Source organism: Legionella gratiana (assembly GCF_001467695.1).
Classification (GTDB): Bacteria; Pseudomonadota; Gammaproteobacteria; order Legionellales; family Legionellaceae; genus Legionella; species Legionella gratiana.
Genome location: NZ_LNYE01000023.1, coordinates 248,459 through 295,369, shown reverse-complemented (window position 1 = coordinate 295,369; position 46,911 = coordinate 248,459). Strand labels below are relative to the sequence as shown.

Below are 46,911 nucleotides of genomic sequence, written 5' to 3'. Positions count from 1 at the left end.
GTATGACTGCAAGGTGAAGTTTAGAGCAAAGATTGGTTGCTTTTAGACCTTCCGCTTTTGCGGAAGGCGACGGTATTGAGAAGTCCGTCACCCTCTGCGCAAGCAGCTGTCTCTTGATGAGATAGAATCAAGAGACAGCCCATTTAAGGGGACAGCCATAATCACCCGCAGAGCACCTTAACACGCACCCTGTAATTTTCATTTCTAAAACCGTAAGCTCTTCGCTGAATGAGTTTCATTTTGCGATGGAATCCAAGAAGACTTCTTTCGTACTTCTTTGCTGTAACAAGGAGCACAAGGAGTCAGCCGATGGCAGGATATATCTAGTCCCTTGATTTCTTAATCATATTGCGTGTCAGTAGGATTAAGAATAAGTTGGTACAACCGTTCTATTTGCTTTTGGGTGACTCGATGGATCGAAAGTTTCGGAAGCTGATTGAGAGGAAAATAATCCAGATCAAGAATTTCTGTGTTAGGTTCAAATTTACCTGACAGAATATAGGCGTAAAAAAATAATTTATAACTATGCGGCCATTGTGGTGGATGATCATGCTTTAATTTATCCCAAACAGCCAGTAATTTTATAATTTTGACATCATAACCAGCCTCTTCGCGGACTTCACGGATCATTGCCTCTGAAGGTGATTCAGATACATCAACCCAACCGCCCGGCAAGGACCAAAGACCATCTAATCTTTCTTTAACCAACAATATCTTTTCTTCTTGGAGAATAACCGCTCGGACATCTACCTTTGGAGTGGGATAACCTTTTTCTACTTGAAAATACTCATGGATCATATTTGCCGATTGTGAGGAGCATGAGGCTGCCATTTGTGCTGCGATTTGCTCAATTCGCTGAAACCGTTCAATATCGTAGCTATCTTTAGAATAAGCTAAGCCTGCTTGACAGAGGCTTTGAAGTTCACTTATCCATTTGAACCAACAATTTTTGTCCATTACCATTTTCATTGATGAAGTTTATAAGATCATGATTACATGATCTGTTTATAAATAAAATATAATATTTAGGATGTGTTGACAATTGCTGATAAGCAATTGTCAACACATCCTAATGAAACTGAATTTATATCAAATTAAGAATGGGCTCGTATCATTTTTTGATTGCTCCAAGCCAGCGCTAACAGCTTCTATAGCCTGATAAAATGGTGTCGATAGGTTCCTTTGTTCCAATGCAGATACAATTACATGACTATAAGCACCAATTTTCCTGGCTACTGCTTCTCCCTCTTCAGATGTGACAAGAGTTCGCCCGGCTGCTCCTTGTATTGGGTTATATCTCAAATCTTCTTTGAGGCCAACTAAAATTATCTTTGCATTTGGACAATGATGATGCAACTCGGGATACCAAAACTCCTGGACATGATCCAACGATCTTTTGTCACAAACATTATAACAAACGATAAAGGCATCTGTATTTGGGTAGGACAATGATCTGATTCTTGCATACTCTTCTGAGCCAACTGTATCCCATAAGTCAAGCGCAACTGTTTGGCTGTCATATTCGAAAGTTACATGCGGATTTTCATTATAATGGGGGACATAATCAAAAGGAAATTCGCCATTCGTAAAGGCATGTAAAAACGATGTCTTACCTACACCATTATCCCCAACTACAACCATTTTCATATTGTCTTTTACTTGAATGGGAGCGTAAACTGTTGTGTTACTATCTTTGCCTTTAAAAAAATTAAAAAGGGACTCAAACATGTAAAATTCTTTTTTTACCTCCTTACTTTTATGTTCCATAGCATTTTTAAACATGCTTTTTTCATACCGTTGCAACAAATCAGGATTTATATCATTAATGTCTTGTTCACTAAGCCAACCAAAATTGATAAATCCACAGAGTATATAGGGATCAAAACTCGTTTGAATGCGAATGAGAAAACCTTTTTCTGTGTCAATGGATTGAACCTTATATTTTGTTGAGTTAGTGACTTGAGTAAGAAAATTTTGAATATTCTCCTCTATCTTTGAACGGTTCTCAGTTGCAACATCAATTTCAATAGTATATTGGTTGTTTTGTTTTCGTATCACCATTTTTGAAAATTTGTCGTTTCTTTGACTGGACGCAAAAAGAACACCCGAATTTGGTGTAAACATGTGTTGGCGCAAAGAAATTTCATCTAAAAATAAATTGCATTTAGAGAGATAATTTTTTGCACGCCCTACTTGTACCGGCTCAATTTGATCAATCTGCACCGCATTTTTTTCGATTAAGTCTCTTAAAACGCTGAATGAATCATGTAAGCTGTTAGCAAGTTGCAATTGGGAAATACCATTATTACGCAAAACATTTCGATTCTCCGGAATAATTAAAGTACTTAGAGAGTTAATTATGAGACCCAGCTTTTTCAGGGATGCGGAGTTTTGCCCTATATCATGCATCACAGTATATAATGCAGTGAGCCCATTCTTCATACGCCCTGAAGGACTATTGTCAGGTGTATCTTGTGGAAAGCGATTGATTAAATCACGCAAGGCTCGCACAGCAAAATTTAAGTGAATGTTTTCAAAATCTGATACCGAAGTAGGCGGAGATACTGACGTTAATGGTTTGGGTTCAAAAATATCGATATTGTCATTATAAAATTTTGCTACTTCTTGAATAAGCAAATTTGGACGGAATTTATCTTTTGAAAGCGGTTTACGGGTAAAGGGGCATTTTGTTAATTGAGTAATATTATCAAGATCATAGGTATGGCCATAAGGAGAGAGCACCGCATTTTTATCTAAGGGGCCAAACAATATGGGATCAGAAAGATTCTGCTCGGCGATACTTTGTCTCGATCTAAAATTGTCTGCTGCATCTTTGATAAAAAGATTAGGTATTAATTGCTGATCAGCATTATTAATCCTTTCGCCAGTAGGTGTTTTTTGACCATTTTGCGCCAGATAACTTATTAACCATTTCTTTTCATAAGTATAACCATTTGGGGTGGTTACTGGATCAATAAAAGTATGCTGCAGAGAAGGCGTACCATTAGCTTTCTTCAAAATATCAAGATAGATAGGACAACTTAACAGCACTCTCATTTGATCGATGACAAGTTGTTGTTTATCACTAAACGTTCCTGAATTGCTAGCAGAAGAAGATGATGATGATGAACTTACCATCACCGCTTGTTGATACTTAGAGGGTTCATGCTGTGATTTCTCTTGATAGCTATATGAAATTTGTTGTTGTATCGCTTCATCAATAAATTTTTGATAATTTCTAAGATCCTGAATGAATGTTTGTTTATCAATTTGCAGCGTTTCAGGATCCATCCCACTGTTTGATATAGATTGATAATTATTTAAAAAATCTATGAGTGCATTAGTATTAGAAATATTATCCGGTATATGAACATATTCAATATATTCAGGTATATCTACTCCATAACTGGCAACGATTTGTTTTATATTGGGCATATTTGCAACTCCATAAGTTTAGAGGATTCATTTAAGATTTTTTATAGTGAACACTGAACCTTAAGGAATATTTAAGCAGTCAAGAAATAAAGGAATTGGTTTATTTTCAAAAATTCTTGTGCCGATGAATTTATAAAGCAAATCAATGTGTTTCTATGTAGTTTCGGTATTTAACTCCTGTAAATAATTCGATACTTTTTCTAGGTTTAATAATGATGCTCTTAGCAATTGTACTAATTCCTAAAGAAATTCGTTTAAGAGAGTTAGGATAATTTTAATAAAGAGGGTTTGCTTTTTCTTTAAAGATAGTGCATCGTTTATTAATACTCATAAGCCAGTAGAACCAAGGAATATCAAATGCCAACACAAGAGTGGCCAGCTCATGATTATGCGATTGGGTCCTATATTCAAGCAAGTATTGCCGGTGACTATTTAAAATACTTAGATATCAAACCAACAGACTACGTCTTGGATATTGGATGTGGTAATGGAGCATTCAGTCGTAAAATTTTGGATAAATTTCCACAAAACCATTTTTTAGGGATAGATGCTTCAGAAAATATGTTGGCATTAGCTAGAGAAGAGTTTGCTGATTATCCTAATGCTAAACTGCACCATACTGATGTATTAACGCTGCCATTTATTAATGAATTTAACTGTGTTGTTTCCTTTTGGTGCTTACAATGGTGTGCATTCGCCATAGAAAAAGCATTTCTTAATATTCATAGAGCCTTAAAGGAGAACGGAACAGTATTCGCTCTCTTCCCTTCTGGTGATGATCCCTTTATTCTCAGCTATTATAAGGTGAAAGAGTCTAACCAGTTTTCTTGTCTCAATGAATTTAAACCACCTGTGGATTATCAGCACTTTGAACACTTAGAAGAAAAAATACAGAAACTTCCTTTTAAACAAATTAAAATTGAACGACTAAAACATCAAATACGTTTGCCCAGTTTGGATATTTTCCGTAAATTCGTAAATGGTATTGCTTTTTTTCAAGGCCAAGTCCCTAGTGAACAAATTAACCTTATTAATGAGTCTTTGGTAACCATTTATGAGCAAGAATGCCAAGAAAAGTTTGCTGGCGAGCATTGGTTTATTCTTTCTGTTTATTTGGTTCAGGGTAAAAAATAATTAACCCTTGAGAAACTCTTGAATATTTTTTAAGGTTAATTGCCCTTTAGTTCTAAGTGCTTCCTTAGTATTAAAACCGATATGTGGTGTAGCAATCAGATTAGGAGCCTCAAAAAGACTATAATCAGAAGACAGCGGTGGCTCCATATCAAATACATCTATTGCCGCACCAGCAATTAATTGTTGTTCTAAAGCTTGCTTGAGATCACTACTTACAACAATAGGCCCCCTGGCACAATTAATTAAATAAGCAGATTTTTTCATTTTAGATAAAAGCTTTAAATCAATCATTCCTCGAGTTTCAGGAACAAGAGGAATATGCAGCGTTATAAAATCTGATTGCGAAAATAAATCCTCCAAAGTTAATTGCGAGTTTTTACCACAAGCAAGTGTTTTCATGTGAAACGCCTCGGCAAGCCTTTTGACCTCTGAACCGATCGCGCCTAAACCTACAATACCTAATGTTTTATTTTTTAATTCAATGCCTGTGTTTGTCGCCGCTTTTTGCCTCACTTTCTGATTATTACCAGGAATATCACGTGCTAAAGCGATCATAAATCCAAACACAAGTTCAGCTACTGCGGTATTTGCATACCCAGCAGCATTTTTCACCTGAATATGTCTCTGATTCACAGCATCTCTATCAATATGATCGACTCCTGCGAATGCAACAGCAATAAATTTCAATTCTGTTGCTGCATTGATCACTGCTGCAGACAAGGGGCGATTGGTAAGTGCAATAATATTGGCATCTTTTATATGATTGATTAATTGCTCATCAGACCAATCACGACTATCACATTCCGTAATCGTGTAATTTGATAGTTCAGCATGAATTTCATCGCTAGTAATGCCTATTGGTTCTATAATCGCTATTTTCATTTTTAGTCCTTTAATCAAATCGACACCATAGTAACATATGAATTTTAGGAAACATAACTCCAGGTTTTTACAAATTCATTAAATGAATTACATGTGTTAACCGATTCCAAATTTCATCCATCCAATCTAAATGCTCCAATTTCATTAGGCAAGAACGCAAAAGTGTAACATATTCATCATCCCACGTCAGATGATTCCAATGCGATTTCAGCATTGATTTTGGCAACTTGATTAACGCTAAATGTAAATCTGATTGTGCCGATAAATCAAAAAATTGTTGACTAAAATTGGATATCGCTCTGACATTCGTTGCTTTAGGTGCCCACACAACGATATCTAACTCAGGAGGCATTGCCACTAAAAACTGAGGATGATCGGCAAGCTTATGATACAGCATCGATGCGGCCTGTTTTGATTTTTCCAAACCCATAGCAAATTGGCCATTTCGTATTAAAGGCAACAGTTGATGCGTTGCCCATAAGGCTACAGCAGAAGCGCCGGGTCTTGAGCATTCTAAGCTAATCTCTCCAAGATGTAGCTCAGAGGAGCTAAAATAAGTATAAGGAGAATCATGTTTATAAAACCTCCCTACTGAGGGGTCTCTAAATAAAATACATCCACATCCATAAGGTTGCAATCCATGCTTATGAGGATCGACCACTAATGAATCTACTTTAATCAGATTGTTAAAATGCTCCATTGCAGGTGCTGATAAATTAGTACATAGAGTAAAATAACCGCCATAGGCACAATCAGCATGAATTCGGAACGAATAAATAGATTTGAGCTTCAAAATTTCTGTGAGCGGATCAATCGCTCCAATACTTGTAGTTCCCATAGTAACAACAACTGTCCCTACATCCCCTACTTTCAATTTATGTTCAAGATCTACTAAATTCATTTGTCCTTTATCATTTACTTCCACTGACTCAAAAGGGATTCCTAAAACAGAACAAAGACGATGATGGGTATAATGTGCTTGCGATGAGGCTAGAATTTTTTTACCTGGATTAAGTTTGCTAGAAATCCATAGTCCTTCCAAATTTGCCATTGTTCCACCACTGCAGAGATGACCTAAATGTGTTTCCCAGCCAAACATCTGTGCAATGTGCGCAACCGCTTGTTTTTCCATGTGTGAACTAGCCCTCCCTCCATCAAGTGCATGGTTATTAGGATTTATCCACAAGGCAAGAGTATAAGCTAAACGTGCGATAGGATGTGGAGGCTTAAGCATTTGACCGGCATATAAGGGATGAGGATAAGGAAAGTTATCGTGCATTTTTTCAGCGACTGTAAGTAAAACGTTCCGTATCTCTTCTATCTCTACCTCTTGCTTATAAGAGGGTAAATGATCAAACCCAGCCTCCAAACAATTAAGAATTTCCACCATCAAAGATAATGAATTTTTTTCTAACATGAAGCTTCCTTTGCAATGGTTATATTAGAGACTCTTAACAGTCCCTAATCAAATCCTATCACATATAGACATGCTTTATGCTTGAGTTGTACAAGAAAAAAATTTACTTTTTTTATTTACAAGAACGATTAAGAAGCAACATCAATACAGGAATGGAATCGCTCATTGGTGCTTTGGTCTCTACCCCATTCGGCATAGATGACATGATGGCCTTTGCGTTCTGGTACAGTACAAGTCATATGAAATTTATTATTTGCCTTATCTGCCCAAATAGTATTCTTATCTTGTGATGGATTTTTATCGTCCCATGAGTATTCACAAAAAGGTTCTGTTTCCAAATCACTCCATTTAAGAGGTTCATTTTTATTAAACTGGAAATCAGGTTTAGTAATCCAATAGCGAAAATGCTCCGTATCACTAAAGTGAGGACCATAAGAAACATCCCACACAAATTCTTGAAGATTATTCATTTCTTTATTGGTTGGCCAATCAATCGCAGCATCCCAAGGCGAGGCTTTTCCTTTAAATGTTTCACTATCAAATCCACAAACGTGTTGGGGTAAATTGTCATTTTGATAATAACCTCGAGTATGGCTTAATACACTCATAAATTGGTAAACATCATGATTGTAGCTTCCATCTTCCTTTGTCAAAATAGGGCGGCATTCTTCATAAGGGAGTTTATTGCCTGGCTCGATATGGTGTGGTTGGGTTGTTTTGCCACAAAAATACTCTCGAGACATTGGCTTTTCTATTAACCCATGACTGTGGGCTGACATTTGGAATAACATGAAAAAGCAACCGATAAATAACAAATCAAATCGACTAATAAACATACCAAAACCTCAATAATTAACAACAGCGATCTAATTTAGCACAAAAATGAACAAGATGCAGTTTTCTTTTAAAATTTTTAAAAATTTCGAGCATTATTGGTTTATTTCTAGAGATGTTCCCTGATTTCATATCATCGGCTTCTAAGTTTCACATCTTTAAATCTTCAATTGAGCTTGCACATGCTGGGCAATCATCAATTCTTCATTGGTTGGTATCACACTCACCAAAATTGTACTGTCCTTTTCACTAATAATGGTTGCATTATTGTTGTTAGCTTCATCGTTAATTTTAATGCCTAGCCAACTTAAATGATCACTGATTTTTTTTCGTATCAATGGCGCATGTTCGCCAATCCCCGCAGTAAATATCAGTACATCACACCCCCCAAGAGCGACTAACAATGACCCTGCTTCCAGAGCCGCGCGATAACAAAATAAATTGATGGCCTCTAAAACTCGTCCATCTTCTAGATGCTCCAGTAATTCACGTACATTATTGCTCAAGCCTGATACACCTAATAAACCCGACTCATTATAGAGTAAATGCCCTACTTGCTCCGCCGAGTATTTTTTTTGTTCCAATAAATAGAGAAGCACTCCAGGATCAATACGCCCACATCGAGTTCCCATCATTAAACCATCCAATGCAGTAAACCCCATGGATGTAGCCACACTTTTTCCTTGATACATAGCGCACATGCTTGCTCCGTTACCTAAATGAGCCATAATTACACGCTTACTCCCTATTTCACCAAGAGACTCAGTAATAACCGAAGCTATGTATTCATAAGAGAGTCCATGAAATCCATACCGCAGAACTCCTTCATCGGATAATGATCTTGGTAGTGCAAAAAGTGTAGCTAATCTCTGCTGAGTTCGATGAAATGTTGTATCAAAACAGGCAATCTGTGCTAGATTTGGATACAAATGATTAATGATTGTAATCGCCTCTAAATTATGGGGTTGATGTAAGGGAGCCAATGGAATCAAACTTGCAATTTTTTTTATCACATCATCAGTAATTAACATAGGATGGGGAAAAAATGTTCCTCCATGCACTACTCGATGACCTACAGCTCCGAGCTTAATGGAGGGGGACAAATCATCTAACCAGTTAAAAAGTATTTTTAGACCAGCCTCATGTCCTTGAGAAGTAATCGATTGATTGAGTACCCGAACTTGACTCGCATTAAAAATATCAATTTTAGGTGACTCATAAAGGTCTTGAATTTGGCCATGATAAAACAAATCCAAGTGCTGATTTTCAGAAGCAAAGAGCGAAAATTTAATACTTGATGAACCTGAATTTATCACCAAGATAAGTTTATTCATTGGCGTAATCCTTATTCCGTGCATACGCTAAGGCCATAGCACAAGATGCTTTACGAGAATTCCCATCACTGCTTCGACTGGTTAAAATAATAGGAACTCGTGCTCCAATAACAATGCCTGCAGCTTCAATACCCGACAAAAAAGTCATTTGTTTGTACAACATATTGCCCGCCTCTATATCGGGTACCACAAGTATATCCGCATCACCTGCAACCTGAGAATAAATTCCTTTTTCTCGTGCTGATTCAATAGAAATTGCATTATCAAATGCAAGTGGCCCATCCACAATCCCTCCAGTAATTTGGCCTCGTTCCGCCATTTTACATAATGCAGTAGCATCCAAAGTGGATGGAATTTTTTCATTTACAGTTTCTACTGCAGAAAGAATCGCTACCTTAGGCTGTCCCAAACCTAATCTGCAAAATAAATCAATCGCATTTTGCACTATATCCTTTTTGGCTTGTAAATTAGGTTGAATGTTTAGTGCAGCATCAGTAAGAAATAATGGCTTATAATAGTTCGGTGCTTCTAAAGAAAAAACATGACTCATTCGTCGACCTGTTCGTAAGCCCTTTTCTTTATCTACTATAGGACTCATTAATTCATCAGTATGAATTTTTCCCTTCATGATCGCTTCTGCTTTACCTTCTTTAACCATTTTAACAGCAACTTCTGCTGCTTCATGACTGTGTTTTGTGGATACTATTTCGTAGGAAGAAAGATTAATATTGGCCTCTTTTGCCGCATTTTGGATTTTTTCCACTGGTCCAACAAGAATGGGAATAATTAAATGGTCTTCTGCTGCATCAATTGCACCGTGAAGTGAAAGGGCATCAACTGGATGAACCACTACTGTTTTAAGAGGTTCATAATTTTTTTTCATTTTAATCAGTTGCTTATACCATGAATCCTTAGACTCTTGTAAAACTACTTTTGGTAATTCAACACGCTCTCTTTTCACTTTTTGAATAGGAGCTAGTACTGTTGCAACCCCCATTATAACTATTTTCCCCTCTTGGTTGGTGCATTTACAATCCAGATGAATAAGATGTTTTTCGGCAATTTTTTCTAAGACTGTCACAGTAACCGTCACTGTATCGCCAGGAACTACTGGTGCAGTAAATTTGAGAGTTTGATCCAAATAAATCGTTCCTGGTCCAGGAAGCTGTGTTCCCAACACCGTGGAGATTAGCGATGCACTCCACATTCCTTGAGCAATAATTTTATGAAACTGATTGTCTTTTGCATATTCAGCATCGACATGCGAAGGATTCACATCGCCTGACATAATGGAAAATAACTCGATATCCTTTTGAGTGAGTGTTCGTTTTAAACTGGCAAAATCACCAATTTTAAGTTCATCGAATGTACGATTTTCTATGAATTCCATAATAAAGTCCTCCTAATTTATGATGCGAGATGACGAATATAACCCATTGATTGTACCAGTATATCAATTTTAAACCTTGCGCTCAGGAAAAAATTCAGAAAACCAATAAATAACGTGAGTTCGACATAAAAGTCATAGAAATACCTTGTCGCTAAACGAACCTTATTCCGTAAATGGGATCTACTTCTAAATAAAATCCGTTCGATAGTTCCAGTTAATGGACAAAAGGTCTTAACTCACTTGAGGTATTAACCCAATTTACTAAATGCTCAACAAAAATACGGATCAGTCGTTCATCAGTACGTTTTTTTAGAAAGTGACAATAAAAATCAATGGTCGGTAGCCAATCGGATAATTCTAATGGAATAAGATTAGGATTCAATAATCTTTCAAAAATGATACTCCAGCCCATTCCATGCTCCACAAGAGCAATATTATTGTAAATAATGTTGGCTTCGGAGTTTACTTTCAGGGTCAGTTTTTGTTGTTCCGCTTCTTTATCTATAATTTGGCGAATTATAAAGTTTTTTTCCATAAGTAGTGCGTCAAACTCTGCCAATTCAGCTAAAGATATTTTTTCTTTAATTTTTGCCAGTGGGTGTGATAGCCCTACAACAGGTATCAGTCTTTCTGTCCACAAGCGGATGGATTTAATTTCGGTAGTATTATCAACAAATGGCGAAATAATAAGATCATGGGCTCCTTCCTTTAAATTATGGACCACATCTTTGTCAGCTAGGAGTTTTATAGTAATAAAGTAATTTAAATTTAGAGAGCTCATATAGCTCATCATAGGAGGGACTATAGTTTTTGCAACATATGCGGTAGCACCAAGATTCAGTAGTAATTGTGGTTGTTTTAGATCTTTTCCAGTATGTTTGCACAATTCGGTATTGAGATGAATCATTTGGCGGATATAAGGCAATAATTGCTTTCCTTTCTCAGTCAGCTCAGTTCTTAATCCTGAAGAAATAAAAAGTTGCGTATTCCACTCCGACTCAAGCTTTCGAATTCGTTTACTTAAAGCAGGTTGGGTGATATGCAGCTTTTTGGCTGCTAACGAGATGGAATGAAATTCTACAACTGCTAGAAAGGATTGCAGGTCAGTAATCTTCATTACTCTAATACCATTTGCAATATGACTTAAATTAATACTAGGACAGTTTTTATTATTATACAAAACATATAACCATTGGTTATAACTTATAAAAAACAAGTGATAGCATTCTAATTTCACCGTAATATTGTAGCGTCATAATATTGTTTGATATATAAACAAACAGGCACAATTATGACAGTTACAGAATTATTATCTCATTTTAACGGTAGAGAATCTAAAGCTATAACTTTAGAAATAGCCCATAATATTGCTCAAATAAAAGAAATATGCGACAGCAAGTTTTATGATCAGTCCTTCTATGGAAATAGTGCATTAAACAGACTTATGCTTTTGAATGAAGGTATCGCAAACTTACTTACTCCAGAAGTCATCGAGTATTTATTTACTAATGAGCCAACAGAAGAAAGTAACATATTCCGTAACTCAAGTGGTATGATTGCGCTTAGAGATGCTATTTTTCATGGCTTTAATGACGGTTTATTTGTCATTAAACTCATGACTAACAATGAACACCAATTTGGACCTGAACAATACGAAGCTCAAAAAGCAAATTATGAAAAAAATACTACTCGAATAATAGAAAATATTAAAATCGCAGCGGGTGTTATTGAGCATATTGAGGATGACAACTCTAATGAAATGTCGCTTGTTGACAGGTTTGAACACATTGTCGCTATTATTGATAACATCAAACAAGCGGATAAATCAGATAAATTACTTTATGTTCCTGGATATACGCCTCAAAGTATGCGCAGTCAAGTAAAAGGTGGCTTCATGCACCTATGCTCCGCTTTGGAAATTGAATTTGATTATGAATTTAATGAAGTAAAAAATGAAACATTAGATTCCCTATGTGAGAAATTTCTTAATAGTCCTAAAGCAATGCTAGATGGTACAGTAATTCATCTATTTTATGACCGTGCTCACATTGAAGCAGCTTTAGAGCAAGAGACAGTCTTAACCATCGGCGGTATTGATTATAAGTATCAAGATATTTTCAGGGCTATGGTGAATAAAATCGCTGCGAACTCCGAAAATTATTCGATGTGTGCCAAAGAACAATTTGATTTGCGTTTTGATCTGGTTGCACGTGATTTGGAAAAGCGTAAAAAAGAATTTGAGCCTGATTTATTTAAAATTCGCTCTGAAGCTAAATATCAGTTTTTGGTGCTTTTGTCTGAAATTGAGACTAAAGCAAAGACCTTTAAAATTAATGGTCAATCGGAAGCAGCCGAGGCAGCTTCTACACTTCATGCCCAATTAGCTGCGGCGAGATCGAAATATCTTAATGCTCAATATGTTACGCAAAAGAATTATACGATTTTTAAAGAGTCATGTGGTCGTGCTATTCTTGAAGCAACACCTGTATTGAAACAGCATCGTGGATGGAAAGATTTCTTTGCAAAATTAATACTTGGGATAGTAACATTGGGGACTGTACCTACAGCGCTAGCTATAAAAAGTAAAATAGAAACAGGAAGTTTTTCATTTCAACTATTTAAGACCGCGAGTCAAAAACAATTGGATACCCTCAAAGAGAAAGTCCAAGAACTGAAACCAATGCCTATGAGTTAGACTTATCTCTAACAACTGAACCCTGCTTGATTAATCCAGGTAGGGTTTGAGTATACGACCACGTCTCCTGCACCGAAAAGTTGCCTTGCTTTAACCCGTATGAATATAAACATAGGCACTAGACCCAACGCTTAGTGGATATTTTTCAGGATCATAATCGGTGATTAAAATTTGAACTGGGAAACGTTGAGGTAATAAAAACCAGTTATTTTCACTATTTGTAACTATTTGTTCTTGGCTTCGTGGATCGGTTACTTGACGACTTGCAGCCCAATTTTTAGAAATAATGACACCATGATATGTCTTTTTCCAAAAATAAATTCGTGGATAAATTGTAACTTTATTGCCTGCTTTAACATTACGTAAATCCGTTTCATTAAAATTAGCTTGAATAAACATATGATCTGTGTCAATAAACGAAAATAATGGCTTTCGTAGTTCAACAGGAGCTCCCAATGCAACAAACATATTTTGTACGATGCCATTGTTTTTTGCATAAACCGTTGTTTCATCTAAATCTACTTTAGCATTGTGCATATGCGCGATTAAAGACTTGATGTTCATACGTTGTACAATAACATCTTGTCTATCTTTTTCGAGCGTTTTTTCTAATGCTTTTAAAGTATTCCAAGCTGTATTTTTTTCCTGGAGCATATTATGTACGGTGACTTTAGGAACAGCACTATCTCTAAGCGCTGATTGGTAGTGTTGGTATTCAAATTCAATTTTCTTATAAACATCACGTTGGGCTTGTACATTATGTTGTGTTATTTCAACTTGTTTTTGTAAGGAAATTAATCGTGCCTTTGCGCTAGCAACCTTAGCCTTATAATTTTGATAAGCTAATTCATACGGTTTTTTAAATACGGTAAATAACGGCTGACCAACCTTCACATATTCTTCATTTTTCACATAAATATCAGTGACATAACCCGATACATTTGCAGCCACAGGACGAATGTTGGCGGCTACAAAAGCATTATTAGTGAAAGGAAAATAATAGACAAAATAAAAGATTAGCACGACGATCAAAACACAAATAACGGTTTTAATTGGAAAGTTGTTTTTTATTTTAGATACTCTAAATGAAATCTTAGATAACATGAGTAAAAGCCCTATGTGAAGCAATATTTATTCGAGCGAATTAAAAGGATGCCATCTATTATCTGATTCAATTGCCCTAATTCCTTGCTCAGCTCGACAAACATAATATCCAGGAATACCTCTGGATCATCTTCTTTTAACGAATTTCTGTGTAGTTTATTAAGTACAAGGGGTGTTAATTTTGTTTGTATAGGCAGCGCATCATTAAGAAGTCTTATTCGCAAAACGTTTAAACAATCCCGCACCTGAGTAACATTATCATTGATAATAACATTAGATCGTAACTTATCATTAGCTAAATGAAAAACAAATACACTGACTAAATGATAAATACGTTTTGTCTCTACAAGCGCGCTCCTATTTTTACTTATAAATGAAGGGGCTTTTCGCGTTTCAAATCGGGCTTCATCATTAAAACGATTAAAATTCGTGAGATGAGTGAGAAACTTATTTTCATGCACCAAAAAATTATCTTTAACTGTTTGTATTGATTGAGATTTATCCAAGAAGGAATCCAAAATATTTATGAGTTGAAGGAGCATCTCTGCTTGTGTTTTAATGACGAGATCACGAGCATATTGGGGATAAAAATACCGCATAAGACTTAAAGCGATAATCAGTCCAATAATGATATTAAAGGGTCGCAATACGACTATATCAAGGTTATTGTAATTAATAAGCATCATTACTAAGGTTAAATTCCCTAAAAACCCACCATACTGAAATTTGCCCCCCATAAAAAAATATGCATATAAAAATATGCCAACAATTAAGGCAAGAAGATTTAGGATTGCAATATTTGCAAAAAAATAAACAATGATAATGCTGTAAATAGCCGCTGATAGTGTCGCTGTAATGCGTAAAAAACTCTTGGTAAGCACCCCACCTACAGTAGAGTATTCAAATAAAACAGATAATGCGGTTACATAACACCAACCCGGTTCTGGTATCACTAAATAGGTAGTTATCCAGAATATAATCAAATAAGCCAAAGATAAGCGCATCGAACGGAGTAATTTTTGTGAATCAAACCCCATGATAGCCACCACCTAAATCCTGAAATAATACAACGAGAGCGAGCATTTTTTCCAACTTATTGTGATTGATTACCAACTCGTAGTAATCCAGCTTAATTTGACAAGATACGACTTCAGATAAGCTGACAATGCCACGACTGTAACGAGAATCAACCAAAGCACAATGTTTTTTTTCATCCAAAAATCCCGATTGATTTTGGAGTAATTGGTCGCTATAAGCCGAATAAGCAGATAAAGCATTATCAACTTCTTGCAAAGCCTTTTTTATTGTTTCAACGTAGGCATAATATACGGCTAACGATCGTGCTTTACTTGCTTGGATGAGTCCAAAGACTGGTGGATTAATCGCTGGTGTATTTAGATAAGCTTCATTTAATGCAAACGCACCCTTTGTTTTTTGACTGAACCCTAAAAGCGAATCGAGCCGCACAGAAGGTAATAAATTAGCACGCGCAACTCCTATATCCACGTTTGCAACCTTTAATTTTGCCTCTGCTTCACGTACATCAGGACGATTTTTAAGCACTGTTGCCGGTAAATTACCTGGGATTATCTTTAAATCATCCAGTTGATTAAAGGATGCTTTAAGAGAAAAGGGACCTGGATTTTGATTTAATAAAAAATGCAGCGCATTTTGACTCACGATAATATTGTGCTGTGTCATCACATATTGTGATTGTGTTTGTTTTATTTGACTGGCTAATGTATCTATTTTATCTTTTGCAATCAGACCAGCACGGTATTGACTTTGATACAATGACATCAGTTTATTTTCATCGTGTACTAAACGTTGATATATTTGTTGTGCTTGGCGCTGTGCCAATAGCGTAAAATAACTGGCAGATACTTGACCGATAAGAGTTAATCGAACACCATCTTGAGCATAAGAACTTGCTTCGACTTGATATTGAGCACTTTTTTGTTGTTTTATTTGCTGAAAAATATTGAGAACATACTGTGGAAATAGAGCCAAAAATGCACCAGGATCTCCTAAATTAGGCATTTGACTGTAACCCGATAAGATACTCATTCCTGGAATCCAATTCAATTTAACTTGTTTTAATTGTGCTTGTGCATATTGAAGATTGGCCGCAGCGATGTGGACACTATTATTATTGTGAAGTGCTTGCTGAATAGAGTGGTTTAACTCGGGATTATTCAATTGCCGCCACCATGCCATGTCGGGTAGATCAATACGATCATCCATTTTTACTTGTGCGGGTTGTTGAGGCCATTTTGCAGGAACTTGCAGCTTTGATTCATCATGATTATGTTGCGATGACGAACACCCTTGTAGAAAGTTTCCTATCATGAAAAGTAAAAGAAAAAAGAGATTGAATTTTGCTAACCCGTGCGCGATTACAAACCGAAGTTTTAATAGTATAGTTTTTATCATAGGATTATCATCTTAATAGCATGGTTTTTGATGATAAAATTGATTTATCCAAGCAGTACACATAATAGATCTTCGAAAATTACATCATTTAGCAATATACCAGCGGGTCTATATGATCGCAACAAAATCGTTTCCCTCAGCCATCCATTATGATAGGGTTTTCCAATAGAGAAGCATGTGTTATATCATTAACTATTTTTTTATTTGATAAAACTTATGTTTCATATTGCTCTGTACCAACCTGAAATTCCTCCTAATACGGGAAACATCATTCGACTATGCGCCAATACAGGGGCAAAATTACATTTAATACATCCCCTTGGCTTTTCATTACAGGAAAAAGCATTACGGCGTGCTGGCTTGGACTATCACGAATGGACTTGCATTTCCCAATATGAAAATTGGGAAACATTTATTCTGCAACATCAGCAAAAAACTATTTATGCGTGCAGTGCTAAAGCTAAAAAGTGTTATTCAAAGATTCACTATACCTCAGAAGACCTGTTTCTATTCGGACCAGAATCCAATGGATTACCTAAAGAAATTTTACAAAAATTCACATCGCTCCATATTCCGATGCGGGAACATAATCGAAGCTTAAACCTTTCGAATGCAGTTGCTGTCATTTTATACGAAGCATGGAGGCAATTGGGTTTCCAATAAACATATATAGCAATTAAAAGTATCGTTCCAATTGCGTGTTTTATAAAATGACTCAATTTTCAAGTGTATGAATAATTTCTATTTTATGTTAAAAATACAAAGTTTTATTGGGATGCTCCTAGAAATCATATCTTCCTGCATATAAGTCCAGCCTAGATTTATGCCTATAAAGAATGGTACTGCATCGAATAAAACAAAGATGAAACCATTAACGAACAAGGAAATTGTTGTTGAATAATCATCTTAAAAATGGAAACAAACTGTCCAACTAAAAGGAATAATAACAATGAAAAAGATGAATCTCTTCGTCATCCTGTATTGCATGATTACCGCCCCTTGTTATTGCAACGACCGTTATTTTCTCTGTGGTCCTGACGAAAATGGTTGTTTTTCTAACATCTACCGATACTGTGCGTGCATCCCTTATAATGATTTGGAGGCCAATAGCCCTCATTGTCTGGACTTCGATAAACTCACTTGCACTCCTTTATCACAAACAATACATTGTCCATCAGCATTAATTTTTAAGAATCAAGGAGAATGCTTAGCAACTATATTCCAAAGCGAGCCCAGTCCTCCCTGCCAAATCACCACACACCAATTTTGTATTGAGAACCATACACCTATCTGCGATAAGACAGGACAACCCAACTCTTGTCATTAGTGATTATTGAAAAATTGATAAAAGAAAGATCTTTACGGCCCCGTAAAGATCTTATCTTATCCAAACCAGTGTTCGAAGAGATACCCAACGCCAATGAGTTTTGAGTTTCTACTGAGTGCGAATACGTCGTTCCCGCCTACTTGAGCTCTAGACGAAGTCAAATTTATCAAGCGGGAATTTATAACTGAGCACGAACGAGTATTCGCATTCAAACTCATTGACGTTGGGTAGAAATACAAACGATATAAATTTTCTAATCATAAGCCTCTAGATTTTGTAAACATATAGTTAACAAATCCTCTGGTCGTTTCACAAGATAAGTAGGTTGATACTGCAATAAGATCTTCTCCGAATTATATCCCCAGGTCACAGCAATTGACTGGATATTATTTCTTCTTGCTGCTTCAATATCTCGAGCTTCATCACCTATGTAAAAAACTTTATTTTTATCAATTTTGTACTTCTTGAGAGTCTTTTTCAGCAAAGAGCGTTTCGAAAAATGATTTGATTCGTCATGAATAAAACTAAAAAAGTGGTGAATTTTATGCATCTCTAGCCAAATACGAACGTTTTCAATCGAATTAGAAGTTAAAATACCAAGGGAACATCCCGACATGTAAAAAGTTTCCAATACTGTAGAAATATTGGTAACTGGTTGAATATTTACCATTTGATCGTATAAAAGCCGTCTGATTTCTCGTATTAACGAAGGTATTTTGTAAAAGGGAACTCCTAAAAAACTGATTACTTCACGAGATGTAAGATTGCGTAGATGTTCGATCTCATGTTTCTCGATCTTTCTTAAATTAAATTGCTCAGCCAATAAATTGGTTGTTTCAATAACGCAATCATAACTATTCACTAACGTTCCATCAAAATCAAAAAGTAAATACATAAGTAAAATGCCCTGAACCCTGGTTCGATTAGTTTTAAGTGTGACACGGTATAATAGATTTGACCATACCAGCTTAATGAGAATAATTGAGTTAATTACATTGATAGCTTGTTTCGTAAATCAGACACAAGCAAAAAGACCAGCACGATCATGCTCAAATTCAGGATTAATAGACTCTGATAAAGAAACTAAAGCGCAACCAACAGCAAAAACAGTAGCTGCTATAGCCCACCCAGCCAATAGAGCAACACCAACTTGAGGGACACCTAAAGCAACAGATAAACCTACAGCAATCGCTGAGGTTATAGGAGAAGCAATGAGAAGAGGCAGTGGATCAACCCTGGGTCCCCAAAACATAGATCCTAAAATCCACCCTGTCATAAAATCATTATGGTGCTTTTCCGCATAAGCGAGTAATACAAGGTCAATAGCCATAGTTCCTACAGCAGCCATTACTAATAGACCTGCGCCCCCACCATAAATTAAACCTTTGCCAATAATTAAACTAAAATCGGCTATACCCTTTTGAACTGAAGAATCCGAAGACATATTTAATCTTGATCTGATAATAAAATGGCTTATTTTAGTACAACGGCTTCCAAAACTCAATATGTGCATGAATAGCTCTTTATCTAAACTGAGATGAGTCATCAACAGTAGTCATCATCTTCTTGAAAATACTTTATTAATTAATCAATCTGATTTACCATGCATCCGCTTTTTATAAAGCGCGTGAAAATATATTTGTGTCGCTGTTCTTCCGTGGTGATCATATTTGCATCTCCACTCACTCTTTAAACTAAGGGGTTCTATAATGCGAAAATTATTGATGTCATGTTTGTTTCTCCTATTTGCACTATCCTATGCAACTTATGCTAATAGTTATGGGGTTCATGAAGATCATCCTTATGATTTCATAGTTACAAAACATATTTATAAATTTTCCGAAATTTATCAGATTAAATCTCTCCAACGCGAAACTTATCCTGGCTCAGTAAAAAAGAGCGCTTTTCGTATCCGTACAAACTATGATTTATCCAATAAAGACGGCTGGCAAGCTACTGGAATTACACGAATTATTTCCTTAGGTTCTTTATATCATTGGGCTAAAGAAATTGACATTTACGATACTCGTGGCGTACAAATTGGATTTATTGATGGAAATTTAGCAACTCTTGAATCAGCAAAATTCACTATTTATGAATATGATGAATCAGGAAAAGCCACTGAAATCGGTTTTGCCTATGCTAATTCGAGCTTTGACCGATTTGTCATTTTACCATCTACTAGCAATCCCCATCCAATTGCAGAACTCCATCGATATTTCTACGATAAAAACTGGAGTATCACTGTGCACTACCCTGAAAAAATTGATGATCGAATCATTCGAATTTTTGCCGCTTTTGTCATTGATCATGAAGATAAGTTTTTAACAAACTCAGATGACTTCAAAAAAGAATAAGTGCCCATCAAACTATTAATTAATATTAGGATGCACTATCTTACTGCATCCTAATATTTTAATTTCAACTATTTATTGAAGAGGACACTCCGAGCGTTTTTCTTCAGCGCTCTCATCCTCAACTGCAAAACTACTAGAGCCTGCATGAGACGGTACCTCCACTTTTAATTGATTTAACAATTCAGTCAACATAGTTAATCCTCCTTTAAGATCTGTAAATTTACCCATCAGATCTTCAAGTTGATTGAGACTCTCTTGAACATCATTGTAGTTCTTTATAATTGAATAGGGCATGGTTTTGTTTAACTCTTCGATTTTACTCATCAACTCTTTCCGTTGACCGTCAAGTGCTCTGAAACGCTTATTTTTTTTGCCTGCGATTGGAGGTAATTGAGTCATCATTGTCAAAACTTCAATTAATTCCTTACAATAGCTAATCATTAATCTTCCATTATTGAGATTCTGCATTATCGAGCTTTTTAGTTCACTAAAACCAATATCTACTTGTAAATCACTTTTTAATAATTCCTTCTTAAGATCCTGATTACTCGCATTCATTAAAGACTGGTAGGGAAATACCTTACCTGTTTTTCGCTGAAACAGCTTTATCATTTGAAGCAGTTCTTTAGTTTCTTGAGCAAGATAAGCGTTTTCTCTTGCTATATCTTCATCTCGTTCGAGTGCTTCTACCATTGCTGTTGAAAAGAACTTTTTGGCAATCGCTGAGATCTCTTCAGACAAAATCTGATTTTTGGGATTAAGAAGTAAATTTTGACTTTCTGATCTGATTTTTAATTGCTCATAACGACCAATCCAAGCTTCTAGTTCCGCTTTCTTTTCTTTTTCGAGAATATCAGCACGTATATGACCTTTCAGTACATAAATTAGATGAGCATAAAAATGTTGATTATTCAGGGTTAGGTTTTTATTTTGCTCTAAAGCAGCATACAACGGGTGCTTTGGTTTTGCTGATAAAATCAGATGGGCTAGAGGCAATTTATCGGGGCCAACAGGATCCATTAAACTGGCTCCTTGTTCAATTAACACACTAAAACAATCTAAAAGTGAATCCTTTCCCTGACATTCAGAGAAACAATATTGAACTACGTTAGGATAAGTTTGCTTTTTCATGGTGATTGGATAGCTATTAATTGGCAATGCTAGCTCTTTAACTGCAAATCTCAAAAGATCTGCATTTTTTTGCATCAAAGCAATCGCTAATATATCGCTATTAATCAGATTGTAAAATGGAGATAGTGTTCTGGCAAAATCATACTCTCCTTTCAACAAAACCATTTGCAACATTGATTTTGCTTGATGAGCCACCTTTATTTCAATTTGACTTAATGTATTTATTTGTGTACTCGTTAACGAGGTTAGATTTTCTAAATCAATATCCACTAACTGCCTATTCAGATCGATGAGAAGAAGTGCTTTAAGATGATTATCAGCAGTCTTGCTCATTTTATCAAATAAATTTTCAATCTTATTCACTCGCTTTTGTATCGCTGTAACAGGGCTAGAATCCATTGAGGGTTTAGAAAATAATGTATGTTGAGAAAGACTGGTATTGATTGGATGTCGATGATTTTTGCAAGTACTTTGCTTGGATGAGGTAATGGATATTTTTTCCTCTTTCTTGTCTTGCTTGAGAGTTTCCTTCTTATCTATAGATTCAATACTTCGTTCAGGCATGGAAGAGGTACTATTGTGTAATTTTCTAAGATAAGAAATCACTCTAGGCCAATTTGGGCTATCAGAGATTTTCGTTAATAATGTAGCCGAGTTAATTAATTTCTGAAGACTTTCTAAATAAGCTAATTTATTTTCATCTAATTTTTCATAAAGTAAGGCTGTTTGCTGCTCTAGTTCATTATAATCACTAAGCAGTCTCGTTTCTATAGTTTTTTGCTGCCGGCGTAATTCCTGTAAACACGGTAGTCCTTGCTGCCAGATTGCATGGGTTAAATAGTCCATGCACGCTGGCGGATCAACTTTGACGTAATGATGCTCACCGTCTAATAGTTCCCAAGTAGGAGGACATGCTAAGGTATCAAAACAATTCAAAAATAAATGCATACGGAATTCTTGCCCATAAGAGTTATGGAATAGAGCCGTAAAGTGAGAAGGTCCTAAGGCAGCATTTTGAGGATCAACTTTTTTGTAAATACTCATATGTATTTCTTGGAGTTTTAACCCCTCTGCAGCAATATCTTCATGAGGAATTTCTAAACGATAATATTCTTTATCCTCTAAGGTCCTATCATGGATAGGAATAATCTTATCGCACAATTTAAACTCTGAAGATTCAGTTAAAAGTCTTAAAACTCCATAAAGTATATTTAACTTCATAATATCCATTAATTAATCAAAAAAGAAGATTATTCTACATAAGGGATATAAGTAGATCAATAATGTCCTACAACTTATTTATTATTTTGCAAATTGTTCAAATAGTATATTGAATAATAACTATTTTTTATGAAAAATAGTGGCGCTGAGTGAATACTCAAATTCGATATACTTGCATTCATTTTTCTTATGACATAGAACTAATTGGAGCACTTGAAATTGCAAAATTCGTTAACATAGAGGACCTTTAATTCAAGAACTATTAGGTATCAATATGATTAATAAAGATAAATGGAATAAGCTAACCGATTGGATGGCTGCACTTCATCTTAATGAAGCAGACCTCATCGAAAAATTTATCTTGGGCAGTGGTAAAGGAGGTCAAAAGTTACATAAAACCACCTCAACAGTCTATTTGAAACATACACCCTCTGGCTTAGAAGTAAAATGTCAGGAATCAAGAAGTCGTGATGACAATCGATATTTTGCAAGAATACGTCTTTGTGAAAAATTACATTCGATTTTGAATGTTGAAAAAACAAAAAAGCAACAACAAATTGAAAAATTAAAACGCCAAAAGAAAAGACGATCACGGCGTGCCAAACAAAAAATTCTGGATGATAAATCGAAACAAAGTGAGCTAAAAGCGCTAAGAAAAAAACCTGAGTCGCATGAGTAAGCAATTTTTATCGATGCAATTAACGTTAACCCTATTCTCAAATTGCAGCCTCGCTCTAATAATTTATTAACGCTCCGCGATATAAAATGGGCTGTATTTCAATAATTGGAGATTAATCATGGCTGCAAATGAAGATGTAGTTAAAGAATATCTAAGTAAAGATTATTATAAAATCCTAGGCATTGATGACAAAGCAAAGGCTAATGATAGTCAATATTTAAGGCAAGCCTATAAGAGTAAATCAAGAGAAGTCCATCCTGATAAGCATCAAACAGAAAAAGACAAATGGACTGAGGCATTTAAAAAAGTAAATGAAGCCTATACGGTACTTTCTGATCCTGATAAAAAAGCATTATATGATCAATCCATTGCCAATAATGAAAAAGTACGGCCAGAAGATTATAATCAGTTCTTTAGAAGTGCTGAAAAAGCCAATAAGGATAAAGATGCTGGATACTCTGCATTGAATCCCAATGATATAGCCAATGATCTTAGATCCGGTCAAAGCAGAATATATATCTATATTCCTCCTGATTTTCTTAATACAGGATCTGCAACAAAAACTCATTGTCATGGACGTAATACATCCGTTAGTTTTGAGGTGGATTTCCCTAATGGTTATTACACTACCGCTAAAGACTTATCCTACGATGAAGAACAAGAAAGTATTAATATCACCATCAGAAAATTCAGAAACATTACAGATACATTTCCATCAATAAATTATAATTTAGAATCAAAAACATTTTTATTAGCGGTACAGAAAGAAAATGATTATCATTCACTTCCATTGGTTATCGGACTTATCACTGTAAGTGAAAATCATAAATTTGCTGTCTTTAGTTTTATTGAAAATCTACCTGAAGAAACCATCCAGCTAGGATTACTATGGGATGGCTTTAAGAGTCTTCCTAATCAATTCGGAAGTGTGTATGGTGCGGCTGCGAATGGTTATTTTAATATTACTCAAAATTTGATTACCTCAGAACAACATGTAGCTTCATTGGAACAAAAACAAGAAATGTTCGAAAACCTAGGCAAAAAACCTAAGTTTACTATGGAATTATTCAAACAAGAGCTTGCTGTAGCCCAAAAAGACAGTACGAGAGTCAAACTTTTTGGTGCGAGTGAATTTGTTTCTAACGTATTAAAAGGCAAGCCAGTGAGTTTTCAAGAGATACAAGCTTATGCTCAAAGTTTCCCATTCGGTACAGTAAGAAAAGTATTGGATAAATTTGATACTAGTGAGCAAAAACCAGTCCTCGCCATCAAACCATAAATTGTCACATTTATTAAAGTAAGCCACTTTTTAAACGAGTACCACCCTCCACGAAAATGGAGGGTATCAAAGTAATCAACAAACAGAGATATGCTATTATTGATAAGCTGCGATAAGCTCTGTATTCAATTTTCTACCCATTGCCAGATAATCGGTATTATGCAGCAATGACATCGCATCAATAATTGTTTTGATGCCACGAGCATCAACACCTAAACTTTTACCTAGGGTATACCAAGGAACTAATATAAAAGGCACATCTTCTTGAACATACCTGGTTTTCGTAGAAGTAGGAAAAAATGGGATGGAATTATGAATCGGTGATTTTTTAAAATAATCATAAATGGAGGTAAATTGATGCCCATAATACCTATTTAAAACCTCATAATGAGCAGGTATAGAGTACCCCAGTTTGCTGCCTATTAACAAACGCTCTTGATCTAAACGCATCAATACATCAGCTGTTTCCTCTGAAATACCCTGATTATAAAAGTAAAACATATCTTGATTGCCAATTCTCGCTGCATTAAACAAAATTGCTGGAGTATGGCCTATACCACTTGTATTATAAAGCCCCACTTCGAGGACACTCGATTTTGCACGTAAAGGACAAGGTATCACATCTGATAATTCCTTGATTATTTCGTGAATCTGATTTTTAGGTACGCTTGCAATACCAACAAATTGTTTGGTTGCAACGATATGTACACTACCGGGATGATTCGTTCTACACGCGTAAGGAAAAGATGTAAGCTCAGCTAACTTAATCTCTTTTTCGTAAGGACTATTTACTATCAATTGATGGGCAAAAATGGAGGAAAAATATCCTGCTAAATTCACGATGATTTGTCCCGCACTTAGATAGGGTAATAAATCATGCATTAACTGATCGCAGGCAAAAGCAGGTAAAGCCATAAGAATGACTGCTGCTCCTTCAATACAGGGTTGTAAATCAGTATGCATCGCATGAATTGGTGCAAAACCTTCTACTTCACCGGTTAAATAAATGCCTTTTTGCTGGTAAATAGCATGGAAAGCACCTGGATGTTGTGAATGGGCATACAAAGAAACTTCATGCCCCATGAGGCTTAAATGCCCTGCCAATGCTTGGCCGCCGTGACCACAACCTAATACTGCTATTTTTTTCATATACATCCTCCAATATCAATGAGCTTTGGATAACGATTTTTCTAGGTTTAAGTAGGAGTATTGCCTAAAAACCCCGTCTGTATTCCTTCTTGGTACATGAGTGTTAATGCTTCAAGTCCGTGCGATTTCCCCCAAATATTACGATCTGCAAAATATACTTTATGATTTTTAACCGCAGTAAGCTGCTGCCATAATGGGTTTTTCTGAAAATTAGCAAAAGCGCTGCGATCGTTGCCTGTAAGTAAGATAACGATTTGATCAGGATTCTTTTTTAGTAATCCTTCAACTGAAAGTTCATATAATTGGCTCGAAGTATTTTCAGTAATCAGGTTATGTTTTCCAAATTGGTCAAGAATTTGGCTAGTAATTGAATTATGCGCAAGCGCATTGAAACTGTTGTTGACAGTAGGAAAACCAATAAGGACCTTAGAGGAACCTCCTTTTTTAGCGAGATTTTGAGCGATTGTGTATTGCTTTTGGTACTCAGCTACAATTGAAGGAACTTGAGACATGGTATTGGTTTTCTGAGCGATAATTTTAAGGTTTTTTATTTGTTGTTCCGGTAAGCCAAAAATTCCTTTCAGCAAAATTGTAGGCGCAATTTTTTCCAATTGAGCTTGAATCGATTGATTAAAATCAATATCCCCAATGATTAAATCAGGTTTTAAAGAGGCTATAGCTTCAAGATTAGGTGCTTCTCGTGCGCCGACACTTGGGGTCTTCGCTATAATAGACTCTAAATAAGCAGGATCAGCCCCCTCATATAAAAATCCACTAGTACCAACACCTACTGGTTTTAGACCGAGCTGATTTAAATTATCCAGTAGGCTAAATTCTAATACTACAATACGCTTCGGAATCGCAGTCGGGTCAATCTGACCTTGAGTAGTCGCATGAGCAAAATTGCAAAGGATTACTAGGAAAGAAAAGCAGATTGCTTGCCAATATTGTTTTATTTTAAACATTATTTCACACATTCGTCATTTTGAAGAAATTGTATTCTAGATCAGCAAAATTAATATTGCAAATGATAATCATTATCATTTATGATGGAGGCTTTCAAACCATAACCCGTGAAAGCGGTGTGTTGTAACCTCCTAAGTCATGTAGTAGTTCTCAACCGCTTTTCCCTGGTTTAACCGAATTGGAGAAATTTATGAACAGTAAACGCATCGATTTTATTGGTGATTTATTAACTGTGCGTTTATTACCAATAGAGATACTCAAACCACATGAAAAATTTTGCCCAAATAATTTCAGTTATTGGTTGGAAAAAATTACATCCATGCAGTGTTGGACTCATCCACTTTTAGTTGACAAAAACACGAAAGTCATTATGGATGGTCATCATCGTCATCAAATTGCACAAAAATTAGGACTTAAATACATTCCCTGTATTTTGACCAGCTATACAAATCCTTACATTAAGGTTTCTTTCTATAAAGATAATTCAGCAATCGATAACCAGTTGATCATTAATGCAGGACAAAGCGGTAAATTATTTGATAGCAAATCAACACGACATGAAATAACCATTAATTGTATTCCACAAATCAACGTCCCTTTGACTTTACTACAGTAGATAGATACCATGAGAAACAAATTTCAGCGCATAGATGAATTAATCGGTAACACACCAGTCATCGAACTTACTCACCCACTTTTATCGAGTAAAAAACAACTCTTGTTAAAATTGGAATCGTTTAATCCAACTTTTAGCATTAAGGATAGGACCGCATTAGGTTTAATCCAACATGCTTTTTCATCGGGAAAACTGCAGCCCGGTGGTATAGTTATTGAATCCACATCGGGTAATTTAGGTAAATCATTGGCTATGCTTGGGGCCGTGATGAACTTTAAAGTGATATTAGTCGTTGATCCCAAAGTCCCACAAGCATTTAAAAATTGGTGCGAAGCTTATGGAGCTGAAGTAGTGATTGTGACCGAAACCGACAATGAAGGGGGATATCAAAAAACCAGAATTCAAAAGGTACGGGAATTGCTGAAACAATATAACCATGCTTACTGGCCCAATCAATACGACAACCAAGCCAATCCAAACTTTCATTTTTCTCAAACAGCCCAAGAAATACTTGATCTTGATATGAATAGCATTTTTGGAGCAGTAAGTACTGGTGGACATATGACAGGCATTGCTCGATACATTAACTACCATAAACCCGACGTTGAGGTTGTTGCTTGTGATGTCATCGGCTCAGCAATATTTGGTAAACCATTTAAGCCTTATTTATTAAATGGTGTCGGGTTATCTTGGAGAAGTGCAAACATCGATTTAGATGTTTTTAATAAAGTCTGCCATGTGAGCGATCAAGATGCAATTTCAATGTGTCATTTAATAGCAAAACATGCTGGAATGCTGTTAGGCGGCTCAGGTGGATTGGTTATTTTTGCCGCAATGAGTTATTTATTGCAGGATTATGCAGATAAAGCTGTATGTATCATCCCAGATAGCGGGATCAATTACTTACATCAAATTTACGATAAGGATTGGTTGGCAAAACAACAAATCTGCTTACTAAATCAGAAACAATTAGCAAACAATTTACAGTGTTTTTCATTTCGAGCTGATTAAAATGAAGTTATTAGTCACTTATATGATGCTGGGGATGGTTTTACTTGCTTTGATACTGCTTTCTTTAAGCATTGGAACTCTCCCTATTTCGGTAAGCAAAATCATGCATTTCATGCATCATAAAGACACAACTATAGAATCGATTCTTTTAGATACCATACGTATTCCTCGTACGGGTTGTGCAATCATCGTCGGAGCTGCCCTGGCATTAACAGGGGTCATTTTATTTTATATTTCACGCAATGAATTAGGTTGTCCTAGCTTGCTTGGTATCAATCAAGGTGTCTTTGTTGGTGTCATTGCCAGTGTAGTGTTGACGCAGTCCATGATAATGCAGAATCTATTCCTGAGTGGTATTCTTGCCGGGACAAGTGCAGGATTAGTGACTTTTCTCATTTCGTTCAAACTCGGTTTCTCGCCGTTAAAACTCATACTCATAGGGCAAGCAATCAACTTGTTTTGTTATGCACTCTGCCAATTATTATTAATGCTAGCCCCTCAATATGCAGACTCACTGTTAGTAAGTTTGAATGGATCCTTAGCGAACAGTAATTGGGCTTTATTAGAGACGTTTGGTTCGGTTCTTTTCTTAACGAGCGTGCTCGCTATAGTTTTTATGAAGCAAGGCTATCTTTTATCTTTAGGTACTGATGTCGCAAAAAACATAGGCGTACACGTGAATAGAATACTGTTCTTCTTTTTAGGAATTATTTTGATCCTAAGCACCGGTTCTGTTTTAATCGTTGGACCGTTGATATTTTTTCCCCTTCTAGCCCTGCATTGCAGCAAATTATTCATTTCAAGTAACAAACCACATCATTTTGCTCTAGTAACTGCTTGTGTAGGGAGTATATTGCTGCTAGCCAGTGATTTGTTTATGCGCGTCCTCTATCCGGATTGGGAAGCTCCACTCAATTTATTTATTGCCATACTGGGTGTCCCGTTGTTAATCGTACGTGCGAGGAGTGTGCACTAAATGTTTTTTAAAATAATCCTATTAGTTGCTGTGGTCATTGCTTTATCGATTGCTACACTACTTTTTGGCAAAACAACATTTGCATTGCATGACTTATGGCAAATGAGTCAAATGGATAAGAGTAATTATTTCATCCTCTTTGACATGAGAATGCCGCGTTTAATCATCAGCCTTTATGCCGGAGCATTATTCGCTTTGGCGGGCAGTATTTTTCAAGCAGTACACAAAAATCCAGTAGCTTCTCCAGATATCTTGGGAATTAATGCTACCGCAATTTTCGCCATTTTATTTTTTTCTAATCTCTTTGATAATCAGCATGGTCTATTAGGATATGCGTTAATGGGAGCGCTCATTGGTTTTGGATTAACAACGCTACTAAGTACAAGCAATCGACAAATCAACAACACACGTTTAATTATTATTGGTATTGCACTGAGTATTTTATTTAAAGCATTGAGTCAATTTTTAGTAATTGAATCTAAGGAAAATATTCATACCCTCTTACATTTTTTAAATGGAACTTTGTACCAAGCCAGTTGGCAACAGCTGGGTTTTATGACTTATTCCGTTCTCATTAGTATCACCCTCTGTTTATTCAGTGCCCCCTATTTGGATGTCATCATGCTTCATGCGGATATTTCTCGATCGATTGGACTACAACTAAGATTTTGGCAAATTTTTTTCATTGGTTTAGCATTATATATGTCAGCAAGTGCCATAAGCACTTGCGGTAGTTTAGGATTCATTGGATTTATTGCCCCAAATATGTCGCGAATGCTCTTTGGACATAGTCATCGCTATAATTTATATGGTTCTCTATTGATTGGTTGCAGTTTAGTCCTCGGAGCAGATTTAATCAGTCGCGTGCTTTTCTATCCTCTAGAAATTCCCATAGGAATTGTCTTAATTTTTATAGGGACACCCTTTTTTCTCTATTTATTAAAAACAATGCACAGGAACTATTATGGTTGAAATTAATGCAACAGATCTCAATGTTTTTTTAGATCGCAATCATATTATTAAAAATTTAAGCGTAACAATTCCTGCACATCAAGTAACTGCAATTATTGGGCCCAATGGTTCGGGCAAGTCGACACTTTTAAAAACCCTATCCGGTTTAATGAAACCACAGAGCGGCAAAATATACATTGATAAACAACCTATCCATTCTTATAACCGAAAACAATTGGCTCGCAAAATGTCTTTTTTAATGCAAAATCCTGAAGCCCCAGGATCAATGACCGTTAAAGAATTAGTCAGCTTTGGACGTTTTAGCCATCAGGCATGGTTTGGTTTAAATGAAACCGATCATGACCAAATCCAGTGGGCTATAAAACAAGTGAATTTAGAAGATAAAAGTGATCATTGTCTGTCTAAATTATCTGGAGGACAGCAAAAGCGTGCTTGGATTGCTATGGCACTTGCCCAAAATAGCGATGTTTTGTTATTAGATGAACCCACCGCTTTTTTAGACATACGCCACCAATTAGAAACTTTGTTACTGTTGCAAAAGCTAAAACGAGATTTGGGCAAAACTATTGTGGTTGTATTACATGACATCCCACAAGTTATTCAATTTGCCGATTATCTGATAATTATTGATCAAGGTAGACTGATCCATCAGAACTCCATTCAGCCTAACCTCGATCCCCAATTATTTGAGAACGTGTTTGGTATTCAGGTGGAGCTCAAACACAACCCAATTCAAGGAACCTCATTAACCATACATGGAGTAGCAGAAACCCAAGACAGTTAAAAACCGTTTTCACCAACTGTCACATTTAATGTACGATTGAGAGTCTATAAATATGTTGCAATTATCGAACTATTCTACCAAACAATTATTTGCTGTAGTTATTATTGGTACTATGATGATGATGGAAAGCATTGATACCAATATTCTAAATGTAGCTATTCCAGCTATGGCACAATCTTTGGGAGTTTCCGCCCTGAGTTTAAAGCTCCCCATTACAAGTTATTTAATTAGTTTGTCTGTTTTTATTCCCATTAGTGGTTATTTAGCTGATAAATTCGGTACTAAAATCATTTTGATGATCGCAATTTTTTCCTTTGGCTTATTTTCTTTATTATGCGGTTGGGCAACTTCTTTAGTACAACTCACTTGCTTTCGTATTTTACAAGGGGTCGCAGGGGCTTTATTAGTCCCCGTAGGTCGACTATTGATGTTACGAGTATTTTCCAAACAAGAATTGGTCAAAGTGTATATGTTCATTTCCATGCCTTTATTATTAGGCCCTTTATTAGCCCCCTATATTGGAGGATTATTAGTCAGCCATTTAAGTTGGCGCTCTATCTTTTATGTGAACGTTCCCTTTGCTCTTTTGATGTTATTCGCGACTTGGCGTTTCGTTGACAATTATACTCAATCAACCCAACCCTTTAATTGGCCTTCTTTTGTTTCTCTAGCTCTATTTTTAGCCATTACGGCGTACTGGTTAGACACCACATCAGAAATCACCAGCAGCATCACTCAGTTGCTAATTCTAATGGTTATAATAATGAGTTTTGTTATTTATCTAATTATCGAAAGCAAATCAGAACATCAGATTATCCATTTCAAATTGTTTCAAATTCGAACTTATAAACTGTGTTTTTTTAGTAGTGCCCTAAGTCGCATTACCTTAGGTGCACGAGCATTTATTATTGTGCTGTATTTACAACTCTCTTTGTCTATGTCGCCTTCTGAAAGTGGTTTATTAATTTCCTCCATGGCCATCGGATATCTATTTAGCCGAATTTTTATTACTCGATACCTAAAAAGATTCGGATTCAAAAGAACACTACTTTGGTCTAACTTTGGAACCTGTCTGGCTACTGTGTTGTTATGCTTCATTGAGCAAGCGAATGTGTTTGCATGGATGGTTATGATTGCACTAGGTTTTTTTTCTGCCATTGTTCTATTGTTGCTCAATGTATTATGTTTTTCAGACATTGAGAACGAGAAATATGCCGCGGCAACCAGTTTAAACAGTACGACTCAACAATTATTCGTATCGCTCGGAGTTTCTATCGCTGCGGGGAGCATACATCTCTTCAATTATTCATTTGGTACCTTTACTATGACCTCCTTTCATGCAGCTTTTATCTGCATTGCTGTGATTAGTTTAATGGGCCAAATCCCATTTTTAAAACTACAAAATTCCGATGGGGATAATTTGCTCTGAGTTTCCTCATAAGTGAATGTTATGAGGGGTTATCCTCACAATAAACTTATATTTTATTCTAAACTATTAGTAATAAGCAGCAATCCGAGAAATGAAGAATGACTCCATCTCAAAAAAACGTACAAGCACAATTAGCCATTGACCAGCAAACTATAAAATCAATCGAAAACGCTTTAAAAGCAAAAAAGATTAAATGTCTTTTACAAGCTTATTTTGCTGAGCTGGATATGATCCGTCTTCAGAAACATGTCAGCCAGGGTGAAAAACTAGCAATTGAGCGTGCTAAAAAAATTGCAATATTTGATCAAATTATGGAGCTCACCGGTCAGGGTAATGAAATCACCAAACTATTCGGTGAACTTGCTGATAACGCTCATACATTTATTCACATTTCGGAGCAAGCATCCAAATCAATGATCCACGGCGGAGGCATTGGTGCTTTAATAACGGGTATACTGGGGTTTGTTACTATTCCTCTTATCTGTGCTTTAGAAAAGAGAAAACCCAAGCCTAATGAGGCAATACTTATGGGGCTTTCTATTGCCACTATTGTACTTGGATCATTAGCAATTGCTGCAGTAGGAGGACCTATAGGAGTTGGAGCTTTTGTATTAACGACTACTGCTATAGCTTTGGGTAAAACCGCATTTAATTATTTTCATGAATGGCGAGAAAGAAAAGCATTAGAAAAAGAAGTACATCGCCTAGAGCAAGAGCTTAATGATTTAGAAAATATTCTTGATCAGGAAGTCAATAAAATTTCAAAGCTCAAAAAACAACTCATGGAGGAGCTTAATAAACCGTCCTTAATCATTGATGCACAAAAAGTTAAAAGCCTAAAATCAGAACTCAAAAGATCATCGGATCATTTGGCGTTCGTAAGTAAAGAAATAGAAAGTAAAAGCATTGTTTTTGCTAATCAAAGCTCTAAACTTTTAGATCTTCAAGAAAAACGAACCAGTCGGTGGGAACTAGCAAGAAAAGGAATATACGTTAGTGCTGGTATTTTAGCTCTAGTTGGCGCAATTTTAATGCTAACACCTGCTGCACCCATAGGAGGCATATTGATGCTGACTGCAAGTGTTCTCACCGTTTCTATCCTTCTCGGCTCATTTACAGTCAACCGCATTAAAAATTATCAAGCCCAAAAATCTCAAACCAAAGCACAAGACGCATTACATCAAGCTCAGGATATTAAAGCAAAAACAAAACATAGTTCTGAATATATTATTGCTCAGTCTCTCACTCCTGAAGGTGACACTGTAGAACATACCTTGCACAAAGAACTTGAGAATACGTCCAAGATTCATGAGTCTAGCAAAGAAAATAATGACTCTAATCCATTGAAATTGAATCAAGAACAAACATCTGCACCTCCAAACGTGCCTCCAAACGCGCCTCCGCCTGAGAATAATTTTCTGGGGCCTAAAACAAAGATCCATAAAGATAAAAGTCAGGCAAATAAAATACTTGGAGATGACGATAGTGAGAGTTCTAGGGATGGGGTCGCACCTCTAAAATAGTATGAGACAGCTCCTCTATATCTTAGAACGATCAAAATTGAGTTATAAAGTACTATTTATAGTCGCTTCCGCTCGCTTGGCAATTACTCGCTTATCCATAACTCGTCGCCATAATGGCGGGAAAAGCGCTAGAATCATCATTCCTAGATATCCAGAAGGCAATTGCGGACTTGAATCAATATGCCTTAATATCTGATAGGGACGGGCACCATAGGTATGGTGGTCAGAATGTCTTTGCAAATGAAAAAGAAGCATATTACTGAGCCAATGATTTGCATTCCATGAATGTTGAGGAGAAACTTTTTCGTAATATCCATTTGCTAGTTTCTTACGTTCTAACCCATAGTGCTCCACGTAGTTAATAATCTCAAGCAGTAAAATAGCAGTCAACGCTTGAAGAATAAAAAAACAAAAAGTGCGCCAACCGCCATAACCGAAAATAGCCAACGCCAAAATAATCGGAGCACTAATTATCCACCAAAATTGATTTTTTAAATGGTAACTTGAATACCCTAAACGTTCTAAACGCTTCCGTTCAATTAACCAAGAAGATTGAAAAGATCCGACAAGCGTTCGTGGTAAAAACTGATATAAACTTTCTCCTAACCGCGATGTCGCTGGATCTTTAGGTGTAGCAACATGAACATGATGTCCCCGAACATGCTCAATAAAAAAATGGCCATAACATACAGTTACTAATAAAATTCTACTTAGAGTTTGATCAATCAGGGAGTTTTTATGCATAAGTTCATGGGCAAGAGTAATCCCTACTCCACCAGTAAGAAGACCAATTGACAAACTAAATCCAATCAATTCAATGAAACTTAAGGAATAATGAGCGACAAGATAAATTGAAAAAATCAAAACGCAACATTGTAAGGGAACATAAAACCAAGTAAGAAGTTTGAAATAACGATCTTGTTGCAATTCCTGTTCTTCAGTGCTGCTGGGATTACTTGGATCAACCCACCAATAATCGACGAGCGGAACCACTGTAAACAACACGAAAAAAGGAAAAAATGTATAAAATGTACCGAAATGAAAACCAATAAAAGGCAGTAATACTAGTAAATAAGCCAACATAAAACACAGTTTTTTAGATAATCTCATTGCTCAACACCCTTCAGATCTTCTCTATAAAATAGATATATAGAAAGAATACTCATAATAAAATAATAGCAATAGCTGAACTATATATAAAGTTTTACATTCTTAGCAAAAAGATTCTATAGCAATCCTCTTTCCCGATCCCAAATAAACCTGAAAAACAGATACCGATGATTCGTCAGAGGATTGTATTGTTACTCAATCAATCATTACTAGCACCCTGTTTCATAAACGTTCAAAATAACACTATAATTTATATCAATGAAATCGATATCTATCTTCAAAGGATGGAACCAAATGGCTATAAAAGGACTTGTGAAAAAAAACACAGCAACCCAAACAGATAAAAAAAAGCAAGCAGACTCAGAAACCAAGACAGTCAATACCCAGAATTATTCAGACTATATAAATAAAGTCGATGATTTTTTTTATTATATCAATAAATTATATCAAGCAAATCTAGGCAAGATTACCATGGGAATGAGTCCTGCTGTAATAGGAACCGCTCATTGTGCTTGGCTTTTGCAATTAGCTCAATCACCAGGACATCTCTTCGCATTAGCCTTTTATCCGATAATGCATACTCCTGAATTCTTTACTCACTTAATCTATGAGAAACAACCAGCACAAGGTAAAGACGTTCGTTTTCATAAAGATAATTGGCAATTAATACCTTGGCGTTTCTATGCCGAAGTTTTTCTTCAAATTGAAGATTGGTGGCGACATGCTACAACAAAAGTTCCTGGATTATCTCATCGTTCGGAGCGCACCGTTTCTTTTTGTATTCGTCAGTTACTTGATGCTTTATCACCTTCAAATTTTGTCATGAGTAACCCGGATCTTTTTAATGAAACAATTCGTTCAGGTGGTGTAAATTTGATTCAAGGTACTCAAATTGCATTTGATCATTTACTGAGAAGATTGGCAGGTTTACCTCCTCCTGGCGCTGAAAAATTCAAACCAGGGAAGAATGTGGCAATTACTGCCGGAAAAGTGGTGTTCACAAATCACTTGATTGAATTAATCCAATATAAGCCAAAAACTAATATAGTTTTTAAAGAACCGATCCTAATAGTACCCGCTTGGATAATGAAATATTACATTTTAGATTTATCCCCGAGAAATTCATTAGTCAAATGGCTTGTTGAACAAGGACATACTGTTTTTATTATTTCATGGCGTAATCCCGATGAAAATGATGCAGAGCTAGGAATGGATGATTACTACCGTCAAGGTGCAATGGCAGCAATTGATGCTGTAAATCATATTTTGCCTCAAACAAAAATTCATTTGATGGGATATTGCCTTGGTGGCACACTCGCCATGATTGTCGCTGCAGCAATGGCAAAAAATAAAGATAATCGCCTTAAAAGCCTTTCTCTTCTTGCAGCACAGGGAGATTTTACAAAAGCAGGTGAACTTATGCTGTTTATTAACGAGAGCGAGATAAACTTTCTCAAAAATATGATGTGGGAAAAAGGCTATCTGGACCCCAAACATATGGCCGGCTCTTTTCAGATGTTACGTACCTACGATCTGATTTGGTCAAAAATGATTGATGACTATATGACAGGGACGAAACGAGGCATGATTGATCTGCTTGCCTGGAATGCTGATGCGACCCGGATGCCCTATAAAATGCATACAGAGTACCTTGATAAGCTGTTTCTTCATAATGAGTTTGCAGAAGGACATTTTCGCGTAGAAGATGAAATAGTAGCACCGAGTAATGTTCATTTACCTATTTTTGCAGTAAGTACTGACAATGATCATATTGCGCCATGGGAGTCAGTATATAAAATACATTTAATGATGCATACAGATATTACTTTTGTACTAACTAATGGCGGTCACAACGCAGGAATTGTGAGCGAACCTAATCATCCTAGACGTTTTTATTTTATTCATGAAAACAAAAAGAACATGCCCTATATTGGACCCAAAAAGTGGCTGAATAAAGCAGAAAAAAAAGAGGGATCCTGGTGGATAGCCTGGCATGATTGGTTGGTAAACAACAGTTCACAAAAACTGGTGCCACCTCCGGATATTGACTCATCACTCCCTGATGCTCCAGGATCATATGTGATGCAAAAATAACATCCTTAGTATGCACGGAGTCTGTATATTTAGTCGTTGCGAGCCTTGGCGAAACAATCCAGAAGGATACTGCGTTGAAGATTTGAACTTACAATTGCTTCACTTTGTTCGCAATGACGACTACTTTTTATCTGGCTCATTAGAAAATGACATACTCCGTGAATGTACCATTTTGAGAACTGAACTATCTGCCCTCTCTTTAAATAATATCCAAGTGAATTTTTAATGCATCATTTATTTTCATCATCAATTGATTGGTAATCATTCCAGAAGGAGCAGATTGAGAGATTCTCAATTTCTTCTTGATTTGCCACTCTTGTCAAACAAGTGTTTAGAGTTAAATTTTAGGAATGATGCGACTTCTAATATGGAATCTCAAAGTAACCTTGCTTTAATTCTGTTTTTTTATAATGGAATTATAAAACAAATTAAGGAGATAGCGATGTCAAACGACGATTATAGTGCTGCGGTGAAAGTCTCAATAATTGGGAGAGAAAATGTAGGTAAAACTGCCTTAAGCATACGCTTCAAAGATAATAAATTTGTAAATCTTCCGTCCTCTTTGCTTAATGATACTCTCATTTGCAAAGATTTAGATGTCGAAAATAAAAAGTTAAAAATAATAATTTTTAATATTAAGGATACCAAGATAGAAAAAGGTAATGCAACCTCTTTGAGAGGTTCCGAGGCAGTTATTGTAGTTTATGACCCTACTGATAAAGACAGTTTTCTAAAAGCTCAATGTTTGTGCGAAAAGTATAAAGATACATATTCCGTTTACTTAGTAGAAACAAAATCTGACATACCTAAAGACGGGCGTCAGGTTACGCTTGAAGAAGCCCAAAACTTTATTAAAACACGAGAAAGTATATCCTTTTGCCAAGTAAGTGCTAAGACTGGAGAAAACGTCGATTCTCTCTTTAAAGATATTGCTAATAAGTTTTTGAAAAAGCGTCCATATCTTTTAACTAATAACTCTACGCAACAACAGATAACTGAATCTTTGGAAAAGCATCCAGATCTTTTAACTAATAACTCTACACAACAACAGATAACTGAATCTTTGGAAAAGCATCCAGATCTTTTAACTAATAACTCTACACAACAACAGATAACTGAATCTTTGGAAAAATTTAGAGCGAAGCATAAGGAACTTTATGATAAAGATATGCGTTCATTTAGTTCATTGCGTCATACAAAGGTAGATGAAAATTGGGCGCTTCACGATTGCGTGCTACACGCTCAAAAACATGATAATAGAAGTCGGAAAGCGTTTATCGATCTTGGATGGATGCATAAAGATGGTTCTCTTACAGAAAATGCGCCACGTGCTGTTCGAGAGGTTAGAATTAGCCCTAGCGAACTTAGTTCTGCTCATACTACTAATCCTATTGAGCAGATTGCAAATAAATACCGTAAAATTCTTGATGAATTAAAAAAAGCTATCGCTAATAAAGATAAAGCTAACAACGAAATTCCTAATGATAAGCCGGTATATCATTGAACAACTCTATCAAGGATAGCGTACCTCAGATTCAAGGTAAATTGTAAACGTTCAGATAAGGTCGTCTTAAGGACCCATCTTCGTCTCTAGGCAAATCGTCACCCTCCGCGAAAACGGGGGGTCTCAATCAAAAGCCTTAATATAAAAGCACAATTGTTCTAGAAACAAAGCGCTGACTGTTTCGCAAGTTATTTAGACCCTCCGCTTTCGCAGAGGGCGACGTTCTTTCGAAACCGTGAGTTCCTCGAAACCTCATCTTTCCCTTAAGTTAACGTCATTAAACGTTCAGACCCTTTGTCAATAAAAGAAACAAAGGGTTTTTCTTTTAGTTAAGAATTGATATAAAGAACACCATAAAAAGGAAGGCTCAAAATCAATGACGGACATATCTAAAATAAACTTAGTGTCTAAAACGCTAGAGGAAGCCACAGAGACTATTGGTCATTTAGCAAAAATCATTATTAAGTTTGAAAACAAGAAAAAAAACAGTTAAAGGAAAAGAGGCGATTTCTATACTTGTATCATGTCATTTTTTTCAGGCGTTATTGCCTGTATCGAAGTTTGTGCCTTTTTAAGATATTTTTTTAACTTTTTAACGTAAAAATAAGCCGAATTACTGGAAATATCAACAAGCATATAAATACCTGGGATACCACAAGGCGTCACGGATGTTGGAGGGTAATTAGGATGGTTTCCAAGAACAAAATAATAGGACCATGATGAAAAAGCGGTACCTAGAAATTCTAAATAATAAGTCACAGCAAACATAGTCAAATAAAATAAAGGTTTTTTTCGCTGTCTAAGAATAATGAGAAAAAACAAATAGCCTAAAAAACCTGCGACATCTTTTAATAGAATCAAAGACATAAAACAGGTAATAAAAGCAAATTTGCGCAAAAAATTCTCAAAATCCACATGATATTTCCATATAAAGGGTTGACGAGATATGTGGAACACTATGGCATACGCCACCGCATGACCGAGAGGAATAAAAGGAGGAATATTATCTAAATGATATCGATATACAGTTAAGATCTTTGAACCAATCACTTCTGCGCAAAAACTAGCAACGACCATAATTAACATCAGCCAATGCAATCTGCGGCCAGCAAAAAAAAATATCCACGCATAGATAAGGAACATAATTACATTAGCTATATCTTGTCCCACAAAAAAATGATTGGCAAACCAGGGGCTGTCCAAAAATATAAAAAAAGGAGCACCTAACAAAACCGAAGCAATTTGCATTTGAATGATGATATTTTTATTCAAAATGTGACAACCCTCATATAAAGTGCAAATTAATTCACTTCATAGTGAAAAAATATCCTGTTATTACTAGAGACATAATACAAATATAAAGTATATCAAATCAATTTGTCATGGATCATGTATCAATCCCCAAAACATATACCGTCTATTATAGAGCACCACTTGTATTGGATAAAGCAAGAGTATTACTTCGATAAAGATTAGATTGTCAATAAGTACCATTATTGTTAAATTAATAACATTCAAATGTAGGGGATTTTTAGTTATCATGAACATTGAAAACCGTTTTTTATTTATTCTAAATCTTTTTAAAAACCCTAACTTATATGTTGCAGCCGCAGTAGGCTCCATTCCTGGAGGAGCTACAGGTGGTGCTATTGGTGCTTTATCTGGTGCTTTTATCACTCCCCTATTTGGATTATTTACTGGATATAAGGATCTCCAGTTTGGCATTGATATAAATCTTATTGTAGGCGCTGCTTTTGGTTTTATTATTGGAATGTTCCTCGGCGGCGCGTTAACCGGAAGTATCGCTATTTTTAAAATCTATAAAAACAAAAATGAAATTGAAGTACTTTCTAAAGACAATATTTCTGACATTTTTCTTCCTGCGCTTGGAATTAGTGTTGAGCTATCTATTGGGATGGCTATAGGTGCCGTCATTGGTAGCTTAAAATTACTCGGCATAGGAACTGCTGTTGGAGCAGTAATAGGAACAGCCCTTATACTGATTTCGACAGAAATAATAAAAATAAATGAAAAAAGAAAAGTAAAAAAACATTGAGTTCGAAGTATCTATCAGATTAGGTTAAATAAATCTAGCGACCTTTAAATGGAAGATACGAAGTTAAAAGAGTATTTGTTGTACTTAAGTGTTCACTTAATACTTTTGCGATATTATAGGAAATCAATAATGCATCCAATTCTTTAGAGTAAATACGAATCCTAAAATCCTCGCCTTCAATTTTTAACAATCGAGAATCGACCAATGCTTTAACTGAAGCAGAGCGTTTTTGTTGGCCAAATACACATAACTCTCCAATCAATGCCCCTCTTTCACGCGTGCCAATTATCCGCGTTTTTTGAGAATTCGATTCTGCCATGCCTTCATCTAATATAACTTGTAATTCACCCTGTTCAACAATATACATCGCGTCACCAATTTCATTTTGATGAAAAAGAAACTCACCTTGACGAAGTTCAACAAGATCACCACTTGCCAAAAATTCATCAATATATTCTTCATCCACTCCTCTAAATAAGGAACAATTATGTAAATCAAACTCCTCCATAGGACAATCCTTTATCTCTAACTAATCCAATATCAACCGATTTTAATTGGATTTAAAATTGATAATATGTAGCTAATGCAATCGTTTTATTGTAGGGTAAACGATAAAACTGAATATCGGGTACCGCATTACGTATCATGAAAGAAAATAAATGTTTTTGCCACAAGAACATACCTCTTAGCTGCTCTCTTGTCATTTCAACAAAAACGATCTCTATGAAATAAATTAACTTATTTTTATTGATTTCAAACGGTAATCGAACTCTTTGAAATAATTCGTCTAATATATTAGGTAAATTAATATTTTCAGTAAATCCATAATGAATATAAATGAGATAAAATCCTTTAGCTTTTGTAATGAGTTCAAATTTATTTTCAAGAGGAATATAAGGTTTATTTTCAATTTTAACACCTAAAAAAACCATATTCTCCGAAAAAATGCGGTTGAGTCGCAGATGATGTAGAAGACTTTCACCTTGACAATCATAAGGATCGATAATATATAACCCTGTTCCAGGTTGTCTTGAAATTTTATTTTGATTGAGTTCATCAATGATCAATACATCCATTAAAGCATCTCTATGATGTAATTCGCGTAATTTTTCGAATCCGCAATGCCAAGTATACATCACAATAATCCCAAGAAATGCAATTAAAATAGGGATCCAACCTCCAGTCAAAAACTTAGAGCTATTTCCTGTTAAAAATGCAAGTTCAATAATCAAGATTAAAGGGAAAATGGTTAACTTGGACACACTCCAATGCCAACAACGAGATGCAATAATCCCCACTAAACCAGTGGTGAGGAGCATATCTAAATTAACAGCAATTCCGTAAGCATCTGCAAGACTTGCTGACGATCTAAAAGTGATAACAAGCGCACATGTACCTATAGCTAAAATAAAATTTATAAAAGGCAAATACACTTGGCCTTTTTCAATTTTAGATGTATATACAATCTTAAGCCTTGGAATCAGGTTCAGTAGCGCTGTTTGTTTTAAAATTGAAAATGCCGCAGAAATAATTGCTTGAGAAGCAACAATAGTTGCAGCCGTAGCCAAAATCACCATAATAGGAAGAAACCAATGTGGTGACAGACTATAAAATGGATAACTGATATCTTCTGGATGACTTAATACAAGCGCTCCTTGGCCAAAATAGCACAAGAAAAGACCAGGAAAAACCACAGTAAACCACCCTATTCGAATAGCTTTTTTGCCAAAATGTCCTAGATCAGCGAATAACGCTTCGCCTCCAGTCATCACTAAAAATATGCCACCCAATATAATAAAAGCAAACTCCTTATGCATTATAAAAAAATGAATCGCATAATAAGGATTTATTGCTATAAGTACTTTAGGGTTCTGTATAATTTGCAAAAAACCCAAAGTTCCTATTGTGATGAACCAAATAAGCATAATAGGAGCAAAAAAAACGCCAATTGTCCCAGTACCTATACGTTGTAACTTAAATAAAAACACTAAAATAATTAAAGTAACTGGTAAAACATACTTAGCTAAATGAGGAGATAAGGGTTCGAGCCCCTCAACAGCACTTAATATAGATATCGCTGGAGTTAATATTCCATCACCAATAATAAGCCCTATTCCAATAAGCGTAATAAATAATAGCCAAGCTCCTGTTTTTTTTATTTTCTGTCTTAGGATGCCTGCTAAAGCCATAATACCGCCTTCGCCATCATTGTCTGCACGAAAAACAATCACGAGATATTTAAAACTGATTATGATGAGCAAAGACCAAAAAATGAGTGATAAAATACCATAAATATTATGGTTACTGATCGGTAAATACGCTATTACTTGACTGAATGCATAAAGAGGACTCGTCCCTATATCACCAAAAACAACTCCAAGAGCGGCAAAGGATAAGCTGATTTGATTTGTCTTCTCTGGTGAGGATTCATCCATCATTTAGGGCTACTCCATTTTAATACCAGATCCCTTTTATTAAATTGAGTATAGTACTATCTAAGATAAAAAAGTAAATTTTCTTCAGATATCATATACCTAGTGAATTATTTATTCACTAGGCACCAAATATGGGAAAAAGAGACCTGAAGGAGCGGATGAAGGGTATTAGTCCACTAGAACTAGGAATTTACATTTGATATTTGATCGCAATGAACAGACTGTTTTTCTCCTTTTTTCATTTTGATTAATCCTAATGTACTTAAACACAGCATAGGAATAGCGAGGATCAATGGCTCAGGGGTCCATTGAGTAATGAGAATGCCAACCAAACCCGAAAGGCCAAACTGACAAGCACCTAACAATGCTGTAGCGATACCCGCTTGCTGTTTATAATTTTTTAACGCAAGAGCTGTTGCTGCCCCCATACTAAGCCCAATACCGAAGGTCAAAGAAAGCATAGGCATCATGAAACGTGCCGTGCTGAATTGATAAAAATTAAGCACTATCATTAAAAGACAAGAAATAATCATCACCACTAGACCACAATATACTGTCTTTTCTAAAGGAAAAGAATAAGTGAGTCGGGCAGCAATAAGATTTGTAAAAAATACAGTCATTGCATTTAGGCCAAACCATAAACCGTATTGAGTTGCACTAAGATGAAGTTGAGTCATGAGAATACCCGAAGAGAGAGCACAAAACAAATACAGACCAAGTAAGTTGACTGATGCAATAAAGGTATATAGTCGAAAGCCTGGGTGTGCAAGAATATTTTTTGTACTTTTAACCAGAGAAAAATTGGATACATCCTGCTTAAAATAGTCGTAATCAGGGATATAGCGACATGCAACTACGCTCATAAAAAGACCAAGTATGATTAAAAAATAAAAATCACTGTGCCAATCATGAGTGTGATCAAGTAACAGTCCTCCAATGACCGGAGCAGAACTTGCAACCAATGAATTAGTTCCACACAAAATGCTAAAGAGACGTGCGCAAACAGTAGTTGAGTAATTATCTCTTACTATAATAAAACAAAGTAAATAAGTACCACAGGCTCCCGCTGCTTGAATTATTCGCGCAATGATAAGTACGTGTATTGATAAAGAAAATACAGCGAGAATAGAACCGCCCAGAAAAAGAAGAGCAGAACACAAGGCAGTTCGTCGACGCCCAAAACGATCCGCTAAAAGCCCTACAAACAATTGCCCCAAAGCGACAGTAAGCATAAATACATAAAGACTTGCTTGCATCACAGCACTGTCTGTTTTAAAAAAATAACTCATTGCCGGGATTGCAGGAACAAAAACATCCATAGCAAAAGAGATACTAATAATTAATGGGAACAAGTGCAAAAGACATTGTCTTTCTGTCCAACGAATTAAATTCAATTAATGATGATCCTGTTCAGTCTTGTTTAATAACAAAATAAGGACAAATAGAATTTAATTATAACAGATTACCTCAAAATCTAAATACTCGTTATAAACCCTATAATGATCACCGATTAATTAGTTATTTCATTTTAGAACTAAAAAGTGTAAAATTTGAGCACTTAGGTTCACACAGTGATGTACTATGTCTAAAAACGTCAAAAAATTTAATTTCACCTATGATTTAATTCCTAAACTATTTTCCTTACCAAAGCAACTCTATCTAATCCCTACAAGAACAGCAACCTCAATTCCCGAAGATGTTTTGGAACAAACTGAAGAACAAAAAGAATATATAGATGCAACAATTGAACAGATCGATAAAGATGCGGATAGAACCTGTTATATCGATTTTACAGGCTTAAAAGCATCTCAATTAAAAGCAGAATGGTTAACTAGAAACCTTTCCGAAATAAGAATATCACAAGGAGTATTTCCAACATTCACGCAAGGCGACAACACGGGTGCCTGTGTGAGTGAAGTTCTTCATGCAACACAAGTGATGTTACCTCTATCTAAAAGAAATACCGAATCGTTTACGCAATTAATGGCTTCAACTAAAAGAATTTGTTTTGCTTATCGAACTGATAGTGGAGAACCCGCTGGGTTTTCATTAATTGCATCAGCAAGTGGTGATTCTGATGGAAAACATAAAGGTTGGATCCTTTCTACAATTCAAAATACCACCGCTCCCTTTAAAAAAAGAAAAATAACTGTATTGTCATCCTCTAATTATGTGACTACAAAAGCACAAGAAATGATCGCGATGAATAGTCCAAAGAGTATTGAAGCTGAATTAAAAGCTGCGCTACATAATGATAAAATCGTTCAATTAATCAAGCGCATTTTTAATCAAGATGGCTCGCTCAATGAAATGGAGATTAAGCGATTAAAATCCCGGATAAAACCATCCATCAATATTGATGATCGTGATAGAAAAGAAGCTCAATTTAATTGCTTACTTGAATGGTCACAACAAAGCGGTAGCACCAATTCACACGATGATAGTGCTCCTCCAGAGGATGTTGATTTTTTTCAAGATGGGGTATATCAGTTGCATTTAAAGAAAAAATTAGGGACTCTAGCTGCTACACTGCGCCAAAATCCAAATGTAACCAAAACTGTTAGTGAACTTACCTTAATTCTGAATAACATCTCGGAGCGAATTGCCCATTTTGAAATGCTCGCAGAAAAATCATATCGAACTATAGAATTGGCTAACACTTATAAAGCACTTGCAAAGCGTATTAAATTAGAAGCAAGAAGCTTAAAATTTGACGGGACTCGTCATGATGAAAATAAAATTATAAGACTCAGCCAACTTGATATGGATCAATTAGATAAAAAAGTAAAAAAATTTTATGCAACTGATCCCACAATACAAGAGTATTATGAACATAAAAAACAATCGAACCAAAAAATACAAGAACAATTGGCACAAATACCTAATCCAGCGAATAATGGTTTTCTTAGCCGAAACAGTTTCTCTATAGGATTCGGCTCGTTAAGCGGTTTATGCACTGCTGCTGCGCTAGGATTTATATTCTTTGAGTTTTTTCCCCCATTAACTCTTGCATTAATTCTTGTTGGAACAGCATTGGTCATTGGTGGAATTTTATCTGCAGTTGATATTTATATGAATGAAAAAGAGCATGCTGAACAAACAATTCATTATCATGATACTGTTTCTAAAATCAGATTAAATCATTGTCACGAATTACAAACTGCTGAACAAAGTCTTCAAAAAGGAATTGATCTTGAGGCATTTTTAGAGTCTGATAAACCTGAATTTCTATCAACCCTAAAAATCTCTAAAAGAAAACCGCTTACCTCTGAAAAAGTAGCTCATGCCTTATGGTTAAATGATAAAGATGCAAAAACCACTACAACAGCAAAAAATAAATTTGCCTTATGGGCTGCCATTCATGAAGAGATCGGTTTTGGGATTAAGGAAGTAGAAGATGTCATTCATAAGTACTATGAAATGCGATCTTAAAATCAACCGATCTCAGTAATAGCCCATGGAGCATTCAGTGTAGACTGCTGCTTGCTATAACCCATTTCGTCCTCTTCCGCAATAACCTTGCTTTTGCAGAGGGTGACGATTTCTTTAAAATCAAAGTGACTCTCTAAAGGATAACATCAACAATGCCCAACAAATATTAATGCGTGCACTTCACAGCATTCCTCTTTTAGCA

Annotated in this window: 39 protein-coding genes and 1 pseudogene; 18 read left to right on the top strand and 22 right to left on the bottom strand. The window is 35.8% G+C overall.

What is annotated here, in order from left to right; all coding sequences use genetic code 11:
* Nucleotides 1-161 precede the first annotated feature (161 nt).
* The 3 genes and pseudogenes from Lgra_RS18065 to Lgra_RS12150 form a co-directional block, all read right to left on the bottom strand.
* Nucleotides 162-254: pseudogene (locus Lgra_RS18065) on the bottom strand (transposase); the annotation flags it as partial.
* Nucleotides 255-339: 85 nt separating this feature from the next.
* Complete coding sequence (locus Lgra_RS12155; RefSeq protein WP_058499537.1) at nucleotides 340-957, bottom strand: NUDIX hydrolase; 618 nt, start codon at nucleotides 955-957, stop codon at nucleotides 340-342.
* Nucleotides 958-1,089: 132 nt separating this feature from the next.
* Nucleotides 1,090-3,435 (bottom strand): GTP-binding protein, encoded by a 2,346-nt coding sequence (locus Lgra_RS12150; RefSeq protein WP_058499536.1) that lies wholly within the window; start codon nucleotides 3,433-3,435, stop codon nucleotides 1,090-1,092.
* Between the two features lie 357 nt (nucleotides 3,436-3,792).
* Between Lgra_RS12150 and Lgra_RS12145 the strand changes: the two genes are divergently transcribed.
* Nucleotides 3,793-4,569: a class I SAM-dependent methyltransferase gene (locus tag Lgra_RS12145; protein WP_058499535.1), complete on the top strand. Its 777-nt coding sequence runs from the start codon at nucleotides 3,793-3,795 to the stop codon at nucleotides 4,567-4,569.
* On the opposite strand, the gene Lgra_RS12140 is transcribed toward Lgra_RS12145, so the two are convergent.
* The 6 genes from Lgra_RS12140 to Lgra_RS12115 form a co-directional block, all read right to left on the bottom strand.
* Nucleotides 4,570-5,451, bottom strand: a complete 882-nt coding sequence (locus Lgra_RS12140; RefSeq protein ID WP_058499534.1) for an NAD(P)-dependent oxidoreductase — start codon at nucleotides 5,449-5,451, stop codon at nucleotides 4,570-4,572.
* Between the two features lie 67 nt (nucleotides 5,452-5,518).
* Nucleotides 5,519-6,868, bottom strand: coding sequence for a pyridoxal phosphate-dependent decarboxylase family protein (locus Lgra_RS12135; protein WP_058499533.1), 1,350 nt, complete (start codon nucleotides 6,866-6,868; stop codon nucleotides 5,519-5,521).
* Nucleotides 6,869-6,996: 128 nt separating this feature from the next.
* The gene (locus Lgra_RS12130; protein ID WP_058499532.1) at nucleotides 6,997-7,704 is read right to left on the bottom strand and encodes a lytic polysaccharide monooxygenase auxiliary activity family 9 protein; all 708 of its coding nucleotides are present in this window, start codon (nucleotides 7,702-7,704) and stop codon (nucleotides 6,997-6,999) included.
* A gap of 156 nt (nucleotides 7,705-7,860) precedes the next feature.
* Nucleotides 7,861-9,036, bottom strand: coding sequence for an acetate/propionate family kinase (locus tag Lgra_RS12125; protein WP_058499531.1), 1,176 nt, complete (start codon nucleotides 9,034-9,036; stop codon nucleotides 7,861-7,863).
* A complete protein-coding gene (locus tag Lgra_RS12120) occupies nucleotides 9,029-10,426 on the bottom strand; it encodes a bifunctional enoyl-CoA hydratase/phosphate acetyltransferase (RefSeq protein ID WP_058499530.1) in 1,398 nt (465 codons plus the stop codon). Before Lgra_RS12120 ends, Lgra_RS12125 begins: the two co-directional genes overlap by 8 nt.
* A gap of 214 nt (nucleotides 10,427-10,640) precedes the next feature.
* Complete coding sequence (locus Lgra_RS12115) at nucleotides 10,641-11,543, bottom strand: LysR family transcriptional regulator (protein WP_058499529.1); 903 nt, start codon at nucleotides 11,541-11,543, stop codon at nucleotides 10,641-10,643.
* A gap of 174 nt (nucleotides 11,544-11,717) precedes the next feature.
* On the opposite strand from Lgra_RS12115, the gene Lgra_RS12110 reads away from it, so the two are divergent.
* Nucleotides 11,718-13,121 (top strand): hypothetical protein, encoded by a 1,404-nt coding sequence (locus Lgra_RS12110; protein ID WP_058499528.1) that lies wholly within the window; start codon nucleotides 11,718-11,720, stop codon nucleotides 13,119-13,121.
* Between the two features lie 90 nt (nucleotides 13,122-13,211).
* On the opposite strand, the gene Lgra_RS12105 is transcribed toward Lgra_RS12110, so the two are convergent.
* Genes Lgra_RS12105 through Lgra_RS12095 form a run of 3 tightly spaced genes read right to left on the bottom strand, consistent with a single transcriptional unit; the run spans nucleotide 13,212 to nucleotide 16,658 of the window.
* Nucleotides 13,212-14,225 carry an HlyD family secretion protein gene (locus Lgra_RS12105; protein WP_058499527.1) on the bottom strand — a complete coding sequence of 338 codons (1,014 nt, stop codon included), beginning with the start codon at nucleotides 14,223-14,225 and terminating at the stop codon, nucleotides 13,212-13,214.
* An 11-nt stretch (nucleotides 14,226-14,236) separates the two neighbouring features.
* The gene (locus Lgra_RS12100) at nucleotides 14,237-15,262 is read right to left on the bottom strand and encodes an FUSC family protein (RefSeq protein ID WP_058499526.1); all 1,026 of its coding nucleotides are present in this window, start codon (nucleotides 15,260-15,262) and stop codon (nucleotides 14,237-14,239) included.
* Nucleotides 15,252-16,658 (bottom strand): TolC family protein, encoded by a 1,407-nt coding sequence (locus Lgra_RS12095; protein WP_058499525.1) that lies wholly within the window; start codon nucleotides 16,656-16,658, stop codon nucleotides 15,252-15,254. Before Lgra_RS12095 ends, Lgra_RS12100 begins: the two co-directional genes overlap by 11 nt.
* 216 nt (nucleotides 16,659-16,874) lie before the next feature.
* Between Lgra_RS12095 and Lgra_RS12090 the strand changes: the two genes are divergently transcribed.
* On the top strand, nucleotides 16,875-17,321 hold the full coding sequence (locus tag Lgra_RS12090) for a tRNA (cytidine(34)-2'-O)-methyltransferase (protein WP_058499524.1): 447 nt from the start codon (nucleotides 16,875-16,877) through the stop codon (nucleotides 17,319-17,321).
* A 286-nt stretch (nucleotides 17,322-17,607) separates the two neighbouring features.
* On the top strand, nucleotides 17,608-17,985 hold the full coding sequence (locus tag Lgra_RS17550) for a hypothetical protein (protein ID WP_083502906.1): 378 nt from the start codon (nucleotides 17,608-17,610) through the stop codon (nucleotides 17,983-17,985).
* A gap of 253 nt (nucleotides 17,986-18,238) precedes the next feature.
* On the opposite strand, the gene Lgra_RS12080 is transcribed toward Lgra_RS17550, so the two are convergent.
* Together Lgra_RS12080 and Lgra_RS12075 are read right to left on the bottom strand one after the other, a co-directional pair.
* Nucleotides 18,239-18,880, bottom strand: a complete 642-nt coding sequence (locus tag Lgra_RS12080) for an HAD hydrolase-like protein (RefSeq protein ID WP_058499522.1) — start codon at nucleotides 18,878-18,880, stop codon at nucleotides 18,239-18,241.
* Between the two features lie 120 nt (nucleotides 18,881-19,000).
* On the bottom strand, nucleotides 19,001-19,429 hold the full coding sequence (locus Lgra_RS12075; RefSeq protein WP_058499630.1) for a hypothetical protein: 429 nt from the start codon (nucleotides 19,427-19,429) through the stop codon (nucleotides 19,001-19,003).
* A gap of 265 nt (nucleotides 19,430-19,694) precedes the next feature.
* On the opposite strand from Lgra_RS12075, the gene Lgra_RS12070 reads away from it, so the two are divergent.
* Nucleotides 19,695-20,342, top strand: coding sequence for a hypothetical protein (locus Lgra_RS12070; protein WP_058499521.1), 648 nt, complete (start codon nucleotides 19,695-19,697; stop codon nucleotides 20,340-20,342).
* Between the two features lie 72 nt (nucleotides 20,343-20,414).
* On the opposite strand, the gene Lgra_RS12065 is transcribed toward Lgra_RS12070, so the two are convergent.
* The gene (locus Lgra_RS12065; protein WP_065231759.1) at nucleotides 20,415-22,694 is read right to left on the bottom strand and encodes a hypothetical protein; all 2,280 of its coding nucleotides are present in this window, start codon (nucleotides 22,692-22,694) and stop codon (nucleotides 20,415-20,417) included.
* Between the two features lie 274 nt (nucleotides 22,695-22,968).
* Here Lgra_RS12065 and Lgra_RS12060 point away from each other — a divergent pair, with 274 nt between their 5' ends.
* Nucleotides 22,969-23,373, top strand: a complete 405-nt coding sequence (locus Lgra_RS12060; protein ID WP_058499520.1) for a peptide chain release factor family protein — start codon at nucleotides 22,969-22,971, stop codon at nucleotides 23,371-23,373.
* A gap of 118 nt (nucleotides 23,374-23,491) precedes the next feature.
* Nucleotides 23,492-24,652 (top strand): J domain-containing protein, encoded by a 1,161-nt coding sequence (locus Lgra_RS12055; protein WP_058499519.1) that lies wholly within the window; start codon nucleotides 23,492-23,494, stop codon nucleotides 24,650-24,652.
* 96 nt (nucleotides 24,653-24,748) lie between these two features.
* Here the strand turns inward: Lgra_RS12055 and Lgra_RS12050 are convergent, their stop codons facing one another.
* Together Lgra_RS12050 and Lgra_RS12045 are read right to left on the bottom strand one after the other, a co-directional pair.
* Nucleotides 24,749-25,801, bottom strand: coding sequence for an NAD/NADP-dependent octopine/nopaline dehydrogenase family protein (locus tag Lgra_RS12050; RefSeq protein ID WP_238584439.1), 1,053 nt, complete (start codon nucleotides 25,799-25,801; stop codon nucleotides 24,749-24,751).
* Between the two features lie 47 nt (nucleotides 25,802-25,848).
* Complete coding sequence (locus Lgra_RS12045) at nucleotides 25,849-26,766, bottom strand: ABC transporter substrate-binding protein (RefSeq protein ID WP_238584438.1); 918 nt, start codon at nucleotides 26,764-26,766, stop codon at nucleotides 25,849-25,851.
* A gap of 191 nt (nucleotides 26,767-26,957) precedes the next feature.
* Between Lgra_RS12045 and Lgra_RS12040 the strand changes: the two genes are divergently transcribed.
* The 7 genes from Lgra_RS12040 (at nucleotide 26,958) to Lgra_RS12010 (ending at nucleotide 34,078) form a co-directional block, all read left to right on the top strand.
* On the top strand, nucleotides 26,958-27,383 hold the full coding sequence (locus Lgra_RS12040) for a ParB N-terminal domain-containing protein (RefSeq protein WP_058499517.1): 426 nt from the start codon (nucleotides 26,958-26,960) through the stop codon (nucleotides 27,381-27,383).
* Between the two features lie 9 nt (nucleotides 27,384-27,392).
* On the top strand, nucleotides 27,393-28,394 hold the full coding sequence (locus tag Lgra_RS12035; RefSeq protein WP_058499516.1) for a cysteine synthase family protein: 1,002 nt from the start codon (nucleotides 27,393-27,395) through the stop codon (nucleotides 28,392-28,394).
* A gap of 1 nt (nucleotide 28,395) precedes the next feature.
* Nucleotides 28,396-29,370, top strand: a complete 975-nt coding sequence (locus Lgra_RS12030; RefSeq protein ID WP_058499515.1) for an iron ABC transporter permease — start codon at nucleotides 28,396-28,398, stop codon at nucleotides 29,368-29,370.
* On the top strand, nucleotides 29,371-30,342 hold the full coding sequence (locus Lgra_RS12025) for a FecCD family ABC transporter permease (RefSeq protein WP_058499514.1): 972 nt from the start codon (nucleotides 29,371-29,373) through the stop codon (nucleotides 30,340-30,342).
* Entirely contained in the window at nucleotides 30,335-31,126 is a 792-nt protein-coding gene (locus Lgra_RS12020) for an ABC transporter ATP-binding protein (RefSeq protein ID WP_058499513.1), read from the top strand. The genes Lgra_RS12025 and Lgra_RS12020 overlap by 8 nt, the downstream gene beginning before the upstream one ends.
* A gap of 52 nt (nucleotides 31,127-31,178) precedes the next feature.
* Nucleotides 31,179-32,555 (top strand): MFS transporter, encoded by a 1,377-nt coding sequence (locus Lgra_RS12015; RefSeq protein ID WP_058499512.1) that lies wholly within the window; start codon nucleotides 31,179-31,181, stop codon nucleotides 32,553-32,555.
* 98 nt (nucleotides 32,556-32,653) lie between these two features.
* Nucleotides 32,654-34,078: a hypothetical protein gene (locus Lgra_RS12010; protein WP_058499511.1), complete on the top strand. Its 1,425-nt coding sequence runs from the start codon at nucleotides 32,654-32,656 to the stop codon at nucleotides 34,076-34,078.
* Between the two features lie 42 nt (nucleotides 34,079-34,120).
* On the opposite strand, the gene Lgra_RS12005 is transcribed toward Lgra_RS12010, so the two are convergent.
* Entirely contained in the window at nucleotides 34,121-35,188 is a 1,068-nt protein-coding gene (locus tag Lgra_RS12005; protein WP_058499510.1) for an alkane 1-monooxygenase, read from the bottom strand.
* Between the two features lie 294 nt (nucleotides 35,189-35,482).
* Here Lgra_RS12005 and Lgra_RS12000 point away from each other — a divergent pair, with 294 nt between their 5' ends.
* Complete coding sequence (locus tag Lgra_RS12000) at nucleotides 35,483-37,282, top strand: PHA/PHB synthase family protein (protein WP_058499509.1); 1,800 nt, start codon at nucleotides 35,483-35,485, stop codon at nucleotides 37,280-37,282.
* 280 nt (nucleotides 37,283-37,562) lie between these two features.
* On the top strand, nucleotides 37,563-38,786 hold the full coding sequence (locus tag Lgra_RS11995; protein WP_058499508.1) for a Rab family GTPase: 1,224 nt from the start codon (nucleotides 37,563-37,565) through the stop codon (nucleotides 38,784-38,786).
* Between the two features lie 510 nt (nucleotides 38,787-39,296).
* Here Lgra_RS11995 and Lgra_RS11990 read toward each other — a convergent pair.
* Nucleotides 39,297-40,058, bottom strand: coding sequence for a hypothetical protein (locus tag Lgra_RS11990; protein ID WP_058499507.1), 762 nt, complete (start codon nucleotides 40,056-40,058; stop codon nucleotides 39,297-39,299).
* Between the two features lie 268 nt (nucleotides 40,059-40,326).
* Here Lgra_RS11990 and Lgra_RS11985 point away from each other — a divergent pair, with 268 nt between their 5' ends.
* Nucleotides 40,327-40,842: a hypothetical protein gene (locus Lgra_RS11985; RefSeq protein ID WP_058499506.1), complete on the top strand. Its 516-nt coding sequence runs from the start codon at nucleotides 40,327-40,329 to the stop codon at nucleotides 40,840-40,842.
* 34 nt (nucleotides 40,843-40,876) lie between these two features.
* Here the strand turns inward: Lgra_RS11985 and Lgra_RS11980 are convergent, their stop codons facing one another.
* The 3 genes from Lgra_RS11980 to Lgra_RS11970 all read right to left on the bottom strand — a co-directional run bounded on the left by Lgra_RS11980 (nucleotide 40,877) and on the right by Lgra_RS11970 (nucleotide 44,671).
* Nucleotides 40,877-41,350, bottom strand: a complete 474-nt coding sequence (locus tag Lgra_RS11980) for a cyclic nucleotide-binding domain-containing protein (protein ID WP_058499505.1) — start codon at nucleotides 41,348-41,350, stop codon at nucleotides 40,877-40,879.
* Nucleotides 41,351-41,402: 52 nt separating this feature from the next.
* On the bottom strand, nucleotides 41,403-43,280 hold the full coding sequence (locus tag Lgra_RS11975; protein WP_058499504.1) for a potassium transporter Kup: 1,878 nt from the start codon (nucleotides 43,278-43,280) through the stop codon (nucleotides 41,403-41,405).
* Nucleotides 43,281-43,459: 179 nt separating this feature from the next.
* Nucleotides 43,460-44,671: a multidrug effflux MFS transporter gene (locus tag Lgra_RS11970; protein WP_058499503.1), complete on the bottom strand. Its 1,212-nt coding sequence runs from the start codon at nucleotides 44,669-44,671 to the stop codon at nucleotides 43,460-43,462.
* Between the two features lie 187 nt (nucleotides 44,672-44,858).
* Here Lgra_RS11970 and Lgra_RS11965 point away from each other — a divergent pair, with 187 nt between their 5' ends.
* Entirely contained in the window at nucleotides 44,859-46,709 is a 1,851-nt protein-coding gene (locus Lgra_RS11965; RefSeq protein ID WP_058499502.1) for a hypothetical protein, read from the top strand.
* Nucleotides 46,710-46,911: the final 202 nt, after the last annotated feature.

Excerpts from the sequence above, each read along its gene's own strand:
- Lgra_RS12080 (WP_058499522.1), bottom strand. The coding sequence starts at position 18,880 with ATGTATTTACTTTTTGATTTTGATGGAACGTTAGTGAATAGTTATGAT.
- Lgra_RS12050 (WP_238584439.1), bottom strand. The coding sequence starts at position 25,801 with ATGAAAAAAATAGCAGTATTAGGTTGTGGTCACGGCGGCCAAGCATTG.
- Lgra_RS12100 (WP_058499526.1), bottom strand. The coding sequence starts at position 15,262 with ATGGGGTTTGATTCACAAAAATTACTCCGTTCGATGCGCTTATCTTTG.
- Lgra_RS12155 (WP_058499537.1), bottom strand. The coding sequence starts at position 957 with ATGGACAAAAATTGTTGGTTCAAATGGATAAGTGAACTTCAAAGCCTC.
- Lgra_RS11965 (WP_058499502.1), top strand. The coding sequence starts at position 44,859 with ATGTCTAAAAACGTCAAAAAATTTAATTTCACCTATGATTTAATTCCT.
- Lgra_RS12130 (WP_058499532.1), bottom strand. The coding sequence starts at position 7,704 with ATGTTTATTAGTCGATTTGATTTGTTATTTATCGGTTGCTTTTTCATG.
- Lgra_RS12110 (WP_058499528.1), top strand. The coding sequence starts at position 11,718 with ATGACAGTTACAGAATTATTATCTCATTTTAACGGTAGAGAATCTAAA.
- Lgra_RS12010 (WP_058499511.1), top strand. The coding sequence starts at position 32,654 with ATGACTCCATCTCAAAAAAACGTACAAGCACAATTAGCCATTGACCAG.
- Lgra_RS12065 (WP_065231759.1), bottom strand. The coding sequence starts at position 22,694 with ATGAAGTTAAATATACTTTATGGAGTTTTAAGACTTTTAACTGAATCT.
- Lgra_RS12145 (WP_058499535.1), top strand. The coding sequence starts at position 3,793 with ATGCCAACACAAGAGTGGCCAGCTCATGATTATGCGATTGGGTCCTAT.
- Lgra_RS17550 (WP_083502906.1), top strand. The coding sequence starts at position 17,608 with ATGAAAAAGATGAATCTCTTCGTCATCCTGTATTGCATGATTACCGCC.
- Lgra_RS12025 (WP_058499514.1), top strand. The coding sequence starts at position 29,371 with ATGTTTTTTAAAATAATCCTATTAGTTGCTGTGGTCATTGCTTTATCG.
- Lgra_RS12095 (WP_058499525.1), bottom strand. The coding sequence starts at position 16,658 with ATGATAAAAACTATACTATTAAAACTTCGGTTTGTAATCGCGCACGGG.
- Lgra_RS12005 (WP_058499510.1), bottom strand. The coding sequence starts at position 35,188 with ATGAGATTATCTAAAAAACTGTGTTTTATGTTGGCTTATTTACTAGTA.
- Lgra_RS11975 (WP_058499504.1), bottom strand. The coding sequence starts at position 43,280 with ATGATGGATGAATCCTCACCAGAGAAGACAAATCAAATCAGCTTATCC.
- Lgra_RS12090 (WP_058499524.1), top strand. The coding sequence starts at position 16,875 with ATGTTTCATATTGCTCTGTACCAACCTGAAATTCCTCCTAATACGGGA.
- Lgra_RS12040 (WP_058499517.1), top strand. The coding sequence starts at position 26,958 with ATGAACAGTAAACGCATCGATTTTATTGGTGATTTATTAACTGTGCGT.
- Lgra_RS12000 (WP_058499509.1), top strand. The coding sequence starts at position 35,483 with ATGGCTATAAAAGGACTTGTGAAAAAAAACACAGCAACCCAAACAGAT.
- Lgra_RS12105 (WP_058499527.1), bottom strand. The coding sequence starts at position 14,225 with ATGTTATCTAAGATTTCATTTAGAGTATCTAAAATAAAAAACAACTTT.
- Lgra_RS12060 (WP_058499520.1), top strand. The coding sequence starts at position 22,969 with ATGATTAATAAAGATAAATGGAATAAGCTAACCGATTGGATGGCTGCA.
- Lgra_RS12070 (WP_058499521.1), top strand. The coding sequence starts at position 19,695 with ATGCGAAAATTATTGATGTCATGTTTGTTTCTCCTATTTGCACTATCC.
- Lgra_RS12015 (WP_058499512.1), top strand. The coding sequence starts at position 31,179 with ATGTTGCAATTATCGAACTATTCTACCAAACAATTATTTGCTGTAGTT.
- Lgra_RS12135 (WP_058499533.1), bottom strand. The coding sequence starts at position 6,868 with ATGTTAGAAAAAAATTCATTATCTTTGATGGTGGAAATTCTTAATTGT.
- Lgra_RS12150 (WP_058499536.1), bottom strand. The coding sequence starts at position 3,435 with ATGCCCAATATAAAACAAATCGTTGCCAGTTATGGAGTAGATATACCT.
- Lgra_RS12035 (WP_058499516.1), top strand. The coding sequence starts at position 27,393 with ATGAGAAACAAATTTCAGCGCATAGATGAATTAATCGGTAACACACCA.
- Lgra_RS12120 (WP_058499530.1), bottom strand. The coding sequence starts at position 10,426 with ATGGAATTCATAGAAAATCGTACATTCGATGAACTTAAAATTGGTGAT.
- Lgra_RS12055 (WP_058499519.1), top strand. The coding sequence starts at position 23,492 with ATGGCTGCAAATGAAGATGTAGTTAAAGAATATCTAAGTAAAGATTAT.
- Lgra_RS12045 (WP_238584438.1), bottom strand. The coding sequence starts at position 26,766 with ATGTTTAAAATAAAACAATATTGGCAAGCAATCTGCTTTTCTTTCCTA.
- Lgra_RS12075 (WP_058499630.1), bottom strand. The coding sequence starts at position 19,429 with ATGTCTTCGGATTCTTCAGTTCAAAAGGGTATAGCCGATTTTAGTTTA.
- Lgra_RS12125 (WP_058499531.1), bottom strand. The coding sequence starts at position 9,036 with ATGAATAAACTTATCTTGGTGATAAATTCAGGTTCATCAAGTATTAAA.
- Lgra_RS12115 (WP_058499529.1), bottom strand. The coding sequence starts at position 11,543 with ATGAAGATTACTGACCTGCAATCCTTTCTAGCAGTTGTAGAATTTCAT.
- Lgra_RS11985 (WP_058499506.1), top strand. The coding sequence starts at position 40,327 with ATGAACATTGAAAACCGTTTTTTATTTATTCTAAATCTTTTTAAAAAC.
- Lgra_RS11980 (WP_058499505.1), bottom strand. The coding sequence starts at position 41,350 with ATGGAGGAGTTTGATTTACATAATTGTTCCTTATTTAGAGGAGTGGAT.
- Lgra_RS12140 (WP_058499534.1), bottom strand. The coding sequence starts at position 5,451 with ATGAAAATAGCGATTATAGAACCAATAGGCATTACTAGCGATGAAATT.
- Lgra_RS12020 (WP_058499513.1), top strand. The coding sequence starts at position 30,335 with ATGGTTGAAATTAATGCAACAGATCTCAATGTTTTTTTAGATCGCAAT.
- Lgra_RS12030 (WP_058499515.1), top strand. The coding sequence starts at position 28,396 with ATGAAGTTATTAGTCACTTATATGATGCTGGGGATGGTTTTACTTGCT.